General features: G+C 33.5%; 58 protein-coding genes and 2 pseudogenes (2 of these 60 cut by a window edge). 37 read left to right on the forward strand and 23 right to left on the reverse strand.

Annotation, left to right across the window (positions count from 1 at the left end; all coding sequences use genetic code 11):
- Positions 1-405: the 3' portion of a trimeric intracellular cation channel family protein gene (locus BUE95_RS10705; RefSeq protein WP_073584326.1), read on the forward strand. Its footprint begins 210 nt before the window's first position; only the last 405 of its 615 coding nucleotides appear in the window; its start codon lies off the left edge, out of view; its stop codon occupies positions 403-405.
- On the opposite strand, the gene BUE95_RS10710 is transcribed toward BUE95_RS10705, so the two are convergent.
- Both BUE95_RS10710 and BUE95_RS13820 read right to left on the reverse strand, forming a co-directional pair.
- A complete protein-coding gene (locus BUE95_RS10710) occupies positions 374-955 on the reverse strand; it encodes a non-canonical purine NTP diphosphatase (protein WP_073584328.1) in 582 nt (193 codons plus the stop codon). The genes BUE95_RS10705 and BUE95_RS10710 overlap by 32 nt on opposite strands.
- Positions 921-1,079: a hypothetical protein gene (locus BUE95_RS13820; protein ID WP_234977650.1), complete on the reverse strand. Its 159-nt coding sequence runs from the start codon at positions 1,077-1,079 to the stop codon at positions 921-923. Before BUE95_RS13820 ends, BUE95_RS10710 begins: the two co-directional genes overlap by 35 nt.
- A gap of 94 nt (positions 1,080-1,173) precedes the next feature.
- Between BUE95_RS13820 and nirK the strand changes: the two genes are divergently transcribed.
- The 5 genes and pseudogenes from nirK (at position 1,174) to BUE95_RS10735 (ending at position 5,921) form a co-directional block, all read left to right on the forward strand.
- Entirely contained in the window at positions 1,174-2,643 is a 1,470-nt protein-coding gene (gene nirK, locus BUE95_RS10715) for a copper-containing nitrite reductase (RefSeq protein ID WP_073584330.1), read from the forward strand.
- Between the two features lie 140 nt (positions 2,644-2,783).
- Positions 2,784-3,095 (forward strand): annotated as a pseudogene (locus BUE95_RS10720) (c-type cytochrome); the annotation flags it as partial.
- 25 nt (positions 3,096-3,120) lie between these two features.
- Complete coding sequence (locus tag BUE95_RS10725) at positions 3,121-3,906, forward strand: formylglycine-generating enzyme family protein (RefSeq protein WP_073584334.1); 786 nt, start codon at positions 3,121-3,123, stop codon at positions 3,904-3,906.
- Positions 3,907-4,023: 117 nt separating this feature from the next.
- Complete coding sequence (locus tag BUE95_RS10730) at positions 4,024-4,617, forward strand: SCO family protein (RefSeq protein ID WP_073584336.1); 594 nt, start codon at positions 4,024-4,026, stop codon at positions 4,615-4,617.
- A gap of 26 nt (positions 4,618-4,643) precedes the next feature.
- A complete protein-coding gene (locus tag BUE95_RS10735) occupies positions 4,644-5,921 on the forward strand; it encodes an alginate export family protein (RefSeq protein ID WP_073584348.1) in 1,278 nt (425 codons plus the stop codon).
- Between the two features lie 119 nt (positions 5,922-6,040).
- On the opposite strand, the gene ric is transcribed toward BUE95_RS10735, so the two are convergent.
- Complete coding sequence (ric, locus tag BUE95_RS10740) at positions 6,041-6,763, reverse strand: iron-sulfur cluster repair di-iron protein (protein ID WP_073584350.1); 723 nt, start codon at positions 6,761-6,763, stop codon at positions 6,041-6,043.
- A 161-nt stretch (positions 6,764-6,924) separates the two neighbouring features.
- On the opposite strand from ric, the gene BUE95_RS10745 reads away from it, so the two are divergent.
- The 18 genes from BUE95_RS10745 (at position 6,925) to BUE95_RS10825 (ending at position 23,164) form a co-directional block, all read left to right on the forward strand.
- A complete protein-coding gene (locus BUE95_RS10745) occupies positions 6,925-7,356 on the forward strand; it encodes a c-type cytochrome (protein ID WP_073584352.1) in 432 nt (143 codons plus the stop codon).
- A 16-nt stretch (positions 7,357-7,372) separates the two neighbouring features.
- Entirely contained in the window at positions 7,373-8,707 is a 1,335-nt protein-coding gene (locus tag BUE95_RS10750) for a cbb3-type cytochrome c oxidase subunit I (protein ID WP_073584354.1), read from the forward strand.
- Between the two features lie 103 nt (positions 8,708-8,810).
- Positions 8,811-9,596, forward strand: a complete 786-nt coding sequence (locus tag BUE95_RS10755; protein WP_073584356.1) for a CbbQ/NirQ/NorQ/GpvN family protein — start codon at positions 8,811-8,813, stop codon at positions 9,594-9,596.
- Positions 9,597-9,607: 11 nt separating this feature from the next.
- Entirely contained in the window at positions 9,608-11,374 is a 1,767-nt protein-coding gene (locus BUE95_RS10760) for a nitric oxide reductase activation protein NorD (RefSeq protein ID WP_073584358.1), read from the forward strand.
- A gap of 1 nt (position 11,375) precedes the next feature.
- Entirely contained in the window at positions 11,376-12,347 is a 972-nt protein-coding gene (locus BUE95_RS10765; protein WP_073584576.1) for a DUF438 domain-containing protein, read from the forward strand.
- Between the two features lie 10 nt (positions 12,348-12,357).
- On the forward strand, positions 12,358-13,014 hold the full coding sequence (locus BUE95_RS10770; RefSeq protein WP_084530277.1) for a carbonic anhydrase: 657 nt from the start codon (positions 12,358-12,360) through the stop codon (positions 13,012-13,014).
- Positions 13,011-13,580 carry a cytochrome c oxidase subunit 3 gene (locus BUE95_RS10775; RefSeq protein ID WP_073584360.1) on the forward strand — a complete coding sequence of 190 codons (570 nt, stop codon included), beginning with the start codon at positions 13,011-13,013 and terminating at the stop codon, positions 13,578-13,580. The genes BUE95_RS10770 and BUE95_RS10775 overlap by 4 nt, the downstream gene beginning before the upstream one ends.
- Positions 13,581-13,590: 10 nt before the next feature.
- Positions 13,591-13,830 (forward strand): cytochrome C oxidase subunit IV family protein, encoded by a 240-nt coding sequence (locus tag BUE95_RS10780; protein WP_084530278.1) that lies wholly within the window; start codon positions 13,591-13,593, stop codon positions 13,828-13,830.
- A 116-nt stretch (positions 13,831-13,946) separates the two neighbouring features.
- The gene (locus BUE95_RS10785) at positions 13,947-15,737 is read left to right on the forward strand and encodes a hypothetical protein (RefSeq protein WP_073584362.1); all 1,791 of its coding nucleotides are present in this window, start codon (positions 13,947-13,949) and stop codon (positions 15,735-15,737) included.
- Between the two features lie 203 nt (positions 15,738-15,940).
- A complete protein-coding gene (locus tag BUE95_RS10790) occupies positions 15,941-16,423 on the forward strand; it encodes a c-type cytochrome (RefSeq protein WP_073584364.1) in 483 nt (160 codons plus the stop codon).
- Between the two features lie 61 nt (positions 16,424-16,484).
- Positions 16,485-18,464 (forward strand): Sec-dependent nitrous-oxide reductase, encoded by a 1,980-nt coding sequence (nosZ, locus tag BUE95_RS10795; RefSeq protein WP_073584366.1) that lies wholly within the window; start codon positions 16,485-16,487, stop codon positions 18,462-18,464.
- 53 nt (positions 18,465-18,517) lie between these two features.
- On the forward strand, positions 18,518-19,105 hold the full coding sequence (locus BUE95_RS13510; RefSeq protein ID WP_084530279.1) for a hypothetical protein: 588 nt from the start codon (positions 18,518-18,520) through the stop codon (positions 19,103-19,105).
- An 11-nt stretch (positions 19,106-19,116) separates the two neighbouring features.
- On the forward strand, positions 19,117-19,542 hold the full coding sequence (locus tag BUE95_RS13515) for a nitrous oxide reductase accessory protein NosL (protein ID WP_084530280.1): 426 nt from the start codon (positions 19,117-19,119) through the stop codon (positions 19,540-19,542).
- Positions 19,542-20,774 carry a nitrous oxide reductase family maturation protein NosD gene (locus BUE95_RS10805; protein ID WP_073584368.1) on the forward strand — a complete coding sequence of 411 codons (1,233 nt, stop codon included), beginning with the start codon at positions 19,542-19,544 and terminating at the stop codon, positions 20,772-20,774. Before BUE95_RS13515 ends, BUE95_RS10805 begins: the two co-directional genes overlap by 1 nt.
- Complete coding sequence (locus tag BUE95_RS10810; RefSeq protein ID WP_073584371.1) at positions 20,771-21,493, forward strand: ABC transporter ATP-binding protein; 723 nt, start codon at positions 20,771-20,773, stop codon at positions 21,491-21,493. The genes BUE95_RS10805 and BUE95_RS10810 overlap by 4 nt, the downstream gene beginning before the upstream one ends.
- On the forward strand, positions 21,477-22,244 hold the full coding sequence (locus tag BUE95_RS10815; RefSeq protein ID WP_073584373.1) for an ABC transporter permease subunit: 768 nt from the start codon (positions 21,477-21,479) through the stop codon (positions 22,242-22,244). The genes BUE95_RS10810 and BUE95_RS10815 overlap by 17 nt, the downstream gene beginning before the upstream one ends.
- Positions 22,245-22,349: 105 nt before the next feature.
- Positions 22,350-22,721, forward strand: a complete 372-nt coding sequence (locus BUE95_RS10820; protein WP_073584375.1) for a group III truncated hemoglobin — start codon at positions 22,350-22,352, stop codon at positions 22,719-22,721.
- The gene (locus tag BUE95_RS10825; RefSeq protein WP_073584377.1) at positions 22,721-23,164 is read left to right on the forward strand and encodes a copper resistance protein CopD; all 444 of its coding nucleotides are present in this window, start codon (positions 22,721-22,723) and stop codon (positions 23,162-23,164) included. The genes BUE95_RS10820 and BUE95_RS10825 overlap by 1 nt, the downstream gene beginning before the upstream one ends.
- 68 nt (positions 23,165-23,232) lie before the next feature.
- Here the strand turns inward: BUE95_RS10825 and BUE95_RS10830 are convergent, their stop codons facing one another.
- The 3 genes from BUE95_RS10830 to BUE95_RS10840 all read right to left on the reverse strand — a co-directional run bounded on the left by BUE95_RS10830 (position 23,233) and on the right by BUE95_RS10840 (position 25,671).
- Positions 23,233-23,787 (reverse strand): fasciclin domain-containing protein, encoded by a 555-nt coding sequence (locus BUE95_RS10830; protein WP_073584379.1) that lies wholly within the window; start codon positions 23,785-23,787, stop codon positions 23,233-23,235.
- Between the two features lie 79 nt (positions 23,788-23,866).
- The gene (locus BUE95_RS10835) at positions 23,867-25,036 is read right to left on the reverse strand and encodes a hypothetical protein (RefSeq protein WP_084530281.1); all 1,170 of its coding nucleotides are present in this window, start codon (positions 25,034-25,036) and stop codon (positions 23,867-23,869) included.
- 47 nt (positions 25,037-25,083) lie between these two features.
- Positions 25,084-25,671, reverse strand: coding sequence for a Crp/Fnr family transcriptional regulator (locus BUE95_RS10840; protein ID WP_073584383.1), 588 nt, complete (start codon positions 25,669-25,671; stop codon positions 25,084-25,086).
- Between the two features lie 121 nt (positions 25,672-25,792).
- Between BUE95_RS10840 and BUE95_RS10845 the strand changes: the two genes are divergently transcribed.
- The 3 genes from BUE95_RS10845 to BUE95_RS10855 all read left to right on the forward strand — a co-directional run bounded on the left by BUE95_RS10845 (position 25,793) and on the right by BUE95_RS10855 (position 29,177).
- Positions 25,793-26,167, forward strand: coding sequence for a hypothetical protein (locus BUE95_RS10845; RefSeq protein ID WP_084530282.1), 375 nt, complete (start codon positions 25,793-25,795; stop codon positions 26,165-26,167).
- A 117-nt stretch (positions 26,168-26,284) separates the two neighbouring features.
- The gene (locus BUE95_RS10850) at positions 26,285-27,130 is read left to right on the forward strand and encodes a FixH family protein (protein ID WP_073584385.1); all 846 of its coding nucleotides are present in this window, start codon (positions 26,285-26,287) and stop codon (positions 27,128-27,130) included.
- Positions 27,131-27,191: 61 nt separating this feature from the next.
- Entirely contained in the window at positions 27,192-29,177 is a 1,986-nt protein-coding gene (locus BUE95_RS10855; RefSeq protein ID WP_073584387.1) for a TonB-dependent receptor plug domain-containing protein, read from the forward strand.
- Between the two features lie 28 nt (positions 29,178-29,205).
- Here the strand turns inward: BUE95_RS10855 and BUE95_RS10860 are convergent, their stop codons facing one another.
- From BUE95_RS10860 to BUE95_RS10905, 10 genes are all read right to left on the reverse strand, one after another.
- Entirely contained in the window at positions 29,206-29,643 is a 438-nt protein-coding gene (locus tag BUE95_RS10860; RefSeq protein WP_073584389.1) for an RrF2 family transcriptional regulator, read from the reverse strand.
- Positions 29,644-29,729: 86 nt separating this feature from the next.
- Entirely contained in the window at positions 29,730-31,055 is a 1,326-nt protein-coding gene (locus BUE95_RS10865; RefSeq protein ID WP_073584391.1) for a cbb3-type cytochrome c oxidase subunit I, read from the reverse strand.
- Complete coding sequence (locus BUE95_RS10870; protein ID WP_073584393.1) at positions 31,052-31,483, reverse strand: c-type cytochrome; 432 nt, start codon at positions 31,481-31,483, stop codon at positions 31,052-31,054. Before BUE95_RS10870 ends, BUE95_RS10865 begins: the two co-directional genes overlap by 4 nt.
- The gene (nadB, locus tag BUE95_RS10875; protein WP_073584395.1) at positions 31,483-33,006 is read right to left on the reverse strand and encodes an L-aspartate oxidase; all 1,524 of its coding nucleotides are present in this window, start codon (positions 33,004-33,006) and stop codon (positions 31,483-31,485) included. Before nadB ends, BUE95_RS10870 begins: the two co-directional genes overlap by 1 nt.
- A gap of 6 nt (positions 33,007-33,012) precedes the next feature.
- Positions 33,013-33,948, reverse strand: a complete 936-nt coding sequence (gene nadA / locus BUE95_RS10880) for a quinolinate synthase NadA (protein WP_073584397.1) — start codon at positions 33,946-33,948, stop codon at positions 33,013-33,015.
- A gap of 36 nt (positions 33,949-33,984) precedes the next feature.
- Complete coding sequence (locus BUE95_RS10885) at positions 33,985-34,419, reverse strand: RrF2 family transcriptional regulator (protein ID WP_073584399.1); 435 nt, start codon at positions 34,417-34,419, stop codon at positions 33,985-33,987.
- Positions 34,420-34,452: 33 nt separating this feature from the next.
- A complete protein-coding gene (locus BUE95_RS10890) occupies positions 34,453-35,175 on the reverse strand; it encodes an anaerobic ribonucleoside-triphosphate reductase activating protein (protein WP_084530283.1) in 723 nt (240 codons plus the stop codon).
- Positions 35,132-35,296, reverse strand: a complete 165-nt coding sequence (nrdD, locus tag BUE95_RS13920) for an anaerobic ribonucleoside-triphosphate reductase (RefSeq protein ID WP_073584401.1) — start codon at positions 35,294-35,296, stop codon at positions 35,132-35,134. Before nrdD ends, BUE95_RS10890 begins: the two co-directional genes overlap by 44 nt.
- Positions 35,277-37,394 (reverse strand): ribonucleoside triphosphate reductase, encoded by a 2,118-nt coding sequence (locus BUE95_RS10900; protein WP_073584402.1) that lies wholly within the window; start codon positions 37,392-37,394, stop codon positions 35,277-35,279. The genes nrdD and BUE95_RS10900 overlap by 20 nt, the downstream gene beginning before the upstream one ends.
- 193 nt (positions 37,395-37,587) lie before the next feature.
- Positions 37,588-38,472, reverse strand: coding sequence for a pirin family protein (locus tag BUE95_RS10905; protein ID WP_073584404.1), 885 nt, complete (start codon positions 38,470-38,472; stop codon positions 37,588-37,590).
- A 195-nt stretch (positions 38,473-38,667) separates the two neighbouring features.
- On the opposite strand from BUE95_RS10905, the gene katG reads away from it, so the two are divergent.
- From katG to BUE95_RS10930, 5 genes are all read left to right on the forward strand, one after another.
- A complete protein-coding gene (gene katG, locus BUE95_RS10910) occupies positions 38,668-40,995 on the forward strand; it encodes a catalase/peroxidase HPI (RefSeq protein WP_073584406.1) in 2,328 nt (775 codons plus the stop codon).
- 200 nt (positions 40,996-41,195) lie between these two features.
- On the forward strand, positions 41,196-41,423 hold the full coding sequence (locus BUE95_RS10915; protein ID WP_073584408.1) for a hypothetical protein: 228 nt from the start codon (positions 41,196-41,198) through the stop codon (positions 41,421-41,423).
- A complete protein-coding gene (locus BUE95_RS10920; RefSeq protein WP_073584410.1) occupies positions 41,416-42,642 on the forward strand; it encodes a type ISP restriction/modification enzyme in 1,227 nt (408 codons plus the stop codon). Before BUE95_RS10915 ends, BUE95_RS10920 begins: the two co-directional genes overlap by 8 nt.
- Positions 42,643-42,753: 111 nt before the next feature.
- On the forward strand, positions 42,754-43,212 hold the full coding sequence (locus BUE95_RS10925; RefSeq protein ID WP_073584412.1) for a DUF1905 domain-containing protein: 459 nt from the start codon (positions 42,754-42,756) through the stop codon (positions 43,210-43,212).
- Positions 43,213-43,331: 119 nt separating this feature from the next.
- Positions 43,332-44,036 (forward strand): hypothetical protein, encoded by a 705-nt coding sequence (locus BUE95_RS10930; RefSeq protein ID WP_073584414.1) that lies wholly within the window; start codon positions 43,332-43,334, stop codon positions 44,034-44,036.
- Positions 44,037-44,231: 195 nt separating this feature from the next.
- On the opposite strand, the gene lpdA is transcribed toward BUE95_RS10930, so the two are convergent.
- From lpdA to truA, 3 genes are all read right to left on the reverse strand, one after another.
- Positions 44,232-45,620, reverse strand: coding sequence for a dihydrolipoyl dehydrogenase (lpdA, locus tag BUE95_RS10935; RefSeq protein WP_073584416.1), 1,389 nt, complete (start codon positions 45,618-45,620; stop codon positions 44,232-44,234).
- A gap of 245 nt (positions 45,621-45,865) precedes the next feature.
- Complete coding sequence (locus BUE95_RS10940) at positions 45,866-47,686, reverse strand: ABC transporter ATP-binding protein (protein WP_073584418.1); 1,821 nt, start codon at positions 47,684-47,686, stop codon at positions 45,866-45,868.
- Complete coding sequence (truA, locus tag BUE95_RS10945) at positions 47,679-48,437, reverse strand: tRNA pseudouridine(38-40) synthase TruA (protein WP_073584420.1); 759 nt, start codon at positions 48,435-48,437, stop codon at positions 47,679-47,681. Before truA ends, BUE95_RS10940 begins: the two co-directional genes overlap by 8 nt.
- A gap of 97 nt (positions 48,438-48,534) precedes the next feature.
- Between truA and BUE95_RS10950 the strand changes: the two genes are divergently transcribed.
- Positions 48,535-49,029 carry a metallophosphoesterase family protein gene (locus BUE95_RS10950; RefSeq protein WP_073584422.1) on the forward strand — a complete coding sequence of 165 codons (495 nt, stop codon included), beginning with the start codon at positions 48,535-48,537 and terminating at the stop codon, positions 49,027-49,029.
- 100 nt (positions 49,030-49,129) lie between these two features.
- On the opposite strand, the gene BUE95_RS10955 is transcribed toward BUE95_RS10950, so the two are convergent.
- Positions 49,130-49,540: a DUF4293 domain-containing protein gene (locus BUE95_RS10955; protein WP_073584424.1), complete on the reverse strand. Its 411-nt coding sequence runs from the start codon at positions 49,538-49,540 to the stop codon at positions 49,130-49,132.
- A gap of 187 nt (positions 49,541-49,727) precedes the next feature.
- Between BUE95_RS10955 and rho the strand changes: the two genes are divergently transcribed.
- Positions 49,728-51,509 (forward strand): transcription termination factor Rho, encoded by a 1,782-nt coding sequence (gene rho, locus BUE95_RS10960; RefSeq protein ID WP_073584426.1) that lies wholly within the window; start codon positions 49,728-49,730, stop codon positions 51,507-51,509.
- Positions 51,510-51,570: 61 nt separating this feature from the next.
- Here rho and BUE95_RS10965 read toward each other — a convergent pair whose 3' ends face one another.
- Both BUE95_RS10965 and BUE95_RS13925 read right to left on the reverse strand, forming a co-directional pair.
- The gene (locus BUE95_RS10965; protein WP_073584428.1) at positions 51,571-52,059 is read right to left on the reverse strand and encodes a hypothetical protein; all 489 of its coding nucleotides are present in this window, start codon (positions 52,057-52,059) and stop codon (positions 51,571-51,573) included.
- Positions 52,060-52,081: 22 nt separating this feature from the next.
- On the reverse strand, positions 52,082-52,282 hold the full coding sequence (locus BUE95_RS13925; protein WP_394333988.1) for a hypothetical protein: 201 nt from the start codon (positions 52,280-52,282) through the stop codon (positions 52,082-52,084).
- A gap of 389 nt (positions 52,283-52,671) precedes the next feature.
- Between BUE95_RS13925 and BUE95_RS10975 the strand changes: the two genes are divergently transcribed.
- On the forward strand, positions 52,672-54,168 hold the full coding sequence (locus BUE95_RS10975) for a glycosyltransferase family 2 protein (RefSeq protein WP_084530288.1): 1,497 nt from the start codon (positions 52,672-52,674) through the stop codon (positions 54,166-54,168).
- A gap of 178 nt (positions 54,169-54,346) precedes the next feature.
- On the forward strand, positions 54,347-56,170 hold the full coding sequence (locus BUE95_RS10980) for a BamA/TamA family outer membrane protein (protein ID WP_073584430.1): 1,824 nt from the start codon (positions 54,347-54,349) through the stop codon (positions 56,168-56,170).
- Here the strand turns inward: BUE95_RS10980 and hemN are convergent, their stop codons facing one another.
- A complete protein-coding gene (gene hemN, locus BUE95_RS10985) occupies positions 56,171-57,535 on the reverse strand; it encodes an oxygen-independent coproporphyrinogen III oxidase (RefSeq protein ID WP_073584432.1) in 1,365 nt (454 codons plus the stop codon).
- A 128-nt stretch (positions 57,536-57,663) separates the two neighbouring features.
- Here hemN and trxA point away from each other — a divergent pair.
- Positions 57,664-57,671: pseudogene (gene trxA / locus BUE95_RS10990) on the forward strand (thioredoxin); its annotated part runs 310 nt beyond the window's last position; the annotation flags it as partial.

Here is a 57,671-nt window from a genome sequence, read left to right on the forward strand (position 1 = left end):
TTTGTTTTATCAATCGTTTTCAATCATTATTTAGAACGTTTGCGAATTTCTATGTTCTTATTTGACACCATTGGTTTAGGTGTTTTTACCTTAATTGGTTTAGAAAAAGGAATTGAATTTGGCTTGAGTCCTGTGGTTTGTGTTATTTTAGGTACTTTAACTGCTACTTTTGGAGGTGTTATTCGCGATATTTTATGTAATGAAATTCCAGTGTTATTTCGAAAGGAAATTTATGCAACGCTATGTATCGCCGGAGGAATTTTGTTTTTTATTTTACAAAAATTACAAGTACAAGGAGATTTTATATCCTTGACGGTCGCTCTTTTTATAATTAGTTTCCGATTAATCGCGTTTAAATATAATTGGAGTTTACCTATTGGCTCTGTTTTTGCAAGAAAAGAATAAGTTCTTTCACTGCAATTCCTCTGTGACTAATCTTTGATTTTTCTTCCATCGTTAATTCAGCAAAAGTTTTGTCATATCCATTTGCTGTAAAAATTGGATCGTAGCCAAAACCATTAGTTCCAATTTTCTTATCCATAATTTTTCCGTTTATGATCCCGGTAAATAAATTTTGTTTACCGTTTAGATTTAATGCAATTACAGTCTTAAAATTAGCATTTCGATTCGATTTATTAAGCAATTCAGACAAAAGTTTATCCATATTATCGTTGGCATCTTTTTGTTCGCCCGCATAACGAGCGGAATATACTCCCGGAGCACCATTTAATACCTCTACCTCTAAACCAGTATCATCTGCAAAACAGTTATAACCGTATTTTTCGGTTACATAATTGGCCTTGATAATTGCATTTCCTTCAATTGTAGTTGCAGTTTCTGGGATTTCCTCGATACATCCGATGTCTTCTAAACTTAAAATTTGTATCGTTTTTGGAACTAATTGTTGTATTTCTTGAATTTTATTTTTGTTGTTGGAAGCGAATACGAGTTTCATGAAAAGTGGTTTGTTTTACTGCAAATATAAAGCTTTCTTCGAGAATTTGAACCTTCTTTTTTAGTGCTTTTTTTCCTTTTTGATATCGCTTTAAACTATTTTTTTTAAACATGATTTTTATCATATTAAAGGACGTTTAAGTCTTTTAATTTTGACCTATAAAATGATAGTAACGAAACTATTATTGAAACCAATATTTAAAACTAATTTTTTCTACCATGAGTAATTTTATTAAAAGAGTTCTAGTATTATGTGTGGCTTGTTTGGCAAGTATCGCATGTAAACAGAACGGTGACTCAACTACCAACTATGCCGATATTTCAGTTGGTGATGAAATGATTGCAGAATTGACAGCACCTCCATTTGTGCCAAAGCCTGTTGGAGATCGTCCTGCAAAAAAATTAATTGTAAACATGGAAATTAAAGAAATCGAAGGTGAAATGGCCGACGGTGTTAAGTATGTTTACTGGACTTTTGGAGGTAGTGTTCCAGGAAGTTTTATTAGAACTAGAGTAGGTGATGAAGTAGAATTTACGTTAAAAAATCATCCAGACAACAAATTGCCTCACAACATCGACTTACATGCGGTTACTGGGCCAGGAGGGGGAGCTTCATCTTCATTGGTAGCGCCAGGACATGAAAAAACATTTAACTTCAAATGTATTAATCCTGGATTATATGTATACCACTGTGCTACAGCACCTGTAGGGATGCACATAGCAAACGGTATGTATGGATTGATATTGGTAGAACCTGAAGGTGGTTTGCCTCCTGTAGATAAAGAATACTATGTGATGCAAGGAGATTTTTATACAAAAGGGAAATACGGAGAGCCAGGAATGCAACCATTCGATATGACAAAAGCCGTTGATGAACATGCAGACTATGTTGTGTTTAATGGTAAAGTTGGAGCGCTTACAGGAGAGGGTGCTTTAACAGCTAAAGTTGGAGAAACGGTTAGAATTTATATGGGTAACGGTGGGCCAAATTTAGTTTCTTCCTTCCACGTTATTGGGGAGATTTTCGATAAAGTTCACATCGAAGGGGGAGATATGATTAATGAAAATGTTCAAACTACGTTAATTCCAGCCGGAGGTTCTGCTATTGTAGAGTTTAAAGTAGATGTTCCAGGAACTTTCATTTTAGTAGATCACTCCATTTTCAGAGCGTTTAACAAAGGTGCTTTAGGGATGTTAAAAGTTGAAGGTGCTGATAATGCTAAAATTTATTCAGGTACAACTCAAGAAGGAATTTATCACCCAGAAGGTGGAACGATTCAAAACATGCCAAAAACGGGTAATGGTAAAGAAGTAGTGGTAAATAAAACGTTAGACCAACAAATTGCTGATGGTAAAAATATCTATGGAAGAACTTGTTTCGCTTGTCACCAATCAGAAGGACAAGGTATTCCAGCTGCTTTCCCACCATTAGCTAAATCCGATTACTTAAACGCTGATCCGAATAGAGCAATTAATGCGGTACTTCATGGATTAAGTGGAGAGATCACAGTAAATGGTAAAAAATACAATTCGGTGATGACGAGTCAAAACCTTACCGATCAAGAGATTTCGGATGTTTTAACCTACATATATAACAGTTGGGGTAATAACAAAACAAAAGTAACCCCGGAAATGGTAAAAACACAAAGAGCTAAACCAGCGCCTAAAGTAAAAGATATGCACGAATAATAATCAAATAAATATAGTTAACAAAAATGAAAAAAATAGTATTGAGTGCCATTGCACTTATCGTAACCGGAACTTTAATCAGTTTTAAATTGCCAACCACCAAGACATCTGAAGTAGTTGCATTTCAGGATGGAAATAAAGGAAAAGCAATTTACAATAAAACATGTGTAGCTTGTCATCAAGCAAACGGACAAGGTATTCCAAATGCATTTCCTCCTTTAGCCAAATCGGATTATCTAAATAAAGATGTAAACAGAGCCATAAAAGTGGTGTTAAACGGATTAAACGGTCCTATTACAGTTAATGGTAAAAAATACAATAGTGCGATGACAAGTCAGGGATTAAATGACCAACAAGTAGCAGATGTATTGACTTACGTTTACAGCAGTTGGGGTAACAATAAAACAAAAGTTACGCCCGCAATGGTAAAAGCACAAAGAGGTAAAAAATAAGACTAAACCTTAAACAAACTGAAGAATGGAAGCTCAATTTATGAAACGATTTCACTACTGCCTAATTTTATTATCTTGGGTTTCCATTTCTTTTTCTCAGGTGCCCGAAGATATGGTAACCATTGGAGCAGGGAGTTACGTTCCGTTATATGGAACAACAGATAAGAAACCAGTGAACATCAAATCTTTTTTGTTAGATGTATATCCGGTTACGAATCAACAATATTTAGAATTTTTGAAAAAAAATCCAAATTACCGAAAATCAAAAATCAAACGCCTTTTTGCTAATACAACTTATTTATCAGAATGGAGTGGTGATTTAAGTTTCGGACAATTAAATGCAAATGCACCTGTAACTAATATTTCTTGGTTTGCTGCGAAAGAATATTGCGAATGTCAAGGTAAAAGATTAGCCACTTTAGACGAATGGGAATATGTAGCTATGGCTGATGAGAAACGAAAAGACGCTCGTTCAAGAGAAGAATTCAACAAATACATCTTGAGTTGGTACGAAAAAAACAAAACCTATAACAATTCCGTAGGGAAAACATTCAAAAATTATTGGGGCGTTTACGATATGCACGGATTAGTTTGGGAATGGACTTTCGATTTCAACAGCATTTTTTTATCAGGAGAATCTAGAAAAGATAAAGACACCGATAAAGATTTGTTCTGCGGAAGCGGTTCTGTCAACGCCACCGATTTAATGAATTACGCCGCTTTTATGCGCTATGCTTTCAGAGGCAGTATAAAAGCAAACTACACTACAAAAAATTTAGGTTTCCGATGTGCCAAAAACATCGCTAATTGAGTTTTCAATTAAACAATAAAATCATGAAATCGCCACAAATTCTTCTTTTGCGTAAGCAAAAATCATTATTAAAAAGGCGATAACATAGGTTACCAATAATAAATAAAATTTCAACATATGAAAAAGATAATTTTATTCGTAATTGCTTCCCTTTTATTAATCGGATGTAATTCAAAAGAAGAAAAACAAGGCATAAAAGATAAACCTATAACCGATTTATCAATTTACAACTTGCCTGAAAAATGGACCAATCAAGACGGAAAAGATATTGAACTAAAAGAATTGAGAGGAAAAGTTCTTGTAATGGTGATGATTTATACTTCTTGCAAAGCTGCTTGTCCAAGATTAGTTGCTGACATGCGTCATATTGAAGAACGAATTCCTGAAGAATACAAAGACAAAGTCCAATTGGTTTTAGTAAGTATTGATCCAACGGTGGATACTCCAAAACGATTAAAAGATTTCTCTATCGAAAATAAAATGACAGGAAATCAATGGGTTTTCTTGCGTTCAAATGAAGAAAACACCAGAGAATTCGCAGCAGTTCTAGCCGTAAATTATAAAAAAATATCTCCGATAGATTTCTCTCATTCCAATATCATCAGTGTATTTAATGCAGAAGGGGAATTGGCATTCCAACAAGAAGGCTTAGGAGTTAGTTACGACAAAACGGTTTCAAAAATCAAAGAAGAAGCGGCTAAAATAGAGTAGTGGCTTCCCCAAAAAATCAATAAAACATGAAACTTCAAAATAAAATGCTAGTTGCAGTTGCTTTTGCAATTTCAACTGTAGGTTCTTTTGCCCAAGAGTTAGAAGTCAACCTACAAATACGACCTCGATTTGAATACCGAAACGGTTTCAAAGAATTAATGAAAGACGATTTTTATCCTACTTCATTTGTTTCCCAACGTTCGAGAATGAATTTCTTCTACAAACAAGAAAAATTGAAAGCCAATGTATCATTTCAAAACGTTAGAGTTTGGGGCGATGTGGCTACAACTTCTCCATCGGATAAAAACGGAGTAGCGTTATTCGAATCTTGGATTTCGTATGATTTCAATACGAATTGGACAGCAAAATTTGGACGACAGGTGCTTTCTTATGATAATCAGAGAATTATGGGTGGAATTGATTGGCTACAACAAGGACAAAGCCACGATGCCGTTTTGGTTACAAACAAGAAAAATGGCTACCAATTGGATTTCGGAGCAGCGTTAAATAACAATAACGAAGCTTTATACGAATCGGCTTATGTAACGAACTATAAAAACATGCAGTTTATTTGGTTCAACCAAAAATTTTCTAAACTTAGTTTGAGCTTTTTAGCATTGAATAATGGCTATCAATATGAAAATTTGTTTGAAAATAAATTCCAAGTTGCCTATTTGCAAACCATCGGAACTTATGGAAAATGGGATGCTTCTAAATTCTATGGCGATTTCGGTTTGTATGTACAAATGGGTGAAGCTGCTGTTACAAATGATAAAGTTGATGTTGGTGCGTATTATGCTGGATTTAATTTAGGATATAAATTCTCTTCTCCATTTAAAGCCGAATTAGGTTTCGAATATTTATCTGGAAAAGATCAAAATGATACCGATACTAAAGTAAAATCGTTCACACCTTTATTTGGAACCAATCACGGATTCAATGGTTTAATGGATTATTTCTATGTAGGAAATCATAAAAATTCGGTTGGATTACAAGATTTTTATACCAAATTCATTTACGACAAGAATAAATGGCAAGTAACGTTAGCGCCTCACTTATTTTATAGCGCTGCATCGGTTTACAACATGACGACTTTAGAGGAACAAGATAGCTATTTAGGTACTGAAATCGATTTAACAGCAACATACAAATTAGACAAAAACTTTGTAATATCGGGTGGTATTTCTAAAATGTTTGCCAGCGATACAATGGAAATATTAAAAGGTGGAAATAACAACAATTGTAACAATTGGGCATGGGTAATGGTTTCATTTAATCCGCAATTGTTTACTTACAAAAAATAGATTAATTATAAATGGGTTATTTTTAATTAAAAAAGGACTGCTAATTATTTTAGCAGTCCTTTTACTTTAAAAAGAGTCGCTCTGTTTACCAAAACGACTCCGTTTAAAAACCTAATTAACTAATAAAACTTTTCTTGTAAAACAATGGCACTTGGAAACAAAATATTATTTTCTAAATGAATGTGCGCATGTAAATCCGCTTCAAATTCTTGTAGCATTTGATAGGTTACTTTGTATGTGTTGCAAGCATCTGCTGGTGGAGTGTAGTTGTTTGATAATTCTACAATTTTTTCAAATCGTTCGCCTTCATTTTCATGTTCTTCCATCATCATGGCAATAGGATTGGCTACAGAACCAAATCCAGGATTGTTGATTGGAGTATTATTTCGATTAGCTTCTACCATTTTTTTGATAAACGGGAACAGAATTAACTCTTCTTTTTTCATGTGCTGCGTTAATTCATCAGCGCTTTGCTTAAATAGTTTTTTAATCTCAAAAAGCTCTGGATGTTGGGCACCGTGAACTTGTTCTAATTTAAGTAAGAACGAAAGCAATTGCGGTATCTTTTCTTCTACATAACGATGGTGTTTCTTCTCTATGTAATCAATTAATAAATCCAACTCCCAAGATTTAAAATCGATTCCTTGATCGTTGTTGTTTGCCGTAACACGTTCTAATTCTTCTAAAAGCGCATATTTATCAATGCCTTTTTTTGCACATACTTCATCGATTGTTCGGTTTCCTTTACAACAAAAATCGATACCTAACTGACTGAAAACGCCTGCAGTTCTATAATCATCTGCCACTATGTTTCCTACTGTTTTGTTTGAATCTATAATCATAATACTATATTTAATTTAATAAAGGACAAATGTATCCTTAATATAATTCTAATTATATGATTTGAATCATATGTATTCATTTTATTTGGTGGTTATTTTGCTGCATGATTAAAGGATAAAAATATCTTTAATTGTAATTATTCTTAACTAATATCTAAAATATGTTATCAAAATCACAAGCACGAGCATTTTTTTTAGGTGGAACCGTAGTAACCTTTTTAGTCTTTATTGGCTTAACTATTTATTCGTTCATGCCTAAAAATGATCAAACGTATCATGATAAGATTGATGCGAAAGTTATTCGAGGAAAAGAACTTTGGGAATCGAATAACTGTATGGGTTGTCATACCATACTTGGTGAAGGAGGTTATTACGCACCTGAACTTACCAAAGTAATTGAAAGAAGAGGAGAAGGCTATGTCAAAGCCGTTTTACAATCGCCAGTTCCTTGGGGACCAAAAGGTAGAAAAATGGTCAAGTACGAAATGAATGATGCCGATACCGAAGCCATGATTGCTTACTTCAAATGGATTGGAAATATTGATTTGAATGGTTTTGATCGCGTGGTTTCCCCTTTAGCTAAAGACGAATAATCCAAAATATAGAGTTATGAAATATAAATCACAAAAAGTAGCGTATTGGTTCTTTGGATTATGCATGTTATTATTTGCATTACAAATTATCTATGGTTTTATTATGGGCTTTGCCCGAATTGGAATGGATGGTCTTCACGATTTTATTCCGTTCAACACAGCGAGAGCCGTTCACACGAATTTATTAGTAGTTTGGTTATTAACCGGTTTCATGGGAGCCGCTTATTATATCATTCCTGAAGAAGCACAACGAGAATTAGTTAATGTCAAATTGGCTTATGTACAGTTGATTTCATTAGCTGTTGTTGGAGTTTTAGCTATCGTTGGCTATCACTTTAATATTTGGGAAGGAAGAAAATTCCTTGAAATTCCAAGAGAATTAGATGTTTTAGTAGTAATCAATGTTTTACTGTTTTTAGGATTAATTCTTACCACTTTATATAAAGCAGAAAGAAGAACAACAACCGCATTGGTTTTAACCATGGGATTGGTTTTCGCTGCTTTACTATATTTACCTGGGATGATTTGGTTCGATAGCCAAGTAACGGATTCTTTCTTCCGTTGGTGGGTAGTACATTTATGGGTTGAAGGTGTATGGGAACTAATCATGGGAGGTATTTTATCGTACTTATTAATCAAACTTACTGGTGTTGACCGAGAAGTTATTGAGAAATGGTTATATGTGATCGTAGGTTTGACATTCCTTTCAGGGTTATTAGGAACAGGTCACCATTATTACTACATCGGAGTAAATAAAATTTGGTTAATCGTTGGAGGTATTTTCTCTGCATTAGAACCATTAGCCTTCTTAGCTATGGCATTATTCGCAGTGTATATGTATAGAAAAGGTGAAAAATCACATCCAAATAAAATTGCGTTATTCTGGACAATTGGAGCTTCTATTGTATCTTTCATTGGAGCTGGATTGTTAGGATTTGCGCATACTTTACCACAAACCAACATTTACACGCACGGAACTTTAGTAACAGCTATGCACGGTCACTATGCATTCTGGGGTGCTTATGCTATGATTGTTTTAGCGATTATTAGTTATGCAATGCCTAATATGACTGGAAGAAAATTATACGATAGTACCAGAGGCCACATGGCGTTTTGGTTATCAAATGTTGGCATGTTAGGTATGACAGTAGCTTTTGGTGTTGCGGGTGTTGCTCAAGTTTATCTTGAACGTAAAATGAAAATGGATTTTATGGATGTCCAAAACGAAATCAGTATTCACTTTGTGGTATTATTGCTTTGTGCTTCTCTTTTTGCAACTGGAATTACCTTATATATTCTAGAGTTTATCAAATACGGTAAACCCACTGATGAAGCTCTTGTAAAAGAATAGTTATTAGTTTTTTGTTAGAATTTTAAATTAATAGCAACCGAGACCAATTGCCCAGAGTTGTCGCTGCCAGCATTTGGTTTCGGTTTTTTCAAAATAAATAGCCATGATAGTAGCAGAAAAAAACATATTTTATAAAGCAGTAGGTGCTGAAATTGAAATTTTCAATCAAATCAACCAATTGCGATTGCCTTTATTATTGAAAGGTCCAACAGGTTCTGGAAAGTCTCGCTTCGTAGAATATATGGCGAATGAAGTAAACAAAACATTAGTCACCGTAAGTTGTCATGAAGAAACTTCAGCAACCGATTTAATTGGACGTTTTATCATCAAAGGAGCCGAAACCATTTGGATTGACGGACCTTTATCCATAGCCGTAAAAAACGGATATATTTTATATTTAGATGAGGTTGCCGAAGCACGTCCTGATGTCATCGTAGCCATTCACTCCCTAACCGATCACAGAAGAGAACTTTTCATTGATAAATTAGGAGAAACCATCAAAGCACATCCTGATTTTCTATTAGTTGCTTCGTTTAATCCAGGTTATCAAAAAGGATTTAAAGAATTGAAACCTTCTACTCGTCAACGATTTGTAGCACTTTCCTTCGATTATCCAAATCCGAAAATTGAAGCCGAAATTTTAATCAATGAAACCGGAATTCAAGCCGATATTGCTCAAAAGTTAGTCGCAATCGGAACAAAAATTAGAAATCTTACCGAATTAGGCCTAACCGAAACTGTTTCCACTCGATTATTAGTGGACGCCGCGAAACTTATCAATAATGGATTACCAAAACGATTAGCCGTTCACGTTGCCGTTGTGGAACCTTTAACAGACGAGCAAGAAACCATTCAAGCCTTAAACGATTTGTGCGATTTAATGATTTAAAGATTGAAGATATGGGTTTGGAATTAGACGAAATTATCTATAAAAAAGTACTCAAGTACTTTAAAAATAAACGACTCAATGATGCCGAAATTCTGAGCCGTCAAATCAACTTATCGGATATCAAACCGCGATTGACTCTTTTTGCAAGAGCGATTTGTGGAGCGCCAATCGAAATTTTTCCAGCCGAACGCGAAGGCGGTTACAAAAACAAAAACTTCTTTCTTCCAATAAATTGTTCGCTGTTCCCAACAAAAGAAGAAAACCTGAAATTTTATTTTTTCAGAACGGTGTATTTGAGTATTCAAAAACAACTGAATTTCAATTGGGATAATCAAGACAATTCACCAGAACTTTCTTTGGAAAAAGCTACTGAAACCGCACCATTGGTTTTAGAAAAAATGTTTCAGGATTATCCATCCATGCAAGAGTTTTATTTTGATGCGGTGCCAAAATTACCTGTTAATAAAAAAGACCAATCCATTGATTATTCTTGGTTGTATGGAAAATGGATGAAAAATACACCCGAAATTGAAGCCGAAAATGTATTGCAAGATTTCGATGACAATACTAAGAAAATAAAAAACAATGTAGTAGCCGAAACTACGCTTCATGCAAAAGCCGTTGAAGAAATTGAATCACTTACTATCGACAAAAAACAACAAGAAGATTATGTGTTAATGCACAGTTTCGAGAAAATTGAAACCGCAGAAGAATTCAACGGAAATTGGCGCGATTTTGATGGAAAAGACGATTTAAAAGACCATCAAGAAGCCTTGGAAGAAATGAACATGCGATTCACCGTTCGTGTGGATGATATGGTACATTCTGTATATCAAGCGGATTTTGTTGAGAATACTTCAATAGCCGAAAGCGCTGAGGTAGATGAAAAAGGCTTTCATTTAAAATACGACGAGTGGGATTTTAAAAAACGAAATTACTTGACTGATTTCTGTAAAGTGTATCCAAAAACCCAACTCAAAACTCACGCGACTTATTATAAAAATACGATGGCGAAGTACAAAACCACTTTAAATGGTTTACGAAAAATGCTTACCAGCGTGAATAATAAAATGCAACAACAACGAAGACAATTACAAGGTGACTCTTTCGATTTAGACGCGTTAACTGATTTATATACCGACATTCATTCTGGAAAATCGCCAGATGAACGCATTTATTTATCCCAAAGAAAGAAAAACAAAGACCTTGCGATTTTAGTTTTGTTAGACATTAGTCTTTCAAGTGATGGTTATGCTGCAGGAAATCGCGTGATTGATGTAGAAAAAGAAGTTTCCATTCTATTTAGCGAAATTCTGCACGAGTTCGACATCGATTTTGCAATTGACGGATTTTATTCCAAAACTAGAAATTTCACGACTTATCTCACTTTGAAAGATTTCAACGAAAGTTGGAACAAAGCTAAACATAAAATCGGAGCCGTCGAACCTAATGGCTACACCCGAATTGGTCCCGCTTTACGTCATGCTGGCGCAAGAATGGATCAATTGGATGCCAAAAACAAATGGATTATTGTGCTTTCCGATGGTAAACCAAACGATTACGACAAATACGAAGGTCAATACGGCATTCAAGATATCAAACAATCGTTGCGAGAGCTTAATGAGCGAAAAATCAATTCGTATGCTTTAGCTATTGAAGCGCAAGCCAAATATTATTTACCACAAATGTTTGGTCAAAATCATTATCAAATATTAACGTCTCCTGAAGCCTTACTGAAATCATTGGTAAAACTTTATGAGAAAATCAAACACCAATAAAATGGAAACAGCAGAAACACATACAAAAGTAATGGAAGGTCATCCTATTCATACGTATTTCGTAGAGACCGATTTGATTCACCAATTACTGGAAGAAGTAAATGCCATTCATCCAAAAGAAGAATTTCAAAAATTTTACAATGTTTTCAATCATTTAGCAACTGTTGAGCGACGCTTTGAGCGAAAAGAAAATCAATTGTTTCCGTTTTTAGAACAAAAAGGCTGGACGGGACCTTCTCGAAATATGTGGTCGTTTCACGATACGATTAGGGAAATGTTTCGCATTGTTAGAAAAAATTTGGAAGACAAAGATTTTACTTCTGCCAAGCATAATACCAATTTGATTTCTCAAAATTTATACCGCCTATTAGAAGTAGAAGAAAACGTGTTGTTTCCAAATGCTTTAGAAATGTTGTCAGAAGAAGATTGGATTAAAATGCGAAAAGGAGAAGATGAAATTGGTTGGATGCTGTCAGAAGCACCACCAAAATTCCCTAAGGAATCCGAATACATACATCCCTCTCAAGATACAGAACGCAGAACGGATGTGGTATTCAACGAAAATGCAGCGCATTATGATGAAGGTTACATGACCGTTGAACAGGTAAATCTACTTTTCAAAACGTTACCTATTGATTTAACTTATGTTGATGAAAACGATAAAGTAATTTTCTATAATCGAGGAGAAGAACGTGTTTTCCCTAGAAGTGCCGGAATTATTGGTAGAGAAGTTCGTTTTTGTCATCCGCCTAAAAGTGTGGATACGGTTTTACAAATTTTAGAAGCGTTCAGAAAAGGCGAACAAAACGAAGCTTCTTTCTGGATTAATTATAAAGAGCGCCTGATTTACATTCGCTATTTTGCAGTTAGAGATACACAAAAAAGATATAAAGGGGTAATTGAAATGTCGCAAGATATTACAGATATCAAGCAAATTGATGGTGAAAAACGGTTATTAGAATGGAATAATTAATTAGAAAGTGATGCGAATTACAAGTGCCTTTTTTTTTACCTTTTTCATTCTTCTTAGTTTTTCATGCGAAAAGAGTGAACATCATTCAATTCCTAAAACAGCAAATGAGGCATTAACAGCGTTAATGGAGGGCAATGAGCGATTTATAAACAACGCTTCAATTCATCATAATTTTATTGATGAAGCCCATCATTCTGAAAAAGAACAACATCCACATACTTTTGTGTTGTCTTGCATTGATTCTCGCGTGCCCCCTGAAATTGTATTTGACCAAGGTATTGGAAACTTATTTGTGGCTCGTGTTGCAGGAAATATTGAAGATCCTAATATTTTAGGAAGTATGGAATACGCTGTTCAAGTTAAAGGTACTAAACTGTTAGTGGTGTTAGGGCATTCCAATTGTGGTGCGGTTCAAGGCGCTATAGATAATGTGAATTTAGGGCATTTAACGCAATTAACTAATCAAATAAAAGTCGCATTCAGTAAGCACAAAACGTATCCATTACCGGAACATTTGTCAAATGAAACGGGTCGGTTGAACGTGCTTTCCACCATAGATCACATTCTTTCGTCAAGTAAGATTATTAGAGAATTGGTCCATCAAGAAAAAATAAAAATAGTAGGAACATTTTATGATTTACATACAGGTAAAGTCGAATTATTATGAATAATACAAAATCAATCTATTATCCGCCTGGAGGCATTTTAATTTGGATAATTATTTATTTAGAACTCATCACTTTCGGAATGGCGATTTTAGCCTTAGCTTATTACGGTTCGGAAGAGCGAGATTTGTTTCACAACAGTAGCTTAAAATTGAATAAAACAATAGGAACTATAAATACAATTCTGTTGCTAACCAGCGGTTTTTTCGTAGCCAAAGGGGTTCACTTCTTTAAAGCTGCTAACATCAAAAAAACCTTGCTTTATTTCAATTGGGCCATGATAGGAGGTCTTGGATTTTTAGTTTTAAAATCATTTGAATATTACGAAAAATTAGAAGCTGGTTTGCACATGGATTACAATTCGTTTTTTAGATTTTATTGGTTATTAACGGGTTTTCATTTTATACATGTTGTTGTGGGATTAGTAATTTTATTAGTAATTACATTTTCCATTAGAAAAAAACAAACCGAAGCATCCTTTGAAGATATAGAAGCCAGCGCCAGTTTTTGGCACATGTGCGATTTAATTTGGTTGCTTTTATTTCCAGTACTTTATTTACTTTTTTAAATGATAGCTTATGAAAGATACTATTTCTTCTACGTTTATTTTGTTGTTGGCACTGACTGTAATGGCTGCTTTTGTGGCATTAAATGTAAGTGCAGAAATTATGGCAACAACGGTTGTAACTTTAGCTTTAATTAAGTTTTGGTTGGTAGCTTTTCAGTTTATGGAATTAAAAAAAGCACATCCCTTTTGGAAATATTTGATATTAGGTTTTGGTGGTTTAATGGGAATTATTTTAGTGATTTTACTTTAAATTCTTCCAATTTTCAAAGCATGATAATAATCATATATTAATCTGAAGGATTGTATTTTATTTGTCACTATTTATTTTGTTAACAAATCGACACAAAAAATAACCAAGAAAACAATATGACATTACAAAAAAACGTACACACCTTTCATATTCCAGTTATGGGATTGGCTTTCACTATTGATAGCCCAGTGCGCGTGGCGCAATACGGAATTAATTCTGTAATTTCCATTATGGATGACGATTTGATTGAAAAATTGACCGCTTTTTATGCCGAAAAATTCAAGCAACCTTATGAAGAAATCTCGCAAAAAGTAGATGATTTTAGAGCCAAAAGAATTACCAATTATTTGAATTTACTCGATACAATTGTTACTCAAAAGTTCGAGTCATTCAAATCAGAATTGCTTGAAAAAAGAATGCAATTGGAGGATTTTATAGCTATTTTGCCAACTACTTCCGAATTAAAAATCAGATTAGAGCATTTAATTGAATCAGGAAAAAACAATATGTTAGAATTAAAAACAATTCTTGACCATCATTTTGCACCTGGAAGCATTGATGTGAATATCATGACAAAAATTGACAAAGATAATTTTAGTGATGACGAACAATTACCTGTAATCTATAATGATGCACATGCAGCTTTGAGAGGTTTTGTAAACAGTACCACAAATTCATCAGTAGTTTTTTCTGCTGGAATGAATCCGAGATTGTACAGTTACATGGAAACTTTTGATGCTTTTTATCCAAATGCAAAAGGTCAATTTCTAAAGAAAATTATTTTGAAAGTGAGCGATTTTCGTTCGGCAATGATTCAAGGAAACTTTCTAGCCAAAAAAGGGCTTTGGGTTTCCGAATATAGAATCGAATCGGGTCTAAACTGTGGCGGACACGCTTTCGCCACGGATGGATTTTTATTAGGCCCAATTCTAGAAGAATTTAAAAACAAGAAAGACGAATTGATTCAATCGGCCTATTCGCTATTTACAAATGCTTTAGCTTCAAAAAATAAAACAGTTCCAAATGAACCACCGGTTTTAAAAGTCACAGTGCAAGGTGGAGTAGGTACTGCCGAAGAGCATCAGTTTTTATTAGACCATTATCAAGTGGATGCTGTGGGTTGGGGTTCACCATTTCTTTTAGTTCCAGAAGCCACGTCAGTTGATGCAGAAACCAGAAAATTATTAGCCGATGCTAAAGAAAAAGATTTGTATTTGAGCAACATTTCGCCTTTAGGAGTTCCGTTCAACACAATTAAAGGAATGACGAATGATTTTTTTAAAAGTCAGCGTATTGCTTCAGGTAAAGCTGGAAGTTCATGTCCAAAGAAATATTTAGCATTAAGCAAAGAATATAAAAAAGAAGGCACTTGTACCGCATCTAAAAAACATCAAGACAAGAAATTAGAAGAATTAGAAGCAAAACGTGAAAGTATTTCCTTTGAGTCCTATACGAAAGAATTCAATTCAATTACAGAAAAATCATGTTTGTGTGTGGGGTTAGCTAATGCAAGTCACATCGAATTAGGAATTCCAATGAAAGGTCAAGCGCAAGGGGTAGTGGTTTGTCCTGGACCAAACATGGCTTATTTTTCAAGAGAATTTTCATTGAAAGAGATGATTCAACACATTTACGGAAAGAGAGTAATCGAAAATCATACCGATAGACCTAATATGTTTGTGAAAGAATTAGGTTTGTATGTTTCGTATTTATCGAATCAAATCAATGAAGCTTTAGAAATTACGCCACAGCAAATCAAAAAATGGGAAACATTTAAAACGAATCTTTTAAACGGAATTGACTATTATAAATCGGTCTTTCAAGAAAAAAATTCAAAAATTCAAAATGATATATCAAATTTAGAATTGCAATTGAACCAATTAGTATTTCATGCAATTCCAATTTAAAATTTTAATCCATTTATTGATTAAAGGTTATTTGGTTTATAATTAGGTTTTTATAAAAAGGTTGTTCTCATTTGTGATGACAACCTTTTTTGTTCAACAAATGTTAATAATAGAGATAAAAATATCTTTTTTATGATTGTAATCATACTTTTAAAACACTAATTATTAGAAATTTGTAGTAATAATTTTAATATTAAAAGATCATGAACAAATCAATTTTACTTGTTTTATCTCTTGCTTTAGCTGTAGCATGTGGTAAAAAAGAAGCATCTGCTGAAGATAATTATCAGACAGGTGGTGGTGAAGCAACAACAGAAACTGCTGCCGATCCAGCAACGTATGATCCAAAACGAGGTGAAGGAAAGTACGACACAGTTGAGTTAGGAGCTACTTTAGATCAAGCTCTAGCGGCTAAAGGAGAAGAAGTGTCAGGTGTAAAGTGTACTTCATGTCATAAAATGACAGATGAAAAATTAGTAGGTCCAGGATGGAAAGGGGTAACCGAAAGAAGAACACCTCAATGGATTATGAACTTCATTACCAATCCAGATCCGATGATTGATAAAGATCCAGAAGTACAAGCACAACTTGAGATTTGTTTAGTTCGTATGCCAAATCAAGGTATTTCAGATGATGAAGCTAGAGGAATTCTTGAGTATATGCGTAAAAATGACGGTGTAAAATAAACGGAAAAAGGTATTGTGTTAAGTGAAAGTAATACGATACCTTAATTTAACTACATATATCATGAAAAATAAATTTGTACAAGCAATTTTAGTAATTGCTTTAGGAAGTGCTTTGGTTACATCTTGTAAGCCAAAAAACTCAAGTGATGCTGTTAGTGGTGATGCTGCTCAAAAGGCCTACGTTGCTCCAGGAAAATACGATGAGTTTTACAATTTCGTTTCAGGAGGGTTTAGTGGACAATTAAGTGTTTACGGATTGCCAAGTGGACGTTTGTTTCGAGTTATTCCTGTATTTTCAGTTGACCCAGAGAAGGGTTGGGGATATAGTGAAGAAACAAAGCCAATGTTAAATACTTCTCATGGATTTGTGCCTTGGGACGATTTACATCATACAGAATTATCTCAAACTAACGGTGAAGTAGATGGCCGTTGGGTTTTTGGGAATGCTAACAATACCCCACGTATTGCTAGAATTGATTTAAAAACTTTCAAAACAGCTGAAATTATTGAACTTCCAAATAGTGGAGGTAATCACTCTTCTCCATTCATTACTGAGAATACAGAATATGTGGTAGCGGGTACTCGTTTTAGTGTTCCTGCGGATTATTCTAATGGAGATGTTCCAATCAACACGTATAAAGAAAATTACAAAGGACACATCAGTTTTGTAAGTGTGGATAAAAAATCAGGAGAAATGGATTTGGCTTTCCAAATTGTAACTCCTGGTGTAAACTTCGACCTTTCACATGCTGGTAAAGGAAAATCGCATGGATGGTTCTTCTTCTCTTGCTACAACACAGAACAAGCCAATACATTGTTAGAAGTAAATGCTTCTCAAAAAGATAAAGACTTTATCATGGCGGTGAACTGGAAAAAAGCAGAAGAATATATCAAAGCTGGAAAAGGGAAAAAACAAAAAGTAAAATATGCGCACAATACATGGGATGAGCATACGCACTCTGCTAAATCTACAATGAAAGATGAAGTATTGGTTTTAGATGCATCTGAATTAAAAGATATTTGTTATATGATTCCTTGTCCAAAATCACCTCACGGATGTGATGTTGATCCAACAGGAGAATTTATTGTAGGTTCTGGAAAATTAGCAGCTTTAATTCCTGTATTTAGTTTTGATAAATTGCAAGCTGCAATCAAAGGAAAAAAATATGAAGGTGACTATGGAGGAATTCCTGTTGTAAAATACGAAGAAGCACTTCATGGTGAAGTTCAAAAACCAGGTTTAGGACCATTACATACAGAATTTGACGGAAGAGGTAATGCTTATACAACTTTCTTCGTTTCTTCTGAAGTAGTGAAATGGGATATTAAAACGTTAAAAGTTTTAGACCGAGTACCTACTTATTATTCTGTTGGTCACTTAATGATTCCAGGTGGAGATAGTAAAAAACCATTTGGTAAATACTTGGTGGCGTATAACAAAATTACTAAAGACCGTTATTTGCCTACAGGTCCTGAGTTAGCACAATCGGCTCAAATATTTGATATTAGTGGCGATAAAATGAAGCTAATTTTAGATTTCCCAACAATTGGTGAGCCGCATTATGCTCAAGCAGCTCCAGCAGATTTAATTCGAAACAATGGACAGTTGAAATTCTACAAATTAGATGATAACAAACATCCATATGCTGCAAAAGGTGAAAAAGAAGCGAAAGTGGTTAGAGAAGGAAATAAAGTTCATGTGTACATGACATCTATCCGATCTCACTTTGCTCCTGATAACATTGAAGGTGTTTTCCTTGGTGATGAAGTATATTTCCACGTAACCAACTTAGAACAAGATTGGGATGTACCACACGGATTCGCTATCAAAGGTGCTAATAATGGTGAATTGTTAATTATGCCTGGAGAAACTACAACATTAAAATGGGTTCCAGACAGAGTTGGAACGTTCCCATTCTACTGTACCGACTTCTGTAGTGCATTACACCAAGAAATGCAAGGATACATTAGAGTATCTCCAAAAGGTTCAAATGTTCCATTACAATTTAGTTTAGGAACAAACGTACCAGCAACAAAATAAATTTTTAACAAAAGGGGCAAAGTAACTTTTGTCCCTTTTTTAAACTCAATTTTATGGAAACTACAAAAATTGCTTTAGTTTCAAAAATCCTTTTATTCCTTATATCTGTGTTGTTTATAGGTTCATTGTTTGTTCCTATGTGGCAAATTGATTTGGATGCACCTCAATACCCAGAAGGATTAGTTTTAAAATTACATGCCAATAAAATTGGTGGTGATGTAGAAATCATAAACGGTTTAAATCACTATATTGGAATGGCAACTTTACACACCGAAAATTTTATTGAATTCAAAATTTTACCCTATATACTAGGTGCTTTTTCGCTAATTTCTTTAGTACTGATTTTTATCAATAATAGAAAGTTTGTTTTGGCATTTTTCGCAACATTTGTGCTTTTCGTTATCTTAGCAGGAGTAGATTTTTACCGTTGGAATTATGAATACGGTCACAATCTAGATCCGAATGCAGCTATTAAAGTACCAGGAATGGCATACCAACCCCCATTAATTGGATACAAACAATTATTGAATTTTGGTGCATATTCTGTCCCAGATATTGGAGGATGGATGTTAATTGGTGCAGGAATAATGCTATTTTATATTATATATAGAGAATTCAACTTATTCAAAAAAAGAAAGTAAACTATTAAGTTATGAAGAAGATTGTACTTTTATTTTTGTCATTTTTAATGATTTCATGTGGTTCAAATGAACCACAACCTATCAAATTAAATGTAGATTCTTGTGAATTTTGCAAAATGACCATTTCAAACGGAAAATTTGGTGCCGAATTGCTGACTAAAAAGGGGCGTTATTACAAGTTTGATGATTTGTCTTGTATGTTGTTATATGCAAAAGAAAACACGAACGTTCAAGTACAATCTTTCTTTGTTAACGATTATGCAAAAGACAATACTTTAATTCCAGCCGAACAGAGTTTTTATTTGCGTGGCGGTGCTTTAAATTCTCCCATGCGTGGTAATTTTGCAGCATTTGCATCTGATAAAGAACAAGATAATTTTCAAAAACAACTTGACGCCAAAACGTTAACTTGGCAGCAAGTTTTCACACTATATTAATGAAAAAAATTAGTTTCATAGTATTCCTATTGTTTTTTTCAATTGGGAAAGCTACTACTATTAAAGTAGGAGCGAATCTTCCAGTGAAGAAAATCAAACAAGCCTTGGCATTAGCAAATGATGGCGATACGATTCTGGTACATTCGGGCATTTATAAAGAGGGAACGATTTTGATCAATAAAAAGATTTATTTTATTGGAAAAAACTTTCCTGTTTTAGATGGCCAACATAAAAAAGAAGTGGTATCAATCAATGCAAATGATGTGGTTGTAAAAGGATTCAAAGTCATTAATTCGGGTCACGCCGCATTAAATGATCCATGTGGAATTCGTGTGTATGATAAAAATAATGTTATTATTCAAGGCAATATTCTTGACAATAATTTCTTTGGTATTTACCTTCAAAACAGCACAAATTGCATCGTTAAGAATAATGTGATAAAAGCATATGGTAAAGCCGAACAGTTGATTGGAAACGGAATTCACTGTTGGAAAAGCAACAATCTTCAAATCATTGGAAATAAAATTACAGGTCATCGCGATGGCATTTATTTCGAATTTGTAACCCAATCTGTTATTTGGAGAAATATTGCAAACAACAACATTCGTTACGGATTGCATTTCATGTTCTCCAACGATGACGCTTATATTACTAATGTTTTCAAAAACAATGGAGCAGGAGTGGCCGTTATGTTTACCAAAAATGTAAAAATGTTTAATAACTATTTTGAGGAAAATTGGGGTGATTCTGCCTATGGATTGTTACTTAAAGAAATATCAGATAGTTATATTTTTAATAATCGTTTTGCACGAAACACTTCGGGAATCTACATGGAAGGAACTTCTCGAATCAAAGTTGAAAAAAATAGTTTCGAATCGAATGGTTGGGGTATGAAAATCCAAGCGAGTTGCATGGAAAACGAAATCGTAAACAATAATTTCTTGAAAAACACTTTTGATATTAGTACTAATGGAAGTTTGGTTTTAAATACATTCAATTCGAATTTTTGGGATAAATATGAAGGTTACGATTTAGACAAAGATGGAATGGGAGATGTGCCTTATCATCCGTTGAGTTTGTTCGCCGTATTGACAGAAAACACGCCTTCAGCGATGTTGTTGTATCGAAGTTTCATGATAACGCTATTAGATAAATCTGAAAAAGTATTACCTAGTATAACACCTGATAATTTTGTAGATAATAAGCCTTTAATGAAGTCACTGCCACTATGATTGAAATAAAAGAATTGCAGAAAAAGTTTGGAAAATTTGAAGTTTTAAAAAACATCAATCTTTCATGTAAAAAAGGAGAATGTATTGCTTTAATTGGTCCGAATGGTTGTGGAAAAACCACTTTGATAAAATCAGTTTTAGGAATGGTTTTGCCAGATTCGGGTACGATTCATTTTAACGGAAATTCCGTTTTGGGTGAGTATTTGTATCGCGAAAAAATTGGCTATATGCCACAAATAGGAAGATATCCTGATAATATGACGATTGGTCAAATTATCGAAATGATAAAAAAGATTCGAAATTCATCAGATGATTTGGATGAAGATTTGTTACATGCTTTCGAATTAGAAAAAATGTTCGACAAACAAATGCGCACTTTATCTGGTGGAACAACTCAAAAAGTAAGTGCTGTTTTAGCCTTCCTTTTTAATCCCGATGTGTTGATTTTAGACGAGCCCACTGCTGGTTTGGATCCGTTGGCGGCTGAAGTTTTGAAAGAAAAAATCATTAAAGAGAAAGAGAAGGGGAAGCTAATTTTGATTACGTCTCATTTACTAAGTGAATTGGACGATTTAATTACTGAAATTATTTTTATGCAAGAAGGAAAAGTGCATTTTCATCAAAAAGTAGAAGAATTAAAAACGACTACTGGAGAAGAGAGAATTTCTAAAGCGATTGCCAAAATTTTAAAGAACAAACAAAATGAATCGAATCATTAAAATCATATTGTCCGACATTATCCGAAACAAAATCGTTTTGGCTTACACGCTGATTTTGTCTATTTTATCATGGAGTTCTTTTGCATTAGAAGACAATTCGTCAAAAGGATTGCTAACCATTTTGAATGTGATTTTATTCACAGTTCCGTTGGTTTCCATTTTATTCGCTACGATTTATTTGTACAATAGCGCCGAATTTATTGAACTTTTACTAAGTCAACCCATCAAAAGAAGGAAAATTTGGCTGAGTTTGTTTTTTGGATTATCCACGGCGATGGTTTTTGCGTTTTTTATTGGTGCAGGAATTCCGTTGTTAGTCAATTCGCCTGATAGTATTGGGTTTATGATGTTGCTCAATGGTTGTTTGATTTCGATCATCTTCGTTGCACTAGCTTTTTTGAGTTCGATTTTGACTCGAGATAAAGCAAAAGGAATCGGTTTAGCGATAATGATTTGGTTGTATTTCGCATTATTATTCGATGGAATGGTATTGTTTTTACTCTTCCAATTAGCCGAATATCCAATTGAAAATATGATGGTAGGCATCACCGCTTTTAGTCCGATTGATTTAGCTCGAATTCAAATTCTCTTGCATTTAGATGTTTCCGCTATGATGGGATATACCGGTGCAATTTTTAAAGATTTTTTTGGCACAACGGCTGGATTGATAGTTTCGTTTGTTTTGTTGGCTTTGTGGGCAATTATTCCGTTTTTCATTTCGATGCGAAAATTCAATAAAAAAGATTTGTAAAACAATTAGAAAGTTACGAGTTAAGGGTTGCGAGTTTTTACCATTTTGTAAAACCAACATTTACAAGCCTTGAACCCGAAATTTTAAACTCGAAATTTTATTAAAATGAAAGCAGATATTAAAAATAGAAAAGATATAGAACTTTTAGTCAATACCTTTTATGATAAAATTAAAACCGATGCAGTTATCGGTTTTCTGTTTACCGAAATTGCCCAAGTGAATTGGGAAACCCATTTACCCAGAATGTACGATTTTTGGGAGAATATCCTTTTTTACACTGGAAATTATAATGGTAGTCCGATGCAAGTTCACAAAGAACTACATAGTAAATGCCCGATGCGACCAGAACATTTTGAGCATTGGGTGATTGTATTTACTACAACCGTTGATAAGTTATTTGAAGGCGAAAAAGCCACCGAAATTAAAGAAAGAGCACTAAATATTGCCAATGTTATCATGTATAAAACGTTAGCGTAATGTATCATCATTTCTTATTAATTATTCATTTAGTAGCCGCAACAATATGGATAGGAGGACATCTGATTTTAGCGACTCGCTATTTACCTGAAGCCATAAAAACTAAAGATTTAGAGAAACTTAAAACATTTAAAGATAAGTTTGAACCTATCGGAATGCCTTCTTTAATTACGCTTGTGATTACAGGAATTTTAATGGCGTATGATTATGATGTTACTTTTACCAAATGGTTTTCCTTCTCAAACGGAATTGAAAAAGTAATCTCAATCAAACTTATTTTGTTTTGTACTTCGTTGCTATTAGCTATTTTCGCCCAACTTTTTATTTTTCCAAAACTAACACAAAAAAAATATCATTACGTTACGATTCTTATCACAGTAGTAACTTTGATTGCTCTTTCAATGTTGGTTTTAGGTTCTTTAATCCGATTAGGAGGGATATAAAATAAAAAGCGTAAACTGTTGAAGTCTACGCTTTTTACCTTTATAAAAGATGAATTAATAATTGTTTTCTATTTTGGAAGTAAAACGTCACCAATTACATGGATAATTCCGTTTGATGTTTCAATAGAAGCCACAATTTCGGAACCGTTTACGAATGTTTTTTCTCCTTGTTTAGTGATTTTTACTTTTCCACCAAACACCATATCAAACTCTTGTCCGTCTTGCATATATTCTGCTTTTAACGAGCCTACATATGTATGATAGCCTAAAATGTTTTCTAAATCACCTTTTTTCTCTGGCTTTAATAAACCTTCTACGGTTCCAGCAGGTAATTTATCAAAAGCAGCATTGGTTGGTGCAAATACAGTAAAAGGACCCGCATTACTTAGAGAGGTTACTAAACCTGCAGCTTTTACAGCCGTAACCAAAGTAGTGTGATCTTTACTTCCTACAGCAGTTTGTACGATGTTTGGATTTGATGTTGCGTCAACTACATTCTCTTGTCCTCCTGAAGGTACTTCAGTGGTCTCTGATGTTGATTCTGATGCTGTTTCTTCACCTTGTTTACATCCAAAGGTGATTAGTAAACTAGCTAACAATAAAGTTGTAATGGAATTTTTCATAATTTGAATAATTTATACACACAAAGTACCTGATTATCTGATGATTATTTTATGAGTAGAATCATAAGAACCATTTTTTTTAGCTCTTTTTTGTAAATAAAGTCGTCCATAAAATACTGGCGAAAAGAAGTATTGCAACTCCAAATAAAGATTCATTAATATTGGGGATTAATGTGTAACTAAAAGACGCAACACCTTGAATTCCTAACACAACTTCATTCAAAACAACGCCAATGCTAAATAAGATTAATCCTAAGATAGTTTTCTTATTCACGGCAATAAAATTATTCACATAAATGTAAAACAGTAGAAAAAGCGAAATAATTGCCAATAAAATCAAGTGTAAATACGCAATTATTATAGGTCTAAAACCAAAGGCTAATTTGCTAATTGCTGGAATAGTGGAGCCCAATTGTAATAAGAACTTCGCACTCAAAGCAAAACTGATAAATAAAATAAGATATTTTAAATAATTTGGAAGAGTTACGAAGATGGATTTGTTCTCTTTAACAATAGTTTTGAATAATAGACACCAAACAACTACTTGAACAATTGCCGAAATAGCAGTTAAAATATAAATCAGTAGTGGTAAATCTAACCAAAGTGTTGATAGAAAATACCCTGCAATGCAAGACCAAAACAACCAAATAAACGATTGCGAATAAATGCGATTTGAGTTTGAAGTTACTTTTAAATAATCCAACAACAATCCCATACAAGCAAAGAAAAACCAACCATTGTATTGAAAATGCAAATAGTAATAAATAGAAGCTAAATATTCATTCTGATGGATGTTTTTAGTTGCCATCATATAAGCCAAAGCAAAAGTTCCCAAAGACGAAATCACATTAAAAAATAATGCGGCTTTGAACCATTTTGTTGCTACAGAAGATGTTTCAATTTGTTTGCAATCTTTAAAGAAAGCATAGGCAAACCAATAAGAAACAAAAATAGAAAGGGTTGAAAAAGTTATGGAAATCGCTCCATAACCTTGCATAATAAAGGAAATTAGCATTACATAAGAGCAAATTAAATTCCCAATTAATATGAGATTATATTTTTTAAACGCAATCTTGTTAAGGGTATCGTGTTTTTGTAAAAAAGCAATCAACAACGTCATTAAAGTATGGGTTACCCAACCTGCGAAAGCAAAATGAGAATGAGAATGTTGAAGACTTTTTTGATCGAGAATTGGAAATTCAAACAGAATCTTATAACGCATTAAAAGACCTAATAATGCTACAAGCATTAGATTAAAAATCGAAAATCGAATCCAAAAAGTTGTTTTAAAAGACATCAGTAATATAATTTGTGATTAATAATTTCCACTTTATTCGTCTTACTCATTTTTGATAGCTCTCGAATCACCGTTTCCACTCGTAAACCTGTAAAGTTGGCAATTTCTTGTCTTGTAAATTCCACCAATTCTTTTTTTGGACATTCGGGGTTTTTGTGTGCATTTAAAAAAGCTAAAATTCGAAACTCCGGTTTTTGATTTACAATGTCTTTTGTGGTTCTGGCTTTGTTGTGAATTCGAGTTGCCATTAAATTCAAGAATTGCTTTTGAATAAAAGGATATTCCTCTAAAATCTTTAAAAACTTTTCCTTCGAAATTTTTATTATTTTGGAATCTTTAAAGGCTACAGCAGTAGAAGGATATAGTTCATCAATAAACAAAGGCGGTTCTCCAAAACTCTGACCATTTTTAAAATAGCCTTGGGTAAACTCTTTTCCTTCATCATTGGAATTGTACATTCTTACGCAACCATCAATAATTTGATAATAAAAATTAGCCGATTCCTCTTCATGGAAAATAATTTCATTTTTCTTGTACTCCTTGGCAATAGCGCCCCAAGTAAATAATAAATCTAAATCAATCTGCATAAAGTAGTTGTGTTGAAGGCTTTAATTCTTTTAGATAAAGCACAAATTAATTTCAATAAAAGTAAAAAAAATATGACTGAAATCATATTAAACGCTAATTTATTTGCTGTAAATTTGTCACATGAAACAATTACTAATCATATTAACCACGCTAATGTTTCTAAAGCCAATACTGCCGGTTTTAGAATATGCTGTGAATTATGATTATATTGTAAATAATCTTTGTGAGAACAAATCTAAGCCAGAATTAAATTGTAATGGTAAGTGTCACTTGACAAAACAGTTGGCTAAAGCTTCAGAAAGCAGTTCTGAAAATTCTTCAGAAAAGAAAATCGCTTTTGAACAAACTGAAATTGTGTTTTTTCAGGAGATTCCATCTATAGAAATGAGACAAATTTATTTTTTAAATAAAACTTCTATTGGTAACAATTATTCTAATCTTTACTTTCACTTGAATGATTGTGCCTTCTTTCATCCACCTGCATTTATTTCTTAATTAAATATTGGTTTCTTGTTAGTTCATTTTCGGAACTAACCCACTCAACTTATATTCAAATTTGCCTGAAATCAAGTATTTCAGATGCAATTACAATCACTTTAATTAAAAAATATAATGAAAACTTCAATACAATATATTGTAGCCATTTTTGCTATGGCCTTAACTTTCGTGTCTTGTTCAAATGATGATGAAACTACTGTAAATGAATTAGATGGAATCACTAAATTTAAAGAAATCACTAACGATACACACACAATCGAATTGTATTCCCAAATGGGAAGTTTAGAACAAGGATACAATGCGATTAGCCTACGAATCAAAGAAAACGGAACCAACAATTATATCAAAAATGCAGAAGTGAGTTGGGCACCACTTATGCATATGACCTCAATGACCCATTCTTGTCCTTATTCTTCTGTTGAAAAAGTAACAGAAAATGGGACTTTATACGAAGGATATATTATGTTTCAAATGGCTCAAAACACTACAGAATATTGGGATTTAAAAATCGATTACACAATTAATGGTGTGGATTACACTGCAACAGAAGTTATCGATGTACCAGCTTCTACCAAAAGAAAAGTAAATACTTTTATGGGTTCGGATGGTACAAAATACTTAGTAGCTTTAATCGAACCTACTACTCCTAAAGTAGCAGTCAACGATATGAAAGTTGGCGTTTGGAAAATGCAAAGCATGATGAATTTCCCAGTTGTTGATGGCTATATCGTAAAAATCGACCCTAGAATGCCAAGCATGGGAAATCATTCTTCACCAAATAACGTTCATGCGACTCAAACTTTAGCAGGTGGATTATACGATGGTAAATTATCGTTAACCATGACAGGTTATTGGAAAATCAACTTACAATTAGTTGACGCAGAAGGAACTATCATAAAAGGAGAAGAAATCACAGAAACAGTTACTGCTAGTAGTATTTTCTTCGAAATCGAATTTTAATTTTTACTCTAAAAAAGGTCGTTATGACTTAAATAATGACCTTTTTTAAAATCTTTATATCATGAAAAAATTAGTTGTATTTTTTCTGTCACTTTCGTTTTGTTTTACTTTTAGTCAAGAAGTCGATTCTCTCAAAACTAAAGAACTTAAAGAAGTTTTGGTAGTAGGAACAAAAGCAGCTTTGCACGAAAAACAAACCAAAACACTTGCTACTTTAGACGAATTTCTGCAAAAATCAACCAAAGTAGATTTAATCAAAAGAGGTGCTTATGCTTGGGAACCCATCATCAACGGAATGGCAACCGAGCGTACCGTTGTTACCATCGACGGAATGCGAATCTTTGGTGCTTGTACTGATAAAATGGATCCAGTAACTTCTTATTTTGAAGTTTCTAATTTATCAGAAGCAACGATTTCTTCAGGTCAACAAGGCAGTTGTCATGGAAATACGATTGGTGGTTCGATTGATTTAAAAAGAAGCCAACGCCAATTTACTAATGCGGGATGGGAATTTTTTGTCAACTCAGGTTATGAAACGAATAACCGTCAGAAAATCATAGGCTCAGCCATCAATTATGCTGATAGTTTGTTTTATGTGGATACTGATGTAATGTTTCGCGATGCCGAAAATTATAGAGCGGGAAACAATAAAGAAATTGAGTTTTCACAATTCAGAAAATTGAATTTATCTGCTACTTCGGGATATAAATTAGCATCAAACAAAAACATTGAAGCTTCAGTAATTTTTGATAGAGCTACCGATGTCGGTTATCCTGCGTTACCAATGGATGTTTCGTTGGCGGAAGCATTGATTACTTCGGTAAAATTCAATTACAAACCAAGTTTTGATTCAATCGATAATTGGGAAACCAAACTCTATTTTAATACAATTACGCACACTATGGACGACACCAAACGCCCTGATGTGCCGATTCACATGGACATGCCAGGTTGGAGCGACACGTATGGTTTTTATTCCAAAATAAATGGGAAGTACAAAAAACATCAATTTTTGGCCAATTTGAATTCATTTTACAATCGTTCTGTTGCGGAAATGACGATGTATCCTTCTGATCCAAACGAAAACTTAATGTTTATGTATACTTGGCCGGATGTTCGTACCTTATATTCTGGAATTTATTTGGAAGATAATTATGAAATCAATTGTCACTCCAATATAAAAACCAATGCAAATTTAGGTTTTCATAATAACAATGTTGCAAGTGATTTCGGCTTACAAAGTTTACAGATTTTCTATCCAGAAATGCAAGCCTCAAAATCTCGATTCCTGAAAAGTATTTCCACTAATTATTTCTATAACAAAGACGGAATTTCATATGGATTCGGAATGGGGTATGGCGAACGCGCTCCATCAGTTTCAGAAGGGTATGGTTTTTATTTATTCAACAGTTTTGACGGATTTGATTACATCGGAAATCCCAATTTAAAAAACGAAAAATCATTAGAAGGAAATGCCAATATTGGTTTCAAAAATTCGAAATGGCAAACCAAAATATCAGCATCGTATTTTCATATTTACGATTATATCATCGGAATTCCTGATGCTTCGGTAGCGCCTATGACTATTGGTGCCAATGGAGTTAAAATCTATACCGCTTTAGATTTTGCGACTATTTTATCAGCTGATTTTACGGTAAGTTATCAATTATCAGATTTCTGGATTTGGAAAGGACAATTCGTCTATAACTTAGGAAAAGACAATGAGAATAACGGTTTGCCTTTTATGAGTCCGTTTAATTACATGACTTCTTTAAGCTTTAGACCAGGAAAATTCAGTTCGGAATTACAACTAAAAGGAAATGCTACACAAACCGAGTACAACGCTTTTTATGGTGAAGACAAAACACCTGATTATGCAATTGTAAATGCCAATTTTGGTTATAAATTCACTTTTGAGAAATCAAAAATGATCTTTAATACAGGTGTTGAAAATCTTTTAGATGCCAACTACACTACTTATACTGATTGGAACAACCTTCCAAGAATGGGACGAAATATCTTTATGAATTTGATGTTTCAGTTTTAAAAATACTGCCGTTTAGAAGAATTGGTTTTTATAACGATTTCAAGAACGTTTCTCCTGATTTAATTCCTAAAGCTAATTCTTCTAAATTCGTAGTTTCTAGCATATGTGCTAATTCATCTCGAATGCTCTTAAATTTATCATGTACTGGACAAGGGTGTGTTTCAGAACATTGTGATAATCCAAGACCACATCCATGAAAAACTGCATCGCCATCAATAGCGTCAACAATTTCAACTAAATAAGTTGTAGCGATATTTTTTTTAGGAATATAAAAACCACCATTGACACCTTTTACAGAATCAATAATTCCAGATTTTACTAAAATTTGTAGAATTTTTGCTGTAAATGCTTGTGGTGAATCGATTTCTTTAGCGATATCAACAAATCCTACCTTATTTTCCTCTAAGGAGTGTTTAGCAATAAAAATTGCCGCTTTTATGGCATAATTACATGATTTCGAAAACATAAGGAATAGTAATTTAGTAATTTGCAAAGATACGATGGAATTATGATATTTTGTCCGATTTATAGTAACCTATTTTTAGAATGTAATTAAGACTCTGGTTCTAATTTGTTTTTTTTATAAGATTGAATCAAAAGATAAATAAAAAAACTTGCCATACTAAACATCAGAATGGTTCCTAAAATGATGAAGGCTAAAACCCAATTTCCATTGGCGTTACTCATTTTACTAAAACTATCCGAAGTCAATCCAGCTTGCCAAATGGCACGTTGAATACCCATTTCAATTAATGAAATTAAAAACAACAACAATGTAACCTGTACTATCCAAAAGGTAACACTACCATACATACGCCATTTCGCCGAATTAAAAGTTGGCTTGATAAAGTAAAAAACACCTGCCAAAATAATCATCGTATTGATTCCAATTGTTGTTCCCATAGCATGGGCTACCGTAATATGTGTTCCATGTGTGTATAAGTTGATAGCAGGAATCGACATGAATAAGGCTAATGTTAAGTTTAGTGTTACCCAATAATCAGCCGCCATTAGAAATCGGTAAGGGAAGAAGTAATAAAACTGTTTGTTTTCTTTAATTTGCTGACTCCATTTATAGAAAATGCGAATCAAAATAATCCATTCGGTCATACTTACTGTATAAGCTATGTAATGAATGTATTTCTCAGTTGGAAGTAAGTAAATATGGTGTCCCCAATTGAACATCAAGTTAAACATACCTAAAAAATACATCGCAAAAGAAAGTTTTTGATAGGACGATTTTTCATCACCACTAATTTTTTCCATCAAATAAAAAGCAACACCATAAATGATTTGATTTATTGCACCCACAAGCGAACCATTTACTTTCCACTGAATCGTCATATCGGCTATGAAATGTTGTCTGAAGTAAGGGAAAATCCACAAATAATTTTCGATGAAAGTGAAAATAAAGAAGATAATTCCGGTAAACCACATCCAATAATAAACAGGCCATTTGAAAAAAAATCCAATTTGATGTAGGTAGAAAACTAAGAAAACAATAAAAGAAATAAAGATTGGCAAAGCCCAAACCGGATTGAATTCCCAATATTCTCTTCCACCAAAATCGCCAATAAAATAGCTATAGAAAATACCAATTAATGCAATTACCCATAGGGAAAAATGAAGATATTGTAAAAAAATACCAAAACGTGTGGTTTTCATTTTTGCAATAATTAGTGTTACAAAGCCCAGTCCAGCAGTTATGATGCCCAAATAAGCGCTGCTTACGTGAAGCGGACGAAGCGATAAAAATCCCATAACACCCGATTTTGGTTGGGTAATACGATAACTTTCGGATGCCAAATGTCCAAAAAACAAACCTAAAACAAACAATACAAGGGCTATTCTAATAAGCCAAATTCCAAAATTCTTCATTTCTTTTCTAAACTAAAAGTTCCTATTATTTCAGGTTGATAATCTTGTGGATTTGAGGTTCCTGTGGCATCAACATTTTTTAAAAAGTGTAAAAGTGCTTTCATTTCGTCATCCGAAATTTCAAAAGCAGGCATTTGTTTTACACCTGATTTTATGATGCCTTTGATATACGCTTCATTGTTGGCAGTTCTGGAATACACATTCGTTAAATCCGGACCCAAATAACCGCCTAAGCCATACAATTGATGACAAGTATGACAATTGTATTTTTGCCAAACGAGTCTACCTTCGGCTACTAAATGAAGTTCTTTCTTAGAATAGGGCGTTGGATTAAAAAAGGGAATAGCATATATCCAAATGCTAAACGCTAGAAAGCAAACGAAGAGTACCAAAAAAATGCGTTTTGGATGGATAAATAGATTCAGCATTACGAAATAGTTTTTTCTTTTTTAATTGATTTTACTCGGTATTTTTTGGGTAGACAATCTTTTAAAATGATTTCTGCGGTTTGAATCAAATTATAAGTTTCGCATAAAAACGGATGCGAATTATAATTTTTGAACTTCATTTTGAAACGTTTGCTCATTTCGGTGACCATTTCATATACTTTTTCGGTATTTTTTCCCGAAGTGTACAAAGCATCGTATTTCATGAAATGTTGCAGTTGATTTTTGAATTGCAAAATTTGGTCGTGATGAATGTTTTTATAACGAATGGGCGTAATTTCAGATTTATTTAATTTAATCGCATCTACTGAAGAAATTAGATGATTCGCTAAATCATGCGCATAAACAATCGCTTCTAATAATGAATTCGAAGCCAATCGATTGGCACCATGAAGTCCAGTGTGCGAACATTCTCCAATAGCGTAGAGTTGTTTGATGGAAGTGGCACCTGTTTCATCTACTACAATTCCACCACATTGATAATGAGCTGCAGGAGCTATCGGAATTAAATCTTTAGAAACGTCAATTCCGTTTTCAAAACAATAATTGTACACTTTTGGAAATTTTGTTTTGAAAGTTTCTATTGGTAAATGTCTAACATCAAGCCAAACGTGTTTTGAATGTTCTTTTTTCATTTGATCCGAAATGGCTTTCGAAACTACATCTCGAGTTGCTAATTCACCATCAGGATGGTATTGAAAAACAAAGCGTTCCATTTTTTGATTCAAAATATGAGCTCCAAATCCACGAATGGCTTCAGTAATTAAGAACGCCTGACTTTTATTAGGTTCGTAAAGTGCTGTGGGATGAAATTGAATGTATTTCATTTTTTCTAATTTAGCACCCGCTCGATACGCCATTGCCACACCATCTCCCGTAGATACAAATGGATTTGAAGTCACGCCAAACACTTGCCCAGAACCACCGGTAGCCAAAACAGTTGCTTTTGCTACGATGGAAGTCACTTCACTTTTTTCATCAAATCCTATGATTCCAATGCATTTTTGATTGTCTAGTAAAATATCCGTGGCAAAAAAGGAAGTTCTGATGGTAACATTCGCCAAATTTTGAACGACTTGAATCAACTTGGTTTCAATTTCTAATCCTGTTTTGTCTTTGTGGTGTACAATACGATTTTGGGAGTGACCGCCTTCTAATCCTAAATCCAAATCACCTGAATTATTTTTGTCTAATTCCACGCCCCATTGAATCAATTCTTGCAATCGGGCTGGAGCTTCGGTTATTACATGTTCTACAACTTTTTTATCGCAAAGACCTTTTCCTGCCAATAAAGTGTCTTGAATATGTTGTTGGTAACTGTCTTTGATAAAGTCGTGTACAACGGCAATTCCACCTTGAGCGTAATAGGTATTGCACTCGTCAATGGAAGTTTTGCTAAGTAAGGTAATTTGTAGTTTCGGATTTTGCTCGCTGAGATATTTCGCTAGAGATAATCCTGCTAATCCTGTGCCTACTATGAGTATATCGGTTTCTAAATTTTGCATGATGTTTTAGTTTAGCGCTAACATTCTTTGAATTGGAAGTAAAGCTTTTTCGATGATTTCGTTGTCCAAATGCACTTCCGGACTTTCATCTTGTAAACATTGATAGAGTTTTTCTAAGGTGTTGACTTTCATAAACGCACACTCGCTACATGCACAGGTATTGTCTTCTTTTGAAGGCGCTGGGATTAATGTTTTAGTTGGATTATCCAATTGCATTTGGTGTAAAATACCCGCTTCCGTGGCTACGATGAAAGTGTCGTTTGGATTGTTTTTTACATGATTCAACATGCCTGAAGTCGAACCTATGTAATGCGCTACTTTCAAAATATGCGTTTCCGATTCAGGATGCGCGATGATGTTAGCGGTTGGATGTTTTTTATATAAATCGATTAATTTTTCTAAAGAAAATGCTTCGTGAACAATGCAAGAACCTTCCCATAAAATCATATCTCTTCCAGTTTCAGCAATTAAGTATTTCCCTAAATTTTTATCAGGAGCAAACACGATAGGTTGATCTTCTGGAATAGATGCAATTACTTTTTTTGCATTGGAAGAAGTGCAAACAATATCGGTTAAGGTTTTAACTTCGGCTGTACAATTGATGTAGGTTACAACGGTATGATTCGGATATTTTTCTAAGAAAGCTTTGAATTCATTTGGCGGACAACCATCGGCAAGCGAACATCCTGCTTTTACATCGGGAACGATTACTTTTTTATTTGGATTGACAATTTTAGCCGTTTCTGCCATGAAATATACTCCGGCAAAAACGATAATATCCGCATCAACTTGCGATGCTTTTCTCGATAATTCTAAACTATCACCCACAAAATCAGCAATTTCTTGAATGGCTTCTTCTTGATAATAATGCGCTAGAATAACTGCATTTTTCCTTTTTTTCAATTCAAGAATTTTCTCTTTTAAATCCGATGTTGTTTTCATTAGAGGATGTTTTTATCTTTTATTTAATTAAATTTTTTAAAGCTTAAGGAAAGTCTCTCCGGTGTTGAATTCACTAATTAAATCCAAAAGAGAGGTTTCTTTCAGCGTTTTCTTCAAATTTTCACGTAATGGCTTATACTTATGATGAAAAGGACAGGGTTGTTTGTCGGAACAATCGTGAAGTCCTAAACTGCATCGGTCAAATAAGTCATTTCCGTCGATAGCTTTCACGAGCTGATCTAACTTAATGTGTTTCAATTGTACCTTTTCGATTTCAAATCCACCGCCATTTCCTTTAATCGATTTTATGATGTCGGCTTTTACTAAACGCTGTAATATTTTAGCTGTAAAAGGTTCTGGCGATTCAATTTTTCTAGCAATGTCTCGAATACCGCAACGCTTGCCAGCAGACGATTCTGAGGCAATGTAAATGGTAGCTCGTATGGCATATTCACAAGTTTTTGAAAACATAGATAAAATTTACACAAAGTTAGGCATTTTAAATCATCGAAATATGATTTTAGTCATATTCTGATGGATATCCTTTTCCGAAATGGATTGCGAATCGGGTAGTGGTGCAATCGTGTTTTGATAATTTCTGAAATTTTGAATGTAATAGTTTCTATCGTAGCCTAATTCCAATAAAACGTCTTGCATTGCAACAATATCCTCTAGATTCAATAAAGAGGAATGATAAGTAGTTCGTACTTCAAACGGAATGGAACTCGCTTGAAGCAAATCAAAACAACTTAGAAATTGAGCATAAAAATCAGCTTTTGTAATCGCAAAAAATTTCTCTTTCGGACCTTTAAAATCCAAAGCCACATAATCGATGAGCTGTTCTTCTATTAGTTTTTTAAGTACTTTGGGTTGACTTCCATTCGTGTCCACTTTGATTAAAAACCCTAAACTTTTTACTAATTTTATGAATGGAATTATGTCTTTGTGAATCAAACATTCGCCACCGCTAAAAACTACAGCATCCAACAAATTGCTTCTCGATTTTAAAAACGAAATGATTTCGGAAAAGTAAAAAGCCCCTTTTCCGAAAACTATTTCGGGATTGTAACAATAATCACATTTCATATTACACCCTGCAAACCATAAGATACAAGCCGATTTATCGGGATAATCTAATAGAGTGAAGGGTGTAAAACTATGAATGGCTTTTTTGTTTAGAAAATCAAGATTTACATTCTCTAAAGTGGGTTCGTTGTTTGTGTTCACCTTTTTTTCCAATATTAAAACTTTCTACGGGTCTGTGATAGCCCATTACTCGTGTATAAACCAAACATTTGGTTCTTTTTTCATGGTGTTGAAGCAAAGCTTCAGTGGTTTGTGTTTGCATAAGATGTTGTATTTAAGGTTGCTAATAATTCTTCATCGCATTTAGGACAATATTCGTGTTCGCCATTCAAATAGCCGTGTTTCGGACAAACGCTAAAAACTGGGGTCACCGTGATATAGGGCAATTTGAAATTTGTAATCACTTTTTTAATGAAATTTCGACATGCTTCTACCGAACTCAATTTTTCATTCATGTATAGATGTAAAACCGTTCCTCCAGTATATTGACATTGTAAATTGTCTTGCAATAACAAAGCTTCAAACGGATCTTCAGTATAATCAACGGGTAATTGCGAACTGTTCGTATAGTAAATATTTTCACCTTCACCTGCTTGAATAATGTCAGAATAACGTTTTTTATCTTCTTTAGCAAAACGATATGTAGTACCTTCTGCTGGTGTCGCTTCTAAGTTGTACAAATTCCCTGTTTCTTCTTGATAAGCTCTCATTTTGGTTCGAATGTGTTCCAAAATTTCGGTTGCGAATGCCATTCCGTAATCCGAAACAATGTCTTCTTTTCCGTCGGTGAAATTTTGAATCATTTCGTTAATTCCGTTCACACCAATTGTAGAGAAGTGGTTTCTAAAGTGTGGTAAATAACGTTTGGTATATGGAAATAATCCTCTATCATACATTTCTTGAATGAAAACGCGTTTTTTCTCTAAAGTTGCTTTCGAAATTGCTAACAAACGATCTAAATCGGAATATAATTTGGCTTTGTTGGCTTTGTTTAGATAACCTAATCTTGCCATATTGATGGTTACGACGCCAATACTTCCCGTCATTTCAGCACTACCAAATAAACCGTTTCCTCTTTTTAATAATTCGCGTAAATCGAGTTGTAAACGGCAACACATACTTCGTACAGCATTGGGTTTGTAGGCATTTGGATTTTCAATTTTATTACCGTTTTCATCATACGTATATTGACTTCCAATAAAATTTTGGAAATAAGACGAACCTATTTTAGCGGTATTTTCGAAAAGAATATCGGTGTTTTCTCCGTACCAATCAAATTCTTCGGTAATGTTAACCGTTGGAATTGGAAAGGTGAACGGTTGTCCATGCGCATCGCCTTCGGTCATAACTGTATAATACGCTTTATTGATGAGATTCATTTCTTTTTGAAAATGTTCGTAGCGCATTTGAGTTATATCTGAAACACCTCTTTCTTGGGCTCTTTTAATGATTTCTTCTGAAGCGATACCTTTGAAAAGATGTTGCTCGTTTCGTGTTGGGATTTGGTCCTTTAAATCATCCGGAACTACCCAATCCAAAGTAATATTCGTAAATGGTGATTGGCCCCATCGTGCTGGCACATTCAAATTGTAAACAAAACTTCGAATCGCTTTTAAAACGTCGTCATACGATAAATTATCTTTGAAAACATAAGGAGCTAAATAGGTGTCAAACGAACTAAACGCTTGAGCTCCGGCCCATTCGCTTTGTAAAATTCCTAGGAAATTAGCCATTTGTCCTAATGCTTCTCTGAAATGATTAGGAGGACGACTTTCCACTCGACCACGAACTCCGTTAAAACCTTCATTTAGTAAAACACGTAAACTCCAACCCGCACAATAACCCGTTAAGCAATCTAAATCGTGAATGTGAATGTCTCCGTTTCGATGCGCATAACCTTCTTCTTTCGAATAAACTTTGTCTAACCAATAATTCGCAATGATTTTTCCAGCGACATTATTGACTAAACCTGCATTGGAATAGGAAGTATTAGCGTTGGCATTGATGCGCCAATCGGTTTGGTTGGTATATTCTTCTATGGTTTGGGTGCTGTCGACATAAGTGGTATCGTCATTTAATCCTAAAACGTGTTCGCGTTGCAGTTTTCTAGTATGACGGAACAACATGAAAGAACGCATCACTTCATAATGCCCATATTCGTAAAGTGTTTTCTCAATCTTGTCTTGAATATCTTCAACGGCCCATGTATCTTGATGCGATAACAATTGGAATACCGTTTCTATAACTTTTGTATTTAAAGTTTCGCTTACACTAGCAAAAGCTTTTGCGATAGCTTCTTCTATTTTGAAAGGCTCAAATGGGAGATAGGTGCCATTTCGTTTGATTACAAATTTGTCCATAGTGTAGAATTTAAATGTGGTATGGAACAAATTTAATTATTAAAAAGACTTTTTAGTCTTATTTGAATAAATAGTAATCAACAATTTATGTTTTATTTTTGTTGATAAGTTTTTTGAATTTATCAAAAGGTTTTCAAACCATGAAGTTCTTGTTTCACAGTAGATTATCAAATAAGTAAGAAAAAATAAGGTGTTATTTAAAGCCTTTTACTTCGGGTAAAGGAACCCATTGGGTTTCATTAGGAACTTTTGGGAAACGTTGTGCTTTCCAATCTTCCTTGGCTTTCTCGATAACATTTTTATCAGTGTGAACAAAATTCCAATAGATAAAGTGTTCTTCAGGGAAAGCCTCTCCACCAAAAAGGTAAAGGGTAGTATTTTCCGCCATTTCAAAAGCACAAAGGGAACTTTCTTTAGCAATTAAAATTTGTTTGTTTTCGTAGCGATTTCCATCATTACTAATACTTCCCTCTAATATATACATCGCGACGTCTCCATATAATTCTTTACCAATATTTAAAGAAGCTTTTTCATTACTTTTAATTTCAATAAAATATAACGGACTGTGAACAGGTACAGGTGATGTTCTTCCGAAAGCTTCCCCTGCAATCAGTTTAAAATAAACTTTGTCTTGCTTCCAATTCGGAATTTCTTTTGCTTCAACATGGGTAAATGAGGGTTCGCAATTTTCTAAATTTTTAGGTAATGCGACCCAAATCTGTAATCCATGCAAACTTTTGTCGGTTGTTCGCAAATATTCAGGAGTTCTTTCAGAATGCACCACCCCTTTTCCAGCAGTCATCCAATTTACCGCTCCAGGTTGGATCTCTAATTCGGTACCCAAACTATCGCGATGCATAATAGCACCTTCAAACAAATAGGTCAGCGTCGATAAACCAATATGAGGATGTGGAGGAACATCTAAGTTCTGATAATCTTTGAGTTTTGCAGGGCCCATATGATCAATGAAGACAAAAGGTCCAACCGCTCTTTTTTCTTTAAAGGGTAATAATCTACCGACTAAAAAATTTCCTATATCGGCGGCTTTTTCTTCTATGATGAGTTGAATATTTGACATAATAAATTATTGAATAATAAAAATACAAAATTTATGCATGCAATTCGGCTAAAATTTAACTATAATGAAAAGTTATTTTATGCTACTGGTTTTTATAATTAAAATCTATACTTAAATAAGAAATAACATTTTAAAATTAAAATATTCTTGTCAAAGAAATCAGAAATTTGGACTACAAAAAAAATAATTAATCTTATGAAAAAAGTATTACTAACAACCAGTTTATTTCTTAGTTTATTTTCAATAGCTCAAGAAACGATGACTTGTCCGGTTACAGGTAAAACCATTACTGTGAGTAAAGAGAATCCTCATGGTGGTCCCAACGCTACAGATTACAACAATGGACAGGGCAAATCAATTGGAACCAAAACTGCTTCTAAAGGAAGTACTACTGTGGATAAAAACAAACAATGGTGGCCTAATCAATTGAATTTGAACGTACTTCGTCAGAATTCGGAGTTGTCTGATCCTATGGGAACTCAATTTGATTATGCGAAAGAATTCCAATCATTAGATTATAACGCTTTGAAAAAAGATTTGACTGCTTTAATGACGCAATCACAAGAGTGGTGGCCTGCTGATTTTGGTCATTATGGAGGATTGTTCATTCGTATGGCATGGCACAGTGCGGGAACTTACAGAACAGGAGACGGAAGAGGAGGAACTCGTGCTGGACAACAACGTTTTGCACCACAAAATAGTTGGCCTGACAATGGTAACTTAGACAAAGCGCGACGTTTGTTATGGCCAATCAAACAAAAATATGGAAACAAGATTTCATGGGCAGATTTGATGATATTAACTGGAAATGTAGCATTAGAATCAATGGGATTCAAAACGTTTGGATTTGCTGGAGGTAGAGAAGACGTTTGGGAGCCAGAATCGCATGTATATTGGGGACCAGAAACGAAGTGGTTAGATGATAAACGTTATTCAGAAGGAAGAAAATTAGAAAATCCTTTAGCAGCAGTACAAATGGGATTAATTTATGTAAATCCAGAAGGACCTAATGGAAACCCTGACCCAGTTTTAGCGGCTAAAGATATTCGCGAAACCTTCGGAAGAATGGGGATGAACGATGAAGAAACAGTAGCTTTAATTGCAGGTGGGCACACATTAGGAAAAACACACGGTGCTGGTGATGCTAAACACGTGGGACCAGAGCCAGAAGCTGCTCCAATTGAAGAACAAGGATTTGGATGGAAAAGCAGTTATAAATCTGGTAAAGGAACGGATGCTATTACTTCTGGTTTAGAAGTAACTTGGACGTCTACTCCAGCAAAATGGAGCCATGATTACTTAACATTCTTATTTAAATACGATTGGGAATTAACTACCAGTCCGGCTGGTGCAAAACAATGGGTTGCAAAAACAGATGATAAAATTATCCCAGATGCCTTTGACAAAAATAAAATGCACAAACCTTATATGTTAACTACAGATTTATCATTAAGATACGATCCAATATACGAGAAGATATCAAGACGATTCTTGGCTGATGAAAATGCTTTCAATGATGCTTTTGCTCGTGCTTGGTTTAAGTTAACACATCGCGATATGGGTCCTAAGACCACTTATTTAGGTCCAGAAGCACCAAAAGAAGATTTAATTTGGCAAGATCCAATTCCTGCTGTAAATCATAAATTGGTAAACGAAAAAGACATCAAAGGATTAAAAATGCAAATTTTAGCTTCTGGATTAACGATTCAAGATATGGTTTCGGTTGCTTGGGCTTCGGCTTCTACTTACAGAGGTTCAGATAGAAGAGGTGGTGCTAATGGGGCGCGCATTCGTTTGGAGCCACAAAGAAGTTGGGAAGTAAACAATCCTGTACAATTAAACCGTGTTCTATCGGCTTTAGAGAAAATTCAGGCTGATTTTAATTCAAAATCAAAAGATAAAAAAGTTTCTATTGCTGATTTAATTGTTTTAGCTGGAAATGTAGGGGTAGAGCAGGCAGCTAGAAATGCAGGTTATAATGTTCAAGTTCCTTTTACTCCAGGCAGAATGGATGCCTCTCAAGAACAAACCGATGTAAATTCATTTGCAGTATTAGAGCCACAAGCAGACGGATTTCGTAATTACTTAAAAACAAAATATACGGTTTCAACAGAAGAATTATTAGTAGATAAAGCACAATTATTAACGTTAACAGCTCCTGAAATGACTGTTTTAGTAGGGGGTATGAGAGCTTTAAATGCTAACTATGATGGTTCTAAACATGGTATTTTCTCAACTAATAAAGACAAATTAAACAATGATTTCTTTGTGAATTTATTAGCAATGGGAACTTCATGGAAAGCTACATCAGATGATCAAGAATTGTTCGAAGGAAGAAACATGAATACGAATGAATTAAAATGGACAGCAACTCGTGCCGATTTGATCTTTGGTTCTAATTCTGAATTAAGAGCTATTGCTGAGGTATATGCACAAGAAGACAACAAACAAAAATTTGTAAACGACTTCGTCGTTGCTTGGAATAAAGTTATGAATTTAGATCGTTTTGATTTAAAAAAGTAACTTTTACTAACCCCAATTTTAAAGCCTGTAAACTATATGTTTATAGGCTTTTTTTATAATTATTACACTCTTCTAATATTGTATTTTGTTTCGATTTTTAAAGATTTAAATTTAATTTATAATATTTTGGGTTAATTTTTTATCCAAAGCCATAGGTAGTTTTTTGATCTAGATTGTATGGGTGTTTTTTTTTCTTATGTTTGATAACATCAGAATTTAATTGCCTGCCTAATGATTCTAAAGGGTTAATTATCAGTATTAATATGGTTTGTGAAAAAGGGAATATTTATGAAAACTCGTATCGTATCGATTTGCAAAATCTTTTGATACCTCTTTTATTGGATTTTTTTGTAGCGAATGGCTTTTCAATTCTAGATTTAGATAAGTCTGATGATGTATTAACGTATAAAAATGAGATGTATGGTTAGTAAAGATTATTTCGAAACATCAAATTATAATTTAGGTTTTTCAATTAGAGATATTTTTTTAAAGAACAATTTTGATTTAGTTTTAGTAGAATCTGATGAATTAATTATGCTTGATGGCTTTAAGCCTTCTGAAAGAACCTTATTTGAATTGCCTATTTTAGATCTAAAAGAAATGATAACAAAATGTAATTTTAGTGAGAATCAATTAGCTAAAATCATAAATGCAATAAAAGAGATTAAAGAGAATGAGGTTACTATTTACCCAATAAATTATAGCCCTTTTGACATAAAGTATGGTGTTTTTACCGATTTATCTAATAATATGATGGGAAGATCTATAAATTCTACTGTAAAGCATTTCATACAAGGTAAAAATATCGGTTTAGTAGTTTCTAGAACAGTTTTTGATAATTATGACATTCAAATAACAAATACAATTATAGAAAAAAGAATTATGGCTGCCTCAGAAGCTGATATTCCTACTGTTTATCCATTATATATTTATGCTCACAAAAACGACCAAAAAAATTTATTAATCAACACTCCTCGCACACCTAATCTCAATAGGGTACTTGTAGATGCTATAGCAAAAGGATTGGATTTACAGTTTGTACCTGAAAAAGTAGAAGGAAATGTCTGCATGGCAAATAATTCCGAGGTTCGAGATGAGTTTAGAACCACATTTGCTCCAATAGATTTGTTAGATTACATCTATGCGGTGTTGCATTCACCAACCTACAGAGAAACGTATAAAGAATTTTTAAAAATAGATTTTCCTAGAGTGCCGTATCCATTTAGAGACGCGATTAATCGCGTCTGTACAAAAGAAGAAATTACCAATTTTTGGCAATTAGTAGCATTAGGTGGCGAGTTACGTCAAATTTATTTGTTAGAAAGTTTAGCTGTAGAAAAATACATTACACAATATCCGAATGACGGAAATAATGTGGTTGGTAAAATACATTTTGAAAACAATAGAGTATATATCAATTACGATAAAGCTTCCCCTTTGGGGATTGAGGGGCTTCAATATTTCGCAAACGTTCCTGAAGTAGCTTGGAACTGTTACATTGGCGGTTACCAACCCGCCCAAAAATGGATAAAAGACCGCATAGGCCGTGAACTAAGTATTGATGAAATTTTCTATTATCAAAAAATCATTGTAGCGTTATCAGAAACGGATAGAATAACGAAGGAAGTTGATAAAATTAAGATATAATTAAGTAGATGTAGACTCGAGCTAAGCGATCAGGAGAAGCAAATAAGATGCTGAAACATCCCGAAGCGTCGGGACTGTCCGACAGAGAATATAGATTAATTGAGATGTAATATGCAAATTATCATAGAAAACGAACTTTTAGAATTACAATATATTCCAGGCAATGGAGCTTGGACTTATCAATTGATTGTTCCCTATACCAAAGATATTAAAGGTAAATGGGGAGATTTAAAAGTTTCGGGAACAATTGATGGTTATGCCATTCAGCATAAGAATTTAGGACCTGTAAAAAATGGTGATAAAAAGTTAGCTATTAATGCTGAAATACGGGAAGCTATTCATAAAAAAGCTGGCGATAAAGTATTGGTGACATTGTATTTAGAAGATACCCAAAAAACTGATGTGCAAACCATTTTAGATTGTTTTGATGAGGCCAATGTTTTGCAGCTTTTTCAAAAACAGGATAAAAAGTATCAGAGAGAACTTCTGCAGTCGATAATAGATTTAGCAACAGAAGAGCAACAAGTTGCTAGGATAGTTCAGGTAATAAAAATTTTAGAAAGGGATTGAGTTAGGTGTATCGGTTACCTACTTTTAAATCTGATTGCCGAAGCGAATGACTAATAACCAGTTCTTTTAGTAACATTATTATATTTCTTAGAATACTTTTATGATTACAAATTTAAAAAATGAAAAATAGCAAAAATTCTTTTACAGAAGCAGCCCATTCTTTAGATATAATTGACAAGATGTATATGCGATGGAATTGCAAATGGCCGAAGTTTATGTCTTTTGATCAAACGGTATCTTGGTTTAAAGAGAAGGAGTTGATTAAACAATCGATTTGGAATGAGATATTGAGTAGCCCAGGGAAATTGCATATTCGATTTGATGGATTTGAATCGGGTAATGGTGTGATATTTTTTGATGATATCGTTCATTTTTTTGAAAATGGAAATCAAGTTAAATCTGCATTTAGAATAAATCAATCGTTGTTGTTAGGTTTTGATGTTTATCATCAAGAACCTAGTATTACACGAGATAAAATTAAAAAGTTGGGAATTGATTTATCGAAACAATATGAAATTGAAGATGAAGAGGGTAGACTTAATCTGGTTATTGGAACCACGGATTCTTTAGATGTAAAATCTCCTCAATTTTGGATTGACAAAGACGCGTTGTATTTAACAAGAGTTATAGTAGATCATGATAAGCATACGGATATTTTTTTTAAAAATTATGAGATGATAGCCAATTTCCCAGTTGCTACTAAAATTATTTTTGAGATTGACAATGAACTCGCTATGGTTGAGGAGTATTTCAACATTCGATTTCTAGAAGACATTGATGAGGCTATTTTTTTACAAGATAATTTCGAAAAAGTAAGATGGTAATCCCGTTGGTTGTAATTGGTTTTCATTTTTGGTATGAATGAGTGATAGGCTCTCAAGTTCATTACATTTTTTAAATAAAAAAGCATAACAAAAGTATAAGAAAGCATTTTTGTTATAGTACCATAAAAAAAGTCCGATTTGCAATTGCAAATCGGACTTTTCTCTATTCTGTACTTAAAAATTCGTATCTCGTATTTACAAGTGAATCACTTCACCATAAGCATCTGCTACAGCTTCCATAACCGCTTCACTCATCGTTGGATGCGGGTGGACTGCTTTTAAGATTTCGTGTCCTGTAGTTTCAAGTTTACGAGCTACAACCGCTTCAGCAATCATATCGGTAACGCCAGCGCCAATCATGTGGCAACCTAACCATTCGCCGTATTTCGCATCAAAAATTACTTTTACAAATCCGTCAGGAGTTCCCGCTGCTTTTGCTTTTCCTGAAGCTGAAAACGGGAATTTACCCACTTTAATATCGTATCCTTTTTCTTTTGCTTGCTTCTCAGTCATCCCCACAGAAGCAATTTCTGGAGTGGCATACGTACAACCAGGAATGTTTCCGTAATCTAACGCTTCAACATGTAAACCTGCAATTTTTTCCACACATAAAATACCTTCAGCCGAAGCTACGTGCGCTAAAGCTTGTCCTGGTGTTACGTCACCAATTGCGTAGTAACCTGGAACGTTTGTTTGGTAATATGCGTTTACTAAAATTTTATCTCTATCGGTAGCAATACCCGTTTCTTCTAATCCGATGTTTTCGATGTTGGTTTTAATTCCAACTGCTGATAATAGGATATCGGCTTCTAAAACTTCTTCTCCTTTTGCTGTTTTTACGAATGCTTTAACTCCGTTTCCAGAAGTATCAATTCTTTCTACAGAAGAATTTGTCATTACGTTGATTCCTGCTTTTTTCAACGAACGCTCAAATTGTTTTGAGATGTCTTCGTCTTCTACTGGAACTACGTTTGGCATGAATTCGACAATGGTAACTTCAGTTCCCATTGCGTTATAGAAATGAGCAAACTCAACTCCAATCGCACCAGAACCTACTACAATCATTTTCTTTGGTTGTTCCGCTAACGTCATCGCTTGGCGGTAACCGATTACTTTTTTACCATCTTGAGGTAAGTTTGGTAATTCGCGAGAACGCGCTCCTGTTGCAATGATGATATGATCTGCAGCATATTCCGTAACTTTTCCATCAGCAGCAGTAACATCAACTTTTTTACCAGGTTTTACTTTTCCGAAACCATCAATAACGTCAATTTTATTTTTCTTCATCAAGAATTGAACCCCTTTGCTCATTCCTTCTGCTACATCACGAGAACGTTTTACAACAGCAGAAAAATCTTTGTCAAATTCCTTAACGGTTAATCCGTAATCTGAAGCATGTTTTAGGTAATCAAAAACTTGAGCTGATTTTAATAATGCTTTCGTTGGGATACAACCCCAATTCAAACAAATTCCACCCAAATTTTCTTTTTCGATGACGGCTACTTTAAAGCCTAATTGTGATGCTCTAATAGCGGTTACATAACCACCAGGACCACTTCCTAAAACTATGATATCGTATTTCATTTTTAAAAGTATTTCAGTTTTTTATAAGTTGCGAATTTAAGGAAATTAAATTAAATAACCTTCAAAATTCAAATTCCAAAATTCAAATAAATTATCATTTCAGGAACATAGATTTAAGAAATTTTAAAAAGTACTAATTCTTTTTTAATCCGTGTTCTAAAGAAAAAAGGCAAGTTCAAGAGATGATGTTACACGTAAAGACAAACGTTGCGTGTAATTTGAAACCCGAAACTTTGAACCTGAAACTATTCAACTTCAACTGCAAACTGTGAATCATACAATTTCTTGTAATAACCATTAGGTTTGTTAATCAGTTCATTATGTTTACCAAATTCTACGATTTGACCTTTGTCCATTACAATGATTTTGCTAGCATTTACAATGGTGGCTAAGCGATGCGCAATTACTATAGAAGTTCTATTTTGAGTTATAGTTTCTGTAGCTTTTTGAATCAATTCTTCAGAATGTGTATCGATAGAAGAGGTGGCTTCATCTAAAATTAAAATACTCGGATTACTAACATATGCTCTTAAAAAGGCAATCAATTGGCGCTGCCCTGAAGATAGCATCACTCCGCGCTCTTTTACGTTGTAATCGTAGCCTCCTGGTAAGGTCATGATAAAATCGTGTACTCCAATTTTTTTTGCAGCAGCTATAACATTTTCTCTTGTAATTTCTTTATTGTGTAGCGTTATGTTATTATAAATGCTATCCGAAAATAAGAAAACATCCTGTAAAACTATAGCAATTTGCTTGCGGAGGCTTTCTAGTGTGTAACTTTTAATATTTTGGTTATCTATAGTGATTTCACCCGAATCGATTTCATAAAAACGATTTAATAAATTGATTATGGTTGATTTTCCTGCACCAGTACTTCCTACAATAGCAATAGTTTCGCCAGGCTTTACTTCTAAATTAATTCCTTTTAAAACTTCTTCATTTTTGATGTAGCTAAAACGAACCTCTTTTAATTGGATAAGCCCTTTAAAATGGATTGCTTTTATACAGCCTTTGTCTTGCACATTATCTTCGGTATCTAGAATTTCAAATACTCTATCTGCAGCGACAATTCCCATTTGCATGACATTGAATTTATCTGCAATTTGTCGAAGTGGATTGTATAACATTGTTATGTACATGTTAAAAGCAACTAATTGTCCGATGGTGGTATCAGTATCACCATTTATAATCCAGATAGCCCCAAAATAAACTACTAATCCGATGCTTATATTGGAGATGATATCTGCTATTGGAAAAAAAATGGAATTGTATAAAATATTTTTAAGCCATGCTTTATTGTGTTTTTCATTGATTTCTTTAAACTTTTCTAACTCTATTTTTTCTCTGTTAAAAAGTTGAACGATTTTCATTCCAGTTAAACGCTCTTGAACAAAGGTGTTTAAATTCGCAACTTCATTTCGGACTTCTTTAAAGGCAACTTTCATTTTACGGTTGAAAATATTAGTTGCAATTAAAATTAAAGGCATAATTAATAATACAATTCCAGTGATTTTCCAGTTTACGACCAACATGAAAACGATTACAATAATCATTTTCAATACATCACTTACAATCATGAAAAGGCCTTGGCTAAAAATACTTGCTATGGATTCAATATCTGAGACAGATCGGGTTACTAATTTTCCAACAGGTTCGTTGTCAAAATATTTCATCTTAAAAGACGTTATGTGATTGTATAATTTATCACGTAAGTCCTTGATAATATCTTGACCTAACCAATTGGCTAAATAAGTGAAATAGAATTGCGATATTGCTTCTAATACCAGAGCAATAAACATAATAACTACAAGTGTTTTAAGATTGGTAGCGTTGTCATTTCCTGAAAAGAAATAATGCATAAATCCTTCAAAATATTGTTGGATTATATTGGTCTCTTTCTTGGTTTCAACCAAATAATTATCAATAGTAAAGTTTAATAGAAAAGGTCTTAGTGCAGTAATTATTGCTAAGAAAATAGCCCAAAAACTCACAAAGTATAATTTCCCTTTGTAAGGTTTCGCATACTCAAGCAATTTATAAAATGACGATTTTTTTCTTTTACTCATTGATTTTTTTTCTTTCTGTTATGTAAGGATACCTAACTTTTACCAAATATAATCCATGTGCTGGAACTGAAAATCCAGCTTTTCCTCTATTTTTACTCTCTATGATGGTGCGTAATGCAGTAACTTCAATTTTACCTAAGCCTATATTAATCATGGTACCCACAATTGCTCTTACCATATTTCGTAAAAAGCGATCTGCCGTGATGGTAAATATAAGTTGATTTCCTGATTGTTTCCAATGCGCTTCCGAAATGTTACAATTGAAAGTATTCACATCAGTATGAACTTTTGAAAAACATTCAAAATCAGTGTAGTCAAATAAAATTTGACAAGCTTCGTTCATTTTATCCACATCTAAATGATGGGAATGATACCAACTACCTTCGGCTATAAACACATCTTTGTAGGTGTGGATATAATATTCATAAGTTCTATAAGTTGCATCGAAACGAGCGTGAGCTTCATCGGTTACCTTTAGAATACGATAGATTACAATAGATGGAGGTAAAAACGAATTCAATTTGTGTGACCAATAATCGGAATCTAGTTCCAAACCGGTCTCAAAATGTGCATACATTTGTTTTGCATGAACACCAGCATCGGTTCTTCCTGCGCCAACAATTGTTATTGTTTCTCTAAAAACGGTAGAAAGTGCTTTTTCCAAAGTTTCCTGTACCGAGATGGCGTCAGGCTGACTCTGAAATCCGTGGAATTTTTTTCCGTTGTAGGCAAATTCTATGAAATATCTCAAAATAGGATGTTTGGTTTTCTTAAATAGCTTGCAAATTTACAAAATTCAAAAGTAAACTTCCTTTCAAATTGTGATAATAAAAACTTAATTTTGTCTTATGAAGAAAATTCTATTGTTATCTGACACCCACAGTCATATTGATGCTACTATTTTGAAATATGTAGACCAAGCTGATGAAGTTTGGCACGCTGGAGATATCGGAAATTTAGAAGTTACGGATGCTATTCAAAAACGAAAACCACTTCGCGCGGTGTATGGAAACATTGATGATGAAAAAGCACGTTTAGAATTCCCATTAAACAATCGTTTTTACTGTGAAGGAGTTGATGTTTGGATTACTCATATTGGGGGTTATCCTGATAAATATAGTCCAGCAATTCGAACAGAAATCACCCAAAGGCCTCCAAAATTATTTATTTGTGGACATTCTCACATTTTAAAGGTGCAATTTGATAAGAAGTTGAATTTATTGCATATGAATCCAGGTGCTTGTGGAAAATATGGGTTTCATCAGGTACGTACGATGTTGCGTTTTGAAATCGATGGTGATAAAATCCAGCGTTTGGAGGTGATTGAACTAGGGAAGAAATAGTGTTCAGTATTCAGTCACAATTTTAAGTTTAGATAAACAAAAAAATCCGAAACTTTCGCTTCGGATTTTTTCTTCGCACTAATAAACTAAGATGATAGGTTTATCGTAATCGATCAACAGATTTTACGAGATCTTCGTCCTTTTTGATTGCCTTGTTTGCCAAGACTAATAAAACGATAGAAATAGCTGGAAGAAACATCCCAATACCCTTCTCAGAAACCGAAGTTTCTCCGGATAAGTTTAGTGAACGATACACAAAAAATCCTAGTAAAATAAAGTTAAATATCATGTTCAACCTGTTCAATACAAATTGATTTTGTCTCTTTTTAAAATTTAAAATACTATAAATTGCCAACAAAGCTGAAACAACAAACATAATAATGTGAAACAAAGAAGCTGTAAAAAATACTTCCTTTTTGTCTACCGTTGTCCATAAGGAAAAAACAAAAGGTAAAGCTCCCATCACAATTGCGCTGATTGCCATATAAACCGTTTGAATTCTTTGTAACATTGTTTTTTAGTTTTGTTGAGCAAAAATAGTATTTCTTTTCAATTAAAACTATTGTTATTTCCAAATTTATTCGTACTATTGCATAGTATTAGTCGTAAGTACTTCATTCTACGACATCTTACACCTCAAAAAAAATCTATCTTTTTTTGTTTTTAACTCAATCAACAATTTTATTCAACTTATATCCATGTTTGATATTGAAGTATTAAAAGAGATGAAACTCTCTGATTTGCAAGAGATTGCAAAAGTCGCTAAAATCAACAAATACCGTTCTCTCAAAAAAGACGATTTGGTATATCAAATTTTAGACTTACAAGCAGCTAAACCCGAAGTAATTAAATCAGAATTGCCTAAAGAAGTTGCCGCTGACCAACCAAAGGAAAAAAGAGCAAGAATTGCTCCCAAAAAGGAAGTAAATCAAGCGCCAAAAATCAAAAAAGATTTGTTTTCAAAACCTTTGAAAGATTTGCCAGAAGAAGAAGTTATTCCTGTGGCCACTGAAAAAATAGTGACAGAAACAAAAGCAACAGCCAAGAATAATGTTTTGCCAAAACCTGATGAGAAGTCGCCTCGGAAAGATTTTAAAAATAAGAAACCTTTACCAACCAAAGAAGCTACTACCGAAGTTATTCCTACAACAGAAAAACCGACCACAGAATCTACTGCTATTGAAATTCCACAAAACGATAAAAATTTGCCAAAAAATCCTAATTTCAAGGCAAATCAAAATAATCCCAACCATCCTGATTACAAGAAAAGTAATCCTACAGAGGGAAATAATGGTAACAACGGAAATACCAACAAAAATCCTCATCAAAATAAAAAGCAAAATTTTAGAGAACCCGATTTTGAGTTCGACGGAATTATTGAAAGTGAAGGCGTTTTAGAAATGATGCCTGATGGTTACGGATTTTTACGTTCATCAGATTACAATTACCTAGCTTCTCCAGATGATATTTATTTGTCTACTTCTCAAATTCGTTTGTTCGGATTAAAAACAGGGGATACGGTAAAAGGAGTTGTTCGTCCTCCAAAAGAAGGTGAGAAATATTTTCCATTGGTAAAAGTATTAAAAATTAACGGTCACGACCCACAAGTCGTACGGGATAGAATTTCATTCGAACATTTAACCCCGGTTTTCCCAACAGAAAAATTCAACTTAGCAGAACGTAATAGTACGGTTTCAACTCGTATTATTGATTTGTTTTCGCCAATTGGAAAGGGACAACGTGGTATGATTGTAGCCCAACCCAAAACGGGTAAAACCATGTTATTGAAAGATGTTGCAAACGCTATTGCTGCGAATCATCCAGAAGTTTATTTAATTGTTTTATTGATTGATGAACGTCCAGAAGAGGTAACGGATATGCAACGTAGCGTGCGTGGTGAAGTAATTGCTTCTACTTTCGATAGAGAACCACAAGAACACGTGAAAATTGCAAATATTGTTTTAGAAAAAGCAAAACGTTTAGTAGAATGTGGTCATGATGTAGTGATTTTATTAGACTCGATTACGCGTTTAGCGAGAGCTTATAATACGGTTCAACCTGCTTCTGGAAAAGTATTGAGTGGTGGTGTAGATGCAAATGCGTTACAAAAACCAAAACGTTTCTTTGGAGCGGCTCGTAATGTGGAAAACGGTGGTTCGTTAAGTATCATCGCAACGGCATTAACAGAAACCGGTTCTAAAATGGACGAAGTTATCTTTGAAGAGTTCAAAGGAACTGGTAATATGGAATTACAGCTGGACAGAAGAATTGCTAACAAACGTATTTTCCCTGCAATCGATTTGGTTTCTTCAAGTACACGTCGAGACGATTTGCTATTAGACGAAAACACGATCCAAAGAATGTGGATTATGCGTAAATACTTAGCCGATATGAACCCAGTAGAAGCTATGGATTTCATCCACGATCGTTTCAAGAAAACGCGAAACAACGAAGAATTTTTAATTTCGATGAATCAATAAAAATAGAAACTCCGATGAAAATCGGAGTTTTTTTATGGGTTTAATTTTGAATAGTACTTATTTACATTGGAGCATTTGTCATAAAGTCATTAAATTCTCCTGTTGATAAATTTATGGTTCCATGAAAATAACAATTACCTCCACCTAATACATTAAATCCTTCATTTTTCCATCTATCATCGGGAACACGACAAAAACAACTTACAAATACTTCTTTTTGTTTTGTTTTTTTGTTGATATAAGGGAAATATTGCCTTTTATAATCCTCTAGGTTAACTATTAAATTTGGCCACTCAGTTGGTGTATCGTGAAACATTTTCTTTATGTCAATGTTCATTTTTTTAACAGCTTTTGGTAAAATATTATTTACTTCTTCAACTTCTTTTTTTGTAAGGAATGTAGGTGTTGCTCCTTCCCATGGAAAAGTTTCTAATATGGCAATATAAACTTCTCCTTTTGAGTTTTTAATCCATTTCACAGATTTTTCTGAGTCACCTTTATTACAACTAATAAAAGATAGAATAGATAAAAGCAAAATAATGATTTTCATAACAAATTTCTTTAAATATAATTTACTTTAACCTTTCCAAAACCCCTTTCTTTTTTACAATATTTTTGTAATCCCACTGAATTTCTTTTGCTTTTTGAAGCCAATTTTTTAAATCGGTTGTATCGATTTCTTTTACGGAATTATAAAAAATAGAAGCATCTTGAAATTTAACTCCTAATACATTCAGTTTGTCTTCATCAAAAGATTTTCCGCTCCAAAACATTAATCGGATGCCTTTCTTTTGTTTGCTATAGCCTACAATTGGATTTCCATCTAAAAACCAAACGGGGTGGGCATGTCAAATTTTATTTTCGGCTTCAGGTAAGTAGCTGCTTATTTCTTTGGCCAATATGGCACAAATGATTTGATCTTGTGGAGTTTGTATATTATTATATGCTTGTGTATTCATGGCAAGTTTAAAAATACTAAAAAAAGATATTTTAGAATCGTTTTTTGAGTACTAATTTAACAAATTGTGTACTATTTATACAGGTTACTACAATTATTTTTTTATCTAAAATATTGAAAAACAAACATTTAAATGTTTTGGTATAAGGCTTGTTTAAAGATAAATGGATTCATGACAATAGTAATAAAAAAAAATTGAGCCCTATGAAAATTGAAAACGGAAAATATACGTCGGAAAAAGTATCCAATCAATCAGATCAACTTTTTAGTTTTGTGCTTCCAGTGAATGGATCAACTAAAAATGGATTTTTTACCCATCTGTTTTTAAGATTAAAAAGCAATGTTGTTCAAATAAAGCAACAAATTTTTAGTTTAAGAGCATTATCAAAATCGCAATTGGTTCTAATGTCTACCTTTATGTTGTTATTAACAGCAGCTGTTTTAATGTATTATTTACAGCCCAATTTTGAGGCTTTCCACGATAGTAGATTAGCAACCGATATAGGAAAACTTTTTTTTGGTATTACATTAGTTTTATTGGGTTATAAGTTTCTGTTTTTTCTTTACAGCGTTTACTTGTATGTAAAATATAGATCCATTGCATCAGTTTCAGATGAAGAATTGCCAACCTGTACTGTTATAGTACCAGCTTATAATGAAGGAGCGTTGGTATGGCATACGTTAAAGAGTTTAGCAGACAGTGACTATCCAAAAGAAAAAATACAACTTTTGGCTATTGATGATGGAAGTAAAGATGATACTTGGCAATGGATATTGAAAGCGAAAGAAATGCTTGGTGATCGACTCTCTATTTATCAGCAACCTGAGAACAAAGGGAAGCGTCATGCCTTGTATAGAGGCTTTCATTTAGGTACAGGATCAATTTTTGTTACTGTAGATAGCGATTCTATCGTAAAAGCGGATACGCTTCGAAACTTAGTAAGTCCTTTTGTTACTTCAGCAAATTGTGGTGCCGTAGCGGGAAATGTTAAAGTTTTAAACAATCAAAAAGCAATTATTCCTAAAATGCTGAATGTAAGTTTTGTATTTAGCTTTGAATTTGTAAGATCAGTTGAAAGTATGTTTGGTTCTGTTTTGTGTACACCAGGTGCCTTAGCAGCTTATAAAAGAGAAGCTGTTTTTAATTGTTTGCCAGAATGGATAAATCAAACCTTTATGGGAAAACCTTCTGATATAGGAGAAGACAGAGCGATGACCAATATGATATTAAAGCAAGGATATGAAGTTTTATTTCAACGCAATGCTCATGTTTTAACTAATGTTCCGGAAACGTATAAGGGTCTTTATAAGATGTTTATAAGATGGGGAAGAAGTAATGTTAGAGAAAATTTAAGTATGGTTAATTATGTTTTTAAAAATTTCAGAAGCGGTTCAAAATTTGGTACACGTTTACTGTTCCTTGATCAGTCGTTTAAATTGATAATGACCTATCCAGCTTTAATTTTTATGCTTTATTTTATTCTCTCTCAACCGGTTTTGTTTGTAACGGCCACTCTTTTTAGCATATTAATATTGTCTAGTATTCAAGTTTTCTTTTATGCTAAACGGTATACTATAACAGAATCTTTTTGGGCCTACTCCTATAGTTTGTTATATGCATTCGGTTTGTTTTGGATAACACCTTATGCAATTATAACTGCCAGTAAAAGTGGTTGGTTAACACGAGAATTGACACCATAATTTTTAGTTTAGTAAGTAGTAAATTGATTTGATTTACGGAAGCAACTCCAGTTTTTCTGGAGTTGTTTTTTTTTAAAATTTCATCATTCTTTGTCTGAAATAGCTTTATTTTGTAAAAAGGACTCCTCTTATGAAATAACGTATACTAAATAAGTGATTTTAGAGTTTTGAATAAACTATGAAAAAGAGATTCGTATTAGTTCTGTTGATTTTATTTGTTTTTGATACTGTTTTCGCCCAAGAAAAGAGTCAGGACAGTACGAAAGCAATCTATCAAGATATTCACGATTTATCCAAGAAAAATAAATTCAATCGGTTTGTTTATAAGTTAATTTTTAGATCATCTGCTTTAAAATTGGAAAACTTAATTCCAGAAAAAAGGGGAACCAAGAAACCAGAAGATGAGCGTCAAGCGAATGGAAAAATTATTCGAAAAATAGTTATAGAGACTTTGGATCCTTTTGGAAATTCTGTCACAGATACAACCAAAGTACCACGAAAAGATTTTGAAAAATTTGGTAATTCTATTCATCTTAAGACCAAGCAATTTACGATTAAGAATTTGTTACTTTTTAAAAAGAATAGCAGATATGATTCTTTGGTTTCAAAAGAGTCAGAGCGTTTAATTAGAACTCAGCGTTACGTTAGAGAGGTTGTTATAACTCCAGTGATATTGCCATCAACAACTGATTCTATTGATGTTAAAGTAAGAGTTCTAGACAGTTGGAGTTTGATTCCTAATGGAAGTTTGTCTTCTAATCAAAGTAGTATTAAATTGACTGAACGAAATCTATTCGGATTTGGTCATCAAATATCAGGTAATCTCGAAAATCGATTTTCTTCAAAAGAGCAAGCAATTTTTGGTAATTATACCATTAACAATATAAAAAATAGTTTTATAAAATTAGACCTTACTTATTCAAATGAATACAATAATGACAGTAAGAGAAGTGTTAGTTTGACCCGACCCTTTTATTCCGTTTTTGCTCGAAATGCTGGTGGTGTTTCTTTTGAGAATACGCTAACAACAGAGTTTTTTCCTGTTTTAGATTCTCTGATAGCCGAACCTGTAAAGTTTGAATTTCAAGAATATTGGTATGGAAGGGCTTTTCCTCTTTATAAAAAAAATAATTATAAGAATGTTTATACCAATTTATTAACTGCCATAAGTTACAATCGAAGAATTTTTCTAAGAAAACCAGATGAAGAGCTAGACAGGACTTCTTTTTTTAGCTCTGAAAGAAATATTATTGGCTATCTAGGGGTTTCCAAACAACAATTCTATCAAGATAAGTTTATTTTTAATTACAATATCGTAGAAGATATTCCCTATGGACAAAACCTAGCCTTAATTTTTGGTCATCAAGAAAAAAACAAGATATCTCGATTGTATACAGGAATAACAATTTCTCATGGTTTGAAATATTCTTTTGGTTATCTGAGTAGTTTCTTAGAATGGGGAAGTTTTTATAATAAGGGGGTAACGGAACAAACGGCATTTAAGCTTGGGTTCAATTATTTTAGCCCATTGATTCATTGGGGAAATTGGAGATTTAGACAGTTTATAAAGCCTACTTATATTTGGGGAAATAACAGGGACTCCTCGTTTAAAGATCAATTGTCATTAAATAATTATTATGGAATTGAAGGATTCAATAATAGAATTTTAGGGGTTCAAAAGTGGGTTTTTTCATTACAGACCCAGTCCTATGTGCCTGGCAGTTGGTATGGATTTCGTTTTAGTCCGTATATCAATATATCCATGGGTTCTTTAGCCAATAAAAAGGCTCTATTTGAGAGTAAAGTTTATTCAAAATTTAGCATAGGTGTTCAAATTAATAATGATTTTTTAGTATTTAATAGTTTTCAAATTTCATTTTCCTACTATCCTTCTATTCCTTTTGAAGGTGATAACATTTTGAAAACGAATTCTTTTGAAAATACAGATTTGACATTAAACGATTTCCAGTTGGCTAAGCCTACTTATGTTCGATATGAGTAATTAAATCGTCATGGAAAACAGTTTCGTCTCAGGAGTTTTGCGAATTAATCGCAAATCAAATGCCATACAAATGTTTCTAACAAATGGCTTCCCTTTTTCTGTAACAACAATAGTATCATCCTGAATAATTAACAAATCATCTTCTTGCATTTCTTCTAAACTGGTTAAAACCATAGGTAATTCAGGAAAATATAAAGCCTTCTCTTTCCAAGATGTGGTAAATTGGCACATTAAATTGAGTATATGTTTTCTAATGATAAGGTCTTCTTCAGTCAATACATGGCCTCTGAAAATAGGTAATTGATTTTCAGCTAAATGCGTGTAATAATCTTCGATTGTTTTTTCATTTTGCGCAAAGCTGTACCAACTATCACTAATAGAAGACACACCTAATCCAATCATTAATTGTGTTTTTGATGCTGTATAGCCCATGAAATTTCGATGAAGTTTTCCTTCTTTAAAAGAGGTAAACATGCTGTCGTTTTCTAATGCAAAGTGATCCATTCCAATTTCATGATATCCATTTTTTGCTAACTGTATTTTACCTTCTTCATATAATTGTCTTTTTTCATCATCTTTAGGTAAATCTTCGTCTTTGAAGCCTCGTTGCCCATTTCCTTTGATCCAAGGCACGTGTGCATAACTGTAAAATGCTAAACGATCAGGGAGCAATGATTTTGTTTTATCAATAGTATCTTTAACATCAGTTAATGTTTGAAAAGGAAGTCCAAAAATTAAATCATGACTAATTGAAGTATATCCAATTTCTTTAGCCCAGAAAGTTACTTTAGCTACATTGTGAAAGGGTTGAATGCGATGAATTGCTTCTTGTACTTTTGGAGAATAATCTTGAACACCAAAACTCACGCGTCTAAAGCCTAAATCATATAAGGTTTGTAAATGTTGCTTGGTAGTATTATTGGGATGTCCTTCAAAACTAAATTCATGATTTTCCGCTCTTGAAGCATATTGAAAAATACCATTTATCAAGCGTTCTAAATTTTCTGGTGAAAAGAAAGTTGGGGTTCCACCACCTAAATGAATTTCTTTGATAATGGGTTTTCTGGGAAATAGATCACAATACAATTTCCATTCTTTAATTACAGCTGTTATGTAAGGATCTTCAACTTCATGACGTTTCGTGATTCTTTTATTACATCCGCAAAACGTACATAAACTTTCACAGAACGGAAGGTGAATGTATAAACTAATTCCTTCAGTTGTATTAGATTCTTTAAATGATTGTAATAAAGTACTTTTCCAATCTTCTAAATGAAATTTATCTTCCTCCCAATAAGGAACTGTTGGATAACTTGTATAGCGAGGTCCAGGAACATTGTATTTTTGAACAATTGATGTTGTCATAGCGATTCATTATTAACACAATACAAATTTAGGCCACACTTGAAAAATAAAAAATGATAATTATCATATTGCATTTTCTGTAACAAATATTACAGACAAGAATAAGTTGAAATACTACCTTTGAAGTCAAAAAAAA

The organism is Flavobacterium cucumis (genome assembly GCF_900148835.1).
GTDB classification, from domain to species: Bacteria; Bacteroidota; Bacteroidia; order Flavobacteriales; family Flavobacteriaceae; genus Flavobacterium; species Flavobacterium cucumis.

Excerpts from the sequence above, each read along its gene's own strand:
- BUE95_RS10710 (WP_073584328.1), bottom strand. The coding sequence starts at position 955 with ATGAAACTCGTATTCGCTTCCAACAACAAAAATAAAATTCAAGAAATA.
- BUE95_RS13820 (WP_234977650.1), bottom strand. The coding sequence starts at position 1,079 with ATGATAAAAATCATGTTTAAAAAAAATAGTTTAAAGCGATATCAAAAA.
- nirK (WP_073584330.1), top strand. The coding sequence starts at position 1,174 with ATGAGTAATTTTATTAAAAGAGTTCTAGTATTATGTGTGGCTTGTTTG.
- BUE95_RS10725 (WP_073584334.1), top strand. The coding sequence starts at position 3,121 with ATGGAAGCTCAATTTATGAAACGATTTCACTACTGCCTAATTTTATTA.
- BUE95_RS10730 (WP_073584336.1), top strand. The coding sequence starts at position 4,024 with ATGAAAAAGATAATTTTATTCGTAATTGCTTCCCTTTTATTAATCGGA.
- BUE95_RS10735 (WP_073584348.1), top strand. The coding sequence starts at position 4,644 with ATGAAACTTCAAAATAAAATGCTAGTTGCAGTTGCTTTTGCAATTTCA.
- ric (WP_073584350.1), bottom strand. The coding sequence starts at position 6,763 with ATGATTATAGATTCAAACAAAACAGTAGGAAACATAGTGGCAGATGAT.
- BUE95_RS10745 (WP_073584352.1), top strand. The coding sequence starts at position 6,925 with ATGTTATCAAAATCACAAGCACGAGCATTTTTTTTAGGTGGAACCGTA.
- BUE95_RS10750 (WP_073584354.1), top strand. The coding sequence starts at position 7,373 with ATGAAATATAAATCACAAAAAGTAGCGTATTGGTTCTTTGGATTATGC.
- BUE95_RS10755 (WP_073584356.1), top strand. The coding sequence starts at position 8,811 with ATGATAGTAGCAGAAAAAAACATATTTTATAAAGCAGTAGGTGCTGAA.
- BUE95_RS10760 (WP_073584358.1), top strand. The coding sequence starts at position 9,608 with ATGGGTTTGGAATTAGACGAAATTATCTATAAAAAAGTACTCAAGTAC.
- BUE95_RS10765 (WP_073584576.1), top strand. The coding sequence starts at position 11,376 with ATGGAAACAGCAGAAACACATACAAAAGTAATGGAAGGTCATCCTATT.
- BUE95_RS10770 (WP_084530277.1), top strand. The coding sequence starts at position 12,358 with ATGCGAATTACAAGTGCCTTTTTTTTTACCTTTTTCATTCTTCTTAGT.
- BUE95_RS10775 (WP_073584360.1), top strand. The coding sequence starts at position 13,011 with ATGAATAATACAAAATCAATCTATTATCCGCCTGGAGGCATTTTAATT.
- BUE95_RS10780 (WP_084530278.1), top strand. The coding sequence starts at position 13,591 with ATGAAAGATACTATTTCTTCTACGTTTATTTTGTTGTTGGCACTGACT.
- BUE95_RS10785 (WP_073584362.1), top strand. The coding sequence starts at position 13,947 with ATGACATTACAAAAAAACGTACACACCTTTCATATTCCAGTTATGGGA.
- BUE95_RS10790 (WP_073584364.1), top strand. The coding sequence starts at position 15,941 with ATGAACAAATCAATTTTACTTGTTTTATCTCTTGCTTTAGCTGTAGCA.
- nosZ (WP_073584366.1), top strand. The coding sequence starts at position 16,485 with ATGAAAAATAAATTTGTACAAGCAATTTTAGTAATTGCTTTAGGAAGT.
- BUE95_RS13510 (WP_084530279.1), top strand. The coding sequence starts at position 18,518 with ATGGAAACTACAAAAATTGCTTTAGTTTCAAAAATCCTTTTATTCCTT.
- BUE95_RS13515 (WP_084530280.1), top strand. The coding sequence starts at position 19,117 with ATGAAGAAGATTGTACTTTTATTTTTGTCATTTTTAATGATTTCATGT.
- BUE95_RS10805 (WP_073584368.1), top strand. The coding sequence starts at position 19,542 with ATGAAAAAAATTAGTTTCATAGTATTCCTATTGTTTTTTTCAATTGGG.
- BUE95_RS10810 (WP_073584371.1), top strand. The coding sequence starts at position 20,771 with ATGATTGAAATAAAAGAATTGCAGAAAAAGTTTGGAAAATTTGAAGTT.
- BUE95_RS10815 (WP_073584373.1), top strand. The coding sequence starts at position 21,477 with ATGAATCGAATCATTAAAATCATATTGTCCGACATTATCCGAAACAAA.
- BUE95_RS10820 (WP_073584375.1), top strand. The coding sequence starts at position 22,350 with ATGAAAGCAGATATTAAAAATAGAAAAGATATAGAACTTTTAGTCAAT.
- BUE95_RS10825 (WP_073584377.1), top strand. The coding sequence starts at position 22,721 with ATGTATCATCATTTCTTATTAATTATTCATTTAGTAGCCGCAACAATA.
- BUE95_RS10830 (WP_073584379.1), bottom strand. The coding sequence starts at position 23,787 with ATGAAAAATTCCATTACAACTTTATTGTTAGCTAGTTTACTAATCACC.
- BUE95_RS10835 (WP_084530281.1), bottom strand. The coding sequence starts at position 25,036 with ATGCTTGTAGCATTATTAGGTCTTTTAATGCGTTATAAGATTCTGTTT.
- BUE95_RS10840 (WP_073584383.1), bottom strand. The coding sequence starts at position 25,671 with ATGCAGATTGATTTAGATTTATTATTTACTTGGGGCGCTATTGCCAAG.
- BUE95_RS10845 (WP_084530282.1), top strand. The coding sequence starts at position 25,793 with ATGAAACAATTACTAATCATATTAACCACGCTAATGTTTCTAAAGCCA.
- BUE95_RS10850 (WP_073584385.1), top strand. The coding sequence starts at position 26,285 with ATGAAAACTTCAATACAATATATTGTAGCCATTTTTGCTATGGCCTTA.
- BUE95_RS10855 (WP_073584387.1), top strand. The coding sequence starts at position 27,192 with ATGAAAAAATTAGTTGTATTTTTTCTGTCACTTTCGTTTTGTTTTACT.
- BUE95_RS10860 (WP_073584389.1), bottom strand. The coding sequence starts at position 29,643 with ATGTTTTCGAAATCATGTAATTATGCCATAAAAGCGGCAATTTTTATT.
- BUE95_RS10865 (WP_073584391.1), bottom strand. The coding sequence starts at position 31,055 with ATGAAGAATTTTGGAATTTGGCTTATTAGAATAGCCCTTGTATTGTTT.
- BUE95_RS10870 (WP_073584393.1), bottom strand. The coding sequence starts at position 31,483 with ATGCTGAATCTATTTATCCATCCAAAACGCATTTTTTTGGTACTCTTC.
- nadB (WP_073584395.1), bottom strand. The coding sequence starts at position 33,006 with ATGCAAAATTTAGAAACCGATATACTCATAGTAGGCACAGGATTAGCA.
- nadA (WP_073584397.1), bottom strand. The coding sequence starts at position 33,948 with ATGAAAACAACATCGGATTTAAAAGAGAAAATTCTTGAATTGAAAAAA.
- BUE95_RS10885 (WP_073584399.1), bottom strand. The coding sequence starts at position 34,419 with ATGTTTTCAAAAACTTGTGAATATGCCATACGAGCTACCATTTACATT.
- nrdD (WP_073584401.1), bottom strand. The coding sequence starts at position 35,296 with ATGCAAACACAAACCACTGAAGCTTTGCTTCAACACCATGAAAAAAGA.
- BUE95_RS10900 (WP_073584402.1), bottom strand. The coding sequence starts at position 37,394 with ATGGACAAATTTGTAATCAAACGAAATGGCACCTATCTCCCATTTGAG.
- BUE95_RS10905 (WP_073584404.1), bottom strand. The coding sequence starts at position 38,472 with ATGTCAAATATTCAACTCATCATAGAAGAAAAAGCCGCCGATATAGGA.
- katG (WP_073584406.1), top strand. The coding sequence starts at position 38,668 with ATGAAAAAAGTATTACTAACAACCAGTTTATTTCTTAGTTTATTTTCA.
- BUE95_RS10920 (WP_073584410.1), top strand. The coding sequence starts at position 41,416 with ATGGTTAGTAAAGATTATTTCGAAACATCAAATTATAATTTAGGTTTT.
- BUE95_RS10925 (WP_073584412.1), top strand. The coding sequence starts at position 42,754 with ATGCAAATTATCATAGAAAACGAACTTTTAGAATTACAATATATTCCA.
- BUE95_RS10930 (WP_073584414.1), top strand. The coding sequence starts at position 43,332 with ATGAAAAATAGCAAAAATTCTTTTACAGAAGCAGCCCATTCTTTAGAT.
- lpdA (WP_073584416.1), bottom strand. The coding sequence starts at position 45,620 with ATGAAATACGATATCATAGTTTTAGGAAGTGGTCCTGGTGGTTATGTA.
- BUE95_RS10940 (WP_073584418.1), bottom strand. The coding sequence starts at position 47,686 with ATGAGTAAAAGAAAAAAATCGTCATTTTATAAATTGCTTGAGTATGCG.
- BUE95_RS10950 (WP_073584422.1), top strand. The coding sequence starts at position 48,535 with ATGAAGAAAATTCTATTGTTATCTGACACCCACAGTCATATTGATGCT.
- BUE95_RS10955 (WP_073584424.1), bottom strand. The coding sequence starts at position 49,540 with ATGTTACAAAGAATTCAAACGGTTTATATGGCAATCAGCGCAATTGTG.
- rho (WP_073584426.1), top strand. The coding sequence starts at position 49,728 with ATGTTTGATATTGAAGTATTAAAAGAGATGAAACTCTCTGATTTGCAA.
- BUE95_RS10965 (WP_073584428.1), bottom strand. The coding sequence starts at position 52,059 with ATGAAAATCATTATTTTGCTTTTATCTATTCTATCTTTTATTAGTTGT.
- BUE95_RS13925 (WP_394333988.1), bottom strand. The coding sequence starts at position 52,282 with ATGTTTTGGAGCGGAAAATCTTTTGATGAAGACAAACTGAATGTATTA.
- BUE95_RS10975 (WP_084530288.1), top strand. The coding sequence starts at position 52,672 with ATGAAAATTGAAAACGGAAAATATACGTCGGAAAAAGTATCCAATCAA.
- BUE95_RS10980 (WP_073584430.1), top strand. The coding sequence starts at position 54,347 with ATGAAAAAGAGATTCGTATTAGTTCTGTTGATTTTATTTGTTTTTGAT.
- hemN (WP_073584432.1), bottom strand. The coding sequence starts at position 57,535 with ATGACAACATCAATTGTTCAAAAATACAATGTTCCTGGACCTCGCTAT.